We start from the raw sequence: 55,176 nt of genomic DNA, 5'->3' as shown, positions 1-55,176 counted from the left end.
CCTGCCTTTCGGGCGGGCGCAACGGGCATTCTGCCCGCGCCTTGTGAAGAGTAAGTGGCATAAGCCATCTGCTCGCTCGAACCCTCTCCTTCTGAGTGGTCTGCTTGTATTAGCAGGCCTTGGTGAAGGTCAGGTCACGCCAGACGGTGGGATTTCGATGAAATTCGATCTATCTGGTACGGGCGTAATTGGAGAATCGATATGGCACGCACGGCATTTCTTGGCCTCGGAGTGATGGGGTTTCACATGGCGGGCCATCTCGCCGCGAAGGGGCACGAGGTCGTGGTGTGGAACCGGACCCATACCAAGGCCGAGAACTGGGCGACCCAGCACAAGGGCGAAGTGGCCAAGGACCCGGCCTCTGCGGCCTTCGGCGCTGAATGCGTCCTGCTGTGCCTGGGCGACGATCCGGACGTGGCCGAAGTCTTTGCCGCGCTGGAGCCGAGCGTGGCGGCCGGCATGGTGATCGTCGATCACACGACCGCCTCGGCAGACCTTGCGCGCGATCTCTATGCCCGCTGCAAGGCGAAGGGCGCGCATTTCCTGGATGCCCCGATCTCCGGCGGGGAAGCCGGCGCGCGCAACGGCGCCCTGACCATCATGTGCGGCGGCGACGACCCGACCTTCGAACAGGCCCAGCCCATCATGGCGGCCTATGGCAAGCGGATGACCCATATCGGCTGCGCCGGGTCCGGCCAGCTGGCCAAGTCCGTCAACCAGATCTGCATCGCCGGCATCGTGCAGGGCCTCGCCGAAGGCCTGCACTTCGCGGAGAAAGCCGGGCTGGATGTCGCGGCCGTGATCGAGGCGATCAGCGGCGGCGCGGCGCAGAGCTGGCAGATGGAGAACCGCTGGAAGACGATGGTAGATGATCATTACACGCACGGGTTTGCCGTCGACTGGATGCGCAAGGATTTGCGCATCACGCTGGAAGCGGCCCGCGACAATGGTGCGACGCTGCCGGTGACCGCACTGGTCGACCAGTATTATGCCGACGTGCAGGCCATGGGCGGCAATCGCTGGGATACGTCCAGCCTGCTGGCCCGGCTGAAGCGATGAGACGGCTCGGGTGAGGCGGCTTGATATTCATCTGAGGGCGGATGAACGCCTTGATGTGGTGCTCCGGGCGGTGAAAGCGTCCGAGCCTGTTGACTATTATGTGCTCGAAACGGAGCAGAAGGATCGCAGGCTGGTTTCCGTCTTCGTCCGGGAAGGCGTGGAACAAACGCTGATGGACAATGTCCAGTCCGCCCTGGAAGGGGCGAATGGCTGGCGTATCTCCATCCTTCCCATCGAGGCGACGGCCCCGAAGCTGGAAGAGCCGAAACCCGGCAAGGAGGCGAAATCAACACAGGCGACGCGCGAGGAAATCTATTCCGACGTGGCAAGCGGTGCGCGCTTTGACCGGAATTTCTTCATCATGGTGGTGCTCTCCACCATCGTGGCGGCAATCGGCCTGAACTCCGATGGGGTGGCAGCCGTGATCGGCGCAATGGTGATTGCGCCGCTGCTTGGACCTGTGCTCGGTTTTTCAATGGGCGCGGCGCTTGGCGACTTTGCGATGCTGAAGCGGGCGACGGTGACGCTTGCAGCCGGCATAGGCACGGCGCTTGCCTGTTCGCTGCTCCTGTCGTTCCTGCTGCCGATTGACCTGCAGAGCCATGAGCTGATGTCGCGCGCGGAGGTCCGTCTCGACGGACTGGCGCTTGCCATGGCGGCGGGCGGAGCGGCGGCGCTTTCGCTGACGCGTAGCCAGTCTGCTGCGCTGGTGGGTGTCATGGTCGCAGCAGCCTTGCTGCCGCCGGGCGCAGCCGTTGGCCTGTTCATGGGGGCAGGCGAGTGGGCGCTGGCCCTGCGTGCCTGCCTGCTGTTGGCACTGAACGTGGCGGCGCTGATCCTTTCGGCGCTGATCGTTTTCCGGTTGCGCCGCATCCGGCCGCGCTCGTGGATCGAACAGAAGAATGCCAACCGGGCTGTCCTGCTGAATGCCCTTTTGTCGGGCTTTGTGCTGATCGTCTCCGTCGCGCTGATACTTTATCTTGATCTCGGGAACAAAGTATCGATCGGGTAGTGCGAAACAGACAGGCGCAGAGACTCAGATGAATGATCCAGCCCGATTCCGCTCGCGGATTGCGACGGAATACGATATTCCCGCGATCACTGAGCTGATGCGCGCCTCCATCGCAGTCAACATGCGGGCGTTCCTGTCCGAACCGGAAATCAAGGCCGCGCAGGAGACAATGGGTGTCGACCGCAGCCTGATTTCAGACGGGACCTATTTCGTCATTGAAACCGATGTGGACGGCGAAACGGTCATGGTCGCCTGCGGCGGCTGGGGCAAGCGGCGGACGCTGTATGGCGGCGACCACTCACCTGGGCGGGACGACAGGCTCTCCAATCCGGCAACCGATGCAGCGCGAATCCGCGCCATGTACACCCATCCGGACTGGATCCGTCAGGGCCTTGGAACATTGCTGCTGGAACGGGGAGAGGGCGCGGCCCGGAATGCAGGTTTTAAGACAATCGAGCTGGGTTCCACTGTCCCTGGCCGCCCGCTCTATGAGGCCCGCGGCTACGAGGCTTACCATATCGAACACCACACCGGTGCAAACGGAGAGCGGAATACCGTGATCCACATGCGCAAGCTGCTGTAAGCAGGCGGGGCGGGCGGGTTTACATCCGGGCCTGAACTTCTAGGTTGGGGGGTGAGACCCCCAAAGCACCCGCGAGAGCGACGCGGCCTTTGATGACCCACACACCCGAAAAGATTGGAATTATCATGACGCAAGTCAAAAACGGCGACACCGTGAGCATCCACTATACCGGGACGCTGAACGACGGCACGACCTTCGACAGCTCCGAAGGACGCGATCCGCTGGCCTTCCAGGTCGGTTCCGGACAGATCATCCCCGGTCTCGACACGGCCCTTCCGGGCATGGCTGTCGGCGACAAGAAAACCGTCAACGTTCCGTGCGATCAGGCTTACGGCCCGGTCAATCCAGACATGCGCCAGCAAGTGCAGCGCACCGAAATCCCGGCGGAGATCCCGACCGAAGTCGGCACACGTCTCCAGATGCAGGCGCAGAACGGCCAGGTCATCCCGGTTGTTGTCGTGGACGCCAACGAAGCCACGGTGACCCTGGATGCCAACCACCCGCTGGCCGGTCAGGACCTGACCTTTGCCATCGAACTGGTCGACATCAAACCGGCCGCCTGAGGCTCTACAGGCCGTCCTTTTTCGCCTTCCACAGGAAGAGGACGGCCAGGACCACGCTGACGATGGGCAGCAGGATGCCAAATTCGTCGATATAAAAAAGCGTCTTCTCGCCATGCGCCGTCAGCGGGGTGTAGATCCGCTGCAGGAACAGATTGTGGCTCGCGTGCAGGATCGCCGCGGGCCACAGGCTTTTTGAGCGGAAGGTGATCCAGGCATAGACGATGCCCATCGGCATCACCGAAAGGGTGAACAGGATCGTCTGCAGCACCTGGTTTCCCTCGCCGGCATTGTAATCCGTAAACAGAATGCCTGGCCAGTGCCACAGCGACCAGATCAGGCCTGACAGCAGGCCGACCGCCCAGAAGGGCATGATCTTGCGTATCTCCCAGATCATGAAGCCGCGCCAGCCGATCTCTTCACCGAGCGCCCGTGACATGGAGGCCGCCATGCCGAGTGTGCCGGTCATCAGGATGCCGCCGGCCGCGGCAAGGGCGCCCGGGGGTTCGCTGGCGCTGACGAAGCTGGCAAAACTGGCCAGTGCCTCAGGATCGCCAAAGCCGCTGCCGCCGAGACCGAGCAGCCAGACGGGCAGGTACATGGCGAGGCCGTAACCAATCGGCAGGACGTAAGCCAGCCAGTTCCATTTCCATTCCCCCCAGCCCCAGGGCAGGCTCGCCACCGGACGTCTCAGGATCAGGCAGGTGAGCGCGGCCGCAATTCCGGGAGACCACATGATGCCCGTGACGCTGAGCAGGTTCATGGCCCCCTGCGTGATCATGATGGCGTAGAAGACGCAGCTGATTGCCAGCATCAGCAGGAGGAACAGCCCGAAAGCCTTCCACGCTGCGGACTTCTCATCCGATGTTGTCGCCGCTGCAGAATTCATCACTCGCCCCCTCTGGCCTTAAAGCGTGAGGGCTAGCATGACGCCTCAGCGCATGGGAAGGTCCATGAATTCCAGGGAGCGCTCCATAACAACCGTGCCGAGATGCTCGCCGTACATGCGTACGGCGTATTCGAACATCGGGGTGCCGATTTCGTTATAGCCCACGCCGCAATTGCCCGTGGCGGACAGGCCTGCCTTCAGCATCAGGCTGGCCATTACGGTGGTGGCTTCGTTTTTCTTCTCCTGCAAGGCCAGCAGCATCAGCTGCTTCATCTGGTCGACATCGTTCTCCGTCGAGTGCCGGATCATGCAGCTGCCGATCTGTTCGGCACGCGATTCGGCAAGCGCCGGGGTGGCGGTGAAGGAAATGGCGGCGGCAAGACAAAGACTACGGATCATCCGGGGCTCCTGAGCTGATCTACGCATATGCCGGGGCGTACGCGCAGATCGTGTCAGGATTTGGATGCGGCAGGCCACATGAACAGTATCTGAAGCAGCGGAGCTGATCAGGTTACGGATTGTTCATCCCCGGGCGGCGGATTACTCCGCCGGAACGGCCGTGAACTCTTCTTTCCAGGCCGTCATTTCTTCGCGGTTGTCATGGTCCCATGGGTGGAAGCCCGGCTTGAACCAAGACAGCCAGATTTTCCAACCCTTGCCGAACAGGGACGGCTTCTTCCACAGGAAGGCCTTTATGGCGCGGTCGGCCTCTTCCTGCGAATAGCCATCGGCTTTCAACAGGTCAGCGGCATAGCCGGCAATATTGTTCGTGAAATTGCTGGTGATGATCAGCATGGACATACAGCGGCGGTAATAGCGCTTCAGCGGCGACCAGTCTTTCGTCGCTTCAAGGAAGACGTCATAGGCGACGGCCTTGTGCTCTGTCTCTTCCATGGCGTGCCAACGCCACAGCTGTTCCAGCGCCGGGTCGGTCTTGCTGAACAGCTGGCCGTAATCGGTTTCCAGGTCCATCATCAGGTCCGCCATCATGGCGGTGAAGTGTTCGAGGCAGATCGTTGCCATCAGCATACGGAACCGACCACCATCATAGGCGAACTTCACTTTCTCGCGGATCTTCGCCTCGATGGCGTCCACTGGATATTTCGTCCGGTCGATCTTGTTGTTCAGCAGGTGGTGCTCGCGCGAGTGGATGGCTTCCTGGCGGATGAAGTCTTTCACATCCTGTTCCAGCTTGCCGGAGACTTCGTTCTTGTAGGCCTTCACCGCGTCAATGAACATGCGCTCGCCATCCGGAAAGGTCAGCGACATGGCATTGAAGACCGCCGTGGCGACCGGATCACCATCCAGCCAGGGGCCATTGTCGGCGGCGGCCATGTCAAAATGCAGGTCGCGGGGCAGAATCGTTACATCTTCAGGCGTGCGCTTGGTCGTCATGGTGCTAGGAACCTTGAGGAAATATCTGGACAACAGTCTTATGCTGACAAATAACACTACTGACAAAAATGTCAATAAAGAGTAACGACACCCCGAGAATCCGGCGCAGTCCGGAAGAGTCCCGCGCCAATATTCTGGCAGCAGCGGAGCAGCTGTTGGTGGAGCAGGGGCCGCAATTGCTGCGCCTGGCAGATGTGGCCAAGGCGGCCGGCGTCGCCAATGCGACCGTGCTGCACCATTTCGGCTCCATCAGCGCCGTTCACACTGCCCTGATGGAGCGGATGATCGGCGACCTCGTCGACAGCATCATGGCGATCGAGATCCCGGCCGACGCGCCGGTGGAGGCCCGCGCCGTCGGCCTGAAAACGCTGTTCGATGCGCTGGAGACGCCGGGCGCTGCACGCCTAGCGGCCTGGCTGGAACTGACGGATGAGACGAGCCGCCTCACCGTCGTGCGCGAAGCCGTTCAGGAAGTGGCGCAGAAGAAGATCTCGCAGGCCGGCGTGCCGGAGGACGTCGCCGAAGACATGATCCTGCTCAGCGTGACGCTGGCGCTCGGCGTCGGCCTGTTCGGCCCGTCATTGGGAAAGCTGATCGGCAAACCGGAGGGACGGGCACGAGAGCTGACGCTTCAGATGCTGCTCGCGAACTTCCAGCGGCTGGCGGGGTGATGGCTACGCCGGTCAGGAACTGGCCGGGTTGTTACAGGATGCCGGCTGGTCCAGCAGGTCGTCGATGAACACGGAGACCAGCATCGCCTGGCTGCTCACACCCGCTTTTGCGTAAATCTGGCTCAGTTGTGACCGTATCGTCCCCGCGGCCGCGCCGCGAAGCCGTGCGATTTCAGCCACGTCGCATCCCTTGAGGGCGAAGAGCGCAACCTCTTCTTCACCCCGTGTGAGACCCCATTCCCTAAAGCGCAGATCGACATGCTCGGCGAAAGCGCCACGGGCCCGCGATAGTGCTTGCTCCTTCCGGCGCAGATCGCGGGTCAGCTGAACGATATTTCGGGAACTGAGGATCACGCCCGTCAGCAATCCCACGGCGATCACGAACTCCATCGCCAGTTCGAGCCTCAGTCCATTCGTGCCGGCCACGAACCAGTCCTCAAACCCATCGGCGACGAAAAAGGCTGCGGCCACGATCTGCAGTGCCATGAGCGCCACCGGAAGTACAAGCGACCATTCCGGAAGCCGCGACGTGCGGCGGGCATCGCTCTGGGGAGCATTTTTCATAGGACATCCGCTTAATAAGACCGCTTTGAGCGCCTGCTTATGGGCTTCCCGGGGCGACGAATCTAGCAGCGAAGGCGGATGACGATCAACCGAGGAGCCGACGCGTGACCCAAACTGAAAGAGCCGCATTGACCAAAGTGCCCGCAATTACCCTCGGGTTCTGGATCATCAAGATCCTCGCGACGACGTTCGGCGAGACGGCAGGCGACAGCGTCTCGATGTCATGGTTGGGCGAAACCACGGCCAATGCGTCGACGTCATTCTGGCAAAGCGGCTATCTTATCGGAACGGGGATATTCGGCCTCGTCCTGGCGGTTCTGGTGTTGGCACAGATTCGCGTCAGCCGGTTCAACGCATGGCTATACTGGGCGACCATCATCGCCTCGACCACCGCCGGCACAACCATGGCCGATTTTGCCACGCGGTCGATGGGCATCGGTTATCCGGGAGGAGCGATGGTCTTGCTGGCGGCCGTACTGGCCTCGCTGCTGGTCTGGCGCCTGGTGCTGGGCACGGTGTCGGTCAGCTCTGTGCACGAGCCGAGGGCGGAGGTCTTCTACTGGCTGACGATCACCTTTTCACAGACACTCGGCACGGCGCTGGGAGACTGGATTGCGGATGGACCGCTCGGCTATTTGGGCTCTTCGGTCATATTTGGTTCTCTGCTCGTACTGATCGCGCTGGCCTGGTTCCGCACGTCGATCGACCGGGTCGCGCTGTTCTGGGCGGCCTTCATCCTGACGCGTCCCCTCGGGGCGGTCGTGGGCGATTTCCTCGACAAGCCCTACGCGCAGGGCGGGCTTGAGTTGAGCCGCGTGGGGGCGACGCTGGTGCTGGGCGGCGCGATCATCATGCTGATCCTGCTGTTCCGGCAACGCGCGGCACCTGCAGAGGTGCACCAGGTGTAAAACGAGGGCCTGAGGCGGGCGCGCTTATCCCAGCGCTTCCGCCGCCTTTTCTGCGAAGTAGGTGATGATCCCGCTCGCGCCGGCGCGTTTGAAGCACATCAGGGATTCCATGATTACGCGGTCGCCGTCGATCCAGCCGTTCTGTGCGGCGGCCATGATCTGGGCGTATTCGCCAGAGACCTGGTAGGCGAGTGTCGGGACGCCGAAGGTCGAGGAGACGCGGTGCACAATGTCCAGATACGGAAGACCCGGCTTCACCATTACCATGTCGGCGCCTTCGGCGAGGTCGAGCGCGACTTCGCGCAGGGCTTCGTCTGAATTGGCCGGGTCCTGCTGGTAGGTCTTCTTGTCGCCCTGAAGGGACTTCGCCGAGCCAATGGCGTCGCGGTACGGGCCGTAGAAGCCGGAGGCGTATTTCGCAGCGTAGGAGAGGATCATCATATTGGTGAAGCCTTCCTCGTCGAAGGCTTCGCGGATGGCGCCGATACGGCCGTCCATCATGTCCGAAGGGGCGACGACGTCTGCGCCGGCCTTGGCGTGGGCGAGGGCCTGTTTCACGAGGCGCTCCACCGTCGCATCGTTCGGGATGGTGCCGTCCGGGTCCAGCAGGCCGTCATGGCCGTGACTGGTATAGGCGTCCAGCGCGACATCGGTGATCAGGCCGACGCCGGGGGCGGCATCCTTCATCGCACGCAGGGCGCGAGGCACGAGGCCGTCCGGGTCGAGCGCGCCGGTGCCTTCCTCGTCTTTGCCTTCCGGCCCGATATAGGGGAACAGCGCGATCGCCGGGATGCCGAGACGTTCGGCCCGTTTGGCCGTCTTGGCCGCTTCATCGATGCTCAGCCGGTCAATGCCCGGCAGGCTGCCGACGGGCGTGCGGCCTTCGCCATCATGGATGAAGACGGCCCAGACAAGGTCTGCCGGGGTGAGCGTGTTCTCGGCGACAAGGCTGCGGACCCAGGACGACTGGCGCAGGCGCCGCATACGGGTGTTCGGGAAGGATTGAGGAAATTTGGTCATGGCTCAGTGAGTGCGCCAAAATCCGGCGGCTTACAACCAGCCAATCTTACGCACCATGAAACAGCGCTGCGAGACGTCAAGGCTCTCGGCCTGGATCTTCTCGAGCTCCAGCATCCAGTCAGCCATGTCTTTCCGCGGAATCTCGCGGAAGCCCAGCTTGCCATAGAACGGCGCATTCCATGGCACATCCCGAAAAGTAGAAAGTGTGACCTGTTTCAGGCGGCGCTGTTTGGCGATCTGGAACACATGCCGCACCAGGTCTCCGCCCAGCCCCCGGCGACCATGATCGGGGTGCACGCTGATCTGGTCCAGATAGAGCGTTCCGCCGCGCTGGGAGATCAGGGCGAAGCCGGCGGGCGCGCCACCCTGCGTGCTGATTTTCAGCAGGTCGCCTGCCTCGATGGCCTGCAGCATCACGGCTTCCGGCACATGATCCTGCAGCGCATCATTGGTGAGCAGCCCCGTCGGCGCGAACAGTTGTCCAGCCGCAAGGTCCACCTCGATGAGGCGGCCGATATCCTCCCGCAACGCCGGGGCGATATCATAATCGAAGCGGGTCTGTTGCATTGACAATACCGGTGACACGGGGAATTCCCGACTCATTACTTGAGATAGTCAAAAGGTGGAACCCATGAGCGCGTTGTTTTCCGACGAACAATTGATGATTCGCGATATGGCGCGAAAGTTCGCGGAAGAGGAGCTGCTGCCGAATTCCGAGGAATGGGACCAGAACAGCCACTTTCCGGTCGATGTGATCCGCAAGGCGGCGGAACTCGGCTTCGCCAGCATCTATGTAAAGGAAGATGTCGGCGGCGCAGGCCTGACGCGCACCGATGCGGCGCTGATCTTCGAACAGCTGGCCTATGGCGATGTTTCCACGGCGGCCTTCATCTCCATCCACAACATGGCAAGCTGGATGATCGACACGTTCGGCTCCGACGCGCAGCGCCAGGAATGGCTGCCGCGCCTGACCAGCATGGAGCTGATCGCCTCCTACTGCCTGACCGAGCCGGGCGCCGGATCTGACGCCGCCAGCCTCAAGACAAAAGCCGTCCGCGAGAGCGATGAATATGTCATTTCAGGTGCAAAACAATTCATCTCTGGCGCGGGAACCTCGGATATATACGTCCTGATGGCGCGGACGTCCGACGATGGGGCAAAGGGCGTTTCCACCTTCATCATCCCAAAGGATGCGCCGGGCCTCAGCTTCGGCGCCAATGAGCGCAAGATGGGCTGGAAGAGCCAACCGACCCGACAGGTGATCCTCGATGGCGTGCGCGTGCCGGCGGCGAACCGCGTAGGCGAAGAAGGCCACGGCTTCAAATTTGCCATGGCGGGTCTCGACGGCGGGCGCCTGAACATTGCGGCGTCCGCGCTCGGCGGAGCACAGCTCGCGCTCGACAAGGCGCTCGCCTATGCCAAGGAGCGCGAACAGTTCGGCAAGGCGATTGCGGACTTCCAGGCCACCCAGTTCAAGCTGGCCGACATGGAGACCGAACTGCAGGCCGCGCGCGTGATGCTGTACGAAGCCGCCGGACGGCTCGACCGGAAAGACCCGGCTGCCACCCGCTGGTGCGCCATGGCGAAGCGGTTCGTCACCGACACGGCCTTCAACGTCGCGAACAATGCGCTGCAGATCCATGGCGGCTATGGCTATCTCGCCGACTATGGCGTGGAGCGTATCGTCCGTGACCTGAGAGTGCACCAGATCCTCGAAGGTACGAATGAGATCATGCGCGTCATCATCAGCCGGGATATGCTGAAGGACTAGGGCGCGGTGCCAGAAGGTGCGGCAATGATTTTTTCTTATGTACGGCACTTTTTCACGCGAGTAAAAAATAGGCACAGCTCACAAATTGTATCCGCGCCGCATGAAGGCAGAACACCTAACCCGGAATACGAGACCTATAGCGCTTCATGCCTGCGGCAAGCGGCTGAAGCGATTGGCAAAGGCTATAAGAATCCAGAAGCCCTCCGAGAGCTTCTGATATGGACGACCCACAAAGACACTTACCCGGTTGTCATGAAATATTTCCGCCAGCATCTTCACGACCCTAACTTGCTGAGCGCCCTTATAAATATTGCATCGGAAGGTGAGGACGCTGGTGATGCGCCCTGGACCGCCGCTAATATTATCGAAGAGTTTCCTTCCGAGCTTTTAGCGCCGCATGAATCTTCATTGCAGCAACTGAGCGAAGAGGGCTGGACTTACCTCAGTGATCCAGCCAAGCGCGCATTGGCAAAACTCACGCGTTCCAATTAGTCCAGACCTTCTTCCAATACTGCCTCGAACTCGCCGGCCTACACGAATTCCAGGAGTGAAGCCTGACGCGCCGAACCCCAACTGAACATTACAAAAAATTGTGGCCCGCCTGAGTGGCGCAGGCCACGATTTATGCCGTAGTTTCCACCCTGTGGCTGGGGAAGCGCTGATCTGACCGTCAGTGCAGTGTCCACGCTAGCCATGAGGGATCCGTCATGACGGTTGTCCGCGCAACTCTCGCAACCCTGTCCATCCTCGCTTTCGGCGCCTGCGCCAGTCCGCCGCCCAATCTCAACGATGACATGATCATTCCCGGCGAGCGCGTCGGCAATGTCGAGCTCGGCATGTCGCTGGCGGAACTCTTCGCCGTGAAGGGCACGCCGCACAAGACGATCCCCATCGCGGGCACGGGCGCGACAAGCTACAACTATCCCGGCCTGACGGTTGGCGCCGATGACAAGGTCTACTGGATCATCGCGCGAGATGCCCGCTTCCGCACACCAGCCGGCGTCGCCAAAGGCAGTGAGCAGATCTTCGCACGCGGCGTTTACGGCACCCCGAGATGCGTCGTCACGCGCGGCGATGTCACCGTCTATGATTACAACGACGTATATTTCGAAGTCGACAACGACACCGGCAAGGTCAGCCAGATCGGCATTCAGAAAAACACGCAGACCTGCAATGGAAACTAGCGTTCTGTCTGGCAGGTAAGGCTATTGCCCAACCACGTCATTCTTCATGCTGAAGAATGTGAACAGGACTTCCTCTTTTTCCCGTTGCCCGATCAGGTTCTTGTCGAGCGCGACTAGGACATCGTCGAGTACGGCCATGAACTCGTCATTGGAAATGTTCATCCCGCGATGCGTGCCGACCATGTCCTTGCCCTTGTAGACGCTCGGACCGCCGGTGCCAGTGATGAAAAACTCCGCCGCACCTTTGGTCGCCGCGGGAATGTCCGTATTCACATATCGTCTGGATATGACCGGGTTGTTCAGATGGGCATCCATCAAGTCCCTGGCGATCTGGTTGATGCCCTTTTCACCACCCAGCCGTTCAAACAGATTTGCAGACATGATCATTCTCCTCTTCCGGCCGTTGGTATTTTTGTTGGATCGTTTGTTTTGGCCGAATAACCGGACCTTCCTTTGAATACACTCGTGCGTCCAGTACAGTTATTGAATCTGCGCAGAACCTTCCCGCAGATTCAGGAGGTTGGGGTATGACGGCAAGTTACAAACAATTCTGCCCGGTTGCGATGGCATCCGAGATTCTTTGCACGCGTTGGACGATAGTGCTTTTGCGAGAGTTGCTCGCCGGGTCGACCCGTTTCAACGAACTCCGCAAAGGTGTCCCTCGCATGTCACCTTCGCTACTGTCACGACGCCTGACCGAACTGGAAGCGGCTGGTATTGTCCGGCAGGTAGTAGAAGATGAGCGTGGAACCCCTGAATATCAGCTTACAGAACCTGGTAGGGACCTTCGCCCTGTGATCGAGTCAATCGGCATCTGGGGGCAACGTTGGGTCGATGCGGACTTGTCACTCGATAATCTGGATCCATCGCTTCTCATGTGGGATATGCGCCGCAATCTTGACGCTTCGCCGCTACCAGATGAGCGAAGCGTCATCCAGTTCATCTATTCTGACTTGCCTCTTTCCCAGAAGAACTGGTGGTTGATTGTGGAGCCGGATGGGATGGTCGATTTGTGTTCGGTCGATCCCGGTTTTGAGATCGATCTTTACGTGACCACTGATTTAAGGCCGATGACGGCAATCTGGATGGGACTGTCTACGGTAAAGGCGGAAAGAAAAAATGGTGCTCTGGATCTGATTGGGGATCAGGAATTGTCCCGGCATATGCAAACGTGGCTCGGATTGAGCCCATTCGCGGTCGAGCCGAAGAGGGTGTGATTAACAAATGGTCGCAACGCCAAGATGAAAGATTGAACCCATTCCCCTTATGCGGCACCGTGCGGCCAGTTTCGGGCGAATGGAGTTTCGGTATGCGCGGGTTGGCGGCTTTCCTGTTTTCGGTTCTGGCACTGGTCTGGGCGGGGGCCGCAGCGGCAGACGATCCGAAAAGTTGGGGCGAGGCGACGAGCGGCCTGATGCGGGCCGATGGTTTCCTGCCTTACTATGCTGACGCCAAAGGCGGGCGCATCCTTGCTGCCTTTCCGAAGCCGGATGAAGACGGCATCTCGCTACGCGCCATCCAGGCGACCGGGCTGACGGCTGGGCTTGGCTCCAATCCGATCGGGCTGGACCGGGGCCTGTTCGATGGCGGGTCGCTGATCGCCTTCCGCCGGGTGGGCAAGAAGCTGATCGCCGAGCAGGAGAACTGGAGCTATGTCGCCAGCGCCGACAATCCACTGGAACAGAAAGCCGTCCGCCAGTCCTTCGCCAGCTCTTTCCTCTGGTCCGGCGACGTAATCGCGGAAAGCCCCCGCGGTGAATTGCTGGTCGACATTTCCGGCTACCTCACGCGCGATGCGCTGGATGTGAAAGCGGCGCTGAAGAACAATCCGAAGGGTGGCAGCTTCTCACTGGCGGCTGACCGCTCCATGCCGGACGCCACCGCCGCGCTCGCCTTCCCCGACAATGTCGAATTCGACGCCTACCTGACGCTGACCAGCGATGAGCCAAAAGCTGAAGTGCTGGCGACCGCCGCCGATGGCCGGGCGATCACGCTGGTTCAGCATGTCTCGCTCGTGCGCCTGCCGGACGATGGCTACACGCCGCGCGCCTTTGATGTGCGCAGCGGGACGATCGACGTGCCTTATTATGACTTCTCCGCGCCGCTGGAGGGCCAGGTGCGCAAATCCTACGCCCGCCGGTTCCGGCTGGAAAAGCAGGAGCCGACCGCCGCGTCCAGCCCGGCAAAGGAACCGATTGTCTTCTACGTCGACTCCGGTGCGCCGCCAGAGATCCGCGATGCGCTGATCGAAGGCGCGTCCTGGTGGTCCGATGCGTTTGCGGCAGCAGGCTTCCCGGATTCCTATCGCGTGGAGGTCCTGCCGGAAGCCGCCCATCCGCTCGATATCCGTTACAATGTGATCCAGTGGGTACACCGCCAGACGCGCGGTTGGTCCTATGGCGGCGGCGTCTATGATCCGCGCACCGGGGAGATGCTGAAGGCGAACGTCATCCTCGGCAGCCAGCGCGTGCGCCAGGACCGGATGATCTTCGAGGGGCTTGCCGGCGCGTCCAGGACAGGCACGGGTGAGGCGGACGACCCTGTACAGGTGGCACTGGCCCGTATCCGCCAGCTCTCGGCGCATGAAGTCGGCCACACGCTCGGCTTTGCGCACAATTTCGCCGCGTCCACGAATGACCGCGCCTCGGTGATGGATTATCCGGCGCCGTGGGTGAGGGTCAGCGAGAACGGCCAGCTCGATTTCTCTGAGGCCTATGATGTCGGCATCGGGGAGTGGGACAAGGTCTCGGCCACCTGGCTCTATGCGCAATATCCGGAAGGCACCGATGCGGATGCCGAGGGCGACAAGCTGCTCCGCGCCGCCTATGGCGAGGGCCTCCGTTTTGTCGACGACCCCGAGGCACGCGGTACCGGCACGGCCCATCCCTATGGCAGTGTCTGGGACAATGGCGAAGATGCCATTGCTGAGCTTTACAACACGCTGCGTGTACGGAAGATTGCGCTGGATCGCTTCGGCCTCGACGTCATCGAGCCGGGGGCCGACACGTCCCGCCTGCGCCAGACACTGGTGCCGGTCTATCTCTACCACCGCTATCAGGTGGCGGCGGCGGCAAAGTCTGTCGGCGGGTTTGAATTCTACTATTCCCGCCGGGGCGATGGCGGCGGCATGGCGCATGCCGTGGCACCGCAGCGCCAGCGGGCGGCGCTTGCCGCGCTGCTCGTCACGCTGGAGCCGACCTCGCTGGATCTGCCGGACGGTGTGCTGAACCAGCTGACACCGCCGCTTGCGGCCTTCTCCTACAATACAGGTGGGGCGGAATATTTCCCCGGTGACACCGGCCCGATGTTTGACCTGCTGACGGCCGCTGATACGGCGACCCAGACGACCATTGATGCGTTGCTGCACCCGGCCCGCGCGGCACGCCTGGTTGAGACCAGTCGGCGCGATCCGGTGGCATTGTCCTTCGAGGAAGTGCTGGCCGAACTGGAACGGGAAGTCTTCACGCCTGCGCCGACATTGCGTCAGGCCGAGATCCGCCGCCGCCAGCAAGCGCGGTTTGTCTCTTCCCTGATCGCGCTCGCGAGCAACCCGGCCACGTCACCGGGCGTCACGATGCGGGCCGATGCCTTCCTGAAAGGGATGAGCCAGCGCCTGAAGCCTGCACGCCGGACGGACCCGGTCGACGCCGCTGCACGCGAAGACCTGCAGCGCCGCATCGCCGCGCATCTGGAGCGTCCGGCGCCGGCGCTTGCGCCGGGGGTCACGGAAGTCGACGTCCCGCCCGGCAGCCCCATCGGCGCCGGCGCAGGCGAGGAAGGCTGGTTCGACGACCTGGTGTTAGCGCAATGATGATGTGACGCCCCGCCCCCTTCCGGGGGTGAGGGCAGCGACTTATTGTGAGGCCCGAACCACAGGCGGAGGGCCTCGCCATGCCACACCATGCACCCCAGTCGGAACTTGAGACGCACACTGTCTCCAACCAGCCGAAAGCCTTCGGCGATGTGGACCTGTTCGCTTCCGACAAGGCGCTGAAGGGCGCGGTAGAGAAGGCGGGCGGCGGTGCGCACGCGGCAAAGCTGTCGGAATTCGGCAAGCGCTGCGGCGCTTTCGAGACGCAGGACTGGTCCCGGCAGGCACAGGAGAATTTGCCGAAGCTGAAAAGTTTCGATCGGTTCGGTCATCGGTTGGACGAGGTGGAGTTCCACCCGGCCTACCATAACCTCATGTCGCTTGGTCTCGACAGCGGCCTGTCGGCGTCTGCGTGGAATACGGGCGAGGCAGGCCATGTGCTGCACGGCGCGATGATGATCCTGATGAACCAGGCAGATGCAGGCGTAACGTGTCCGATGTCGATGACTTATGCCTGCGTGCCCGCGCTCCAGTCGACGCCGGAGATTGCGGAGAAATGGGTGCCGCGGGTTCAGGCGTCTTCTTACGATTCGAACTTCCTTCCGGCAGACCGGAAAACCGGCGTCACCATCGGCATGGCGATGACGGAAAAACAGGGCGGCAGCGATGTGCGCGCCAACACGACCCGCGCAGTGCCGGACGGGCAGGGCGCTTATATCCTGACCGGGCATAAATGGTTCTGCTCCGCCCCGATGTCGGATGCGTTCCTCACCCTTGCGTATACGGAGGAAGGGCTCACCTGTTTCCTCGTGCCGCGCTGGAAGCCGGACGGCACGCGCAACGGCATCCATGTCATGCGCCTGAAAGACAAGATGGGCGACAAATCCAACGCGTCGTCTGAAATCGAGTATCATGGCGCCTGGGCCGAACGGCTCGGCGAGGAGGGCCGGGGCGTGCGCACCATCATCGATATGGTCCAGCACACGCGTTACGACTGCATCCTTGGCTCCACCGGAGGTATACGCGCGGCGCTGGTGCAGGCGCTGTGGCACACCTCCCAGCGCCGGGCTTTCCAGAAGACGCTGATCGACCAGCCCGCCATGCGCGCGGTGCTGGCGGACCTTGTGATCGAGAGTGAAGCGGCCACCGCCATCGCCATGCGCCTCGGCGCGAGCCTCGACCGGATGGCGGCAGATGAGCAAGAGGCGGCCTTCATGAGGCTCGCCACGCCGCTTGCAAAATATTGGGTGTGCAAACGCCAGCCGGGTTTTGTCTATGAGGCGCTCGAATGCCATGGCGGGGCAGGTTATGTGGAGGAAGGCCCGATGCCGCGTCTCTATCGCCAGTCGCCGCTTAACGCGATCTGGGAAGGCAGCGGCAATGTCATCGCACTGGACGTGCTGCGCGCACTCTCGCGGGAGCCGGACAGTTTGAAGGCGGTGCAGGCGGAGCTGAAAAAGCCACTCGGCCGCCATCATGCCTATGATGCGCATGTTAGCCGCCTCGCCGAGTATCTCACTCCGGGAAACCTGCATGAAAGCACCGCGCGTGGCTTTGCCCGCGATGCCGCGCTGGCCCTGCAGGGGGCGGCGCTGCATGAAATGGCGCCGGACTTCGTGTTCGAAGCCTTCTGCGCCCAGCGCCTCGCCAGCGACCGCAATGGCCTTCTCTATGGTGACGTCTCACCGGATGTGGACCAGGCCCGCTTGATCGAACGGGCCATACCGGCGGTATGATTCCATTCAGCCAAGGAAAACGTTTTCCGGAGCGGATGCAGGCAGTATAGTGGCACCCAAGATGCCTAAAGGTGGCACATTGGGAGGAAGTCATGCAGATCGAGACCTTGCCCGGCGTGGGCGCGGAAATCACCGGAATTGACCTCAAGAACCTGACGGATGCGGAGTTCGATGCGATCCGGCAGGCCTATGCCGTTCATGGTGTGATCTTCTTCCGCGACCAGGATCTGACCGAAGACGACCATATCGCCTTCGCCGAACGCTGGGCGCCGATCAATGTGAACCGCTTCTTCGCAGCGCATCCGGACTATCCGCAGATTGCCATGGTCGCGAAGGAAAAGGAGCAGAAGGACAATATCGGCGGCGGTTGGCACACGGACCATTCCTACGATCAGGAACCGGCCATGGGCTCCATCCTGGTCGCGCGGGAACTGCCGGAGCGGGGTGGCGACACGATGTTCGCCTCCATGTATCGCGCCTATGAGACGCTGGATGACGCCACGAAGCAGGAAATCGACGGTTTGCAGGCTGTCCACTCCGCTAAGCATATCTTCGGCTCAAGCGGAGAGACCTATTACAATACGACCGATGCCGGCGGGAACCGGATCGGCAATGCAGCGGCGGCCGACGTTCTGGCCGACGTGACCCATCCGGTCGTGATCACCCATCCGCTGAGCGGCAAGAAGGCGCTTTATGTGAACCCGGCCTTCACGGTGAAGATCGTCGGCAAGACGGACGAGCAGTCTCAGGTCTTGCTCTCGCGCCTTTACGCGCACGCCATGGACAAGGCGCATGCCTATCGCTTCCAGTGGCAGCCGGGCTCGATTGCTTTCTGGGACAATCGTTCCACCTGGCACTGGGCGCTGAACGACTATCATGGCCACCGGCGCATCATGCACCGCATCACGCTGGATGGCTGCGCGCTTCACTGATGGCGCCTGAAAGGATGGGGCATGGCAGGACCGGTCAGATGAACTCGACGCCGGTCTCGCTGCCGAACTCCCAGCGACGCAGGCAAACACGTTCGCCCTCGAACAGGCAGGAGGTCAGCACGAACTGCTCCGGAAGGTCTATACCTTCGGCCACAGCGATGCGCGCACCGCCGCACGAGATATCGCGGATCTCGCAAGTCACCCATTTACGCCACCCGATGCGGAGACGCCCGACTGCCTCTACCTGGCAACGGACCTCCCTGCGATCGAGGGCTTCCACCTCAAACGCATACATTCGCCAGACTCCCCCTCTGAGCGAAACCCCGCTTAGATGCCAGAATCGGGTTAACAGCGCGCGCGTTTTATTTGTAAAATTTCAGGGTTGAGTGAGGGGTTTTGATGACTGAAGACGTTTCCATCCGGGTCGAAGGCGGCGTTGGCCGCATCACGCTGACCCGGCCATCTGCGCTGCATGCGCTGAACACGCCGATGTGCGCGGCGATTCTGAAAGCGCTGACGGAGTGGGCAGACGATGACGCCGTAAACCTCGTCCTGATCGACCATCAGGAAGGCACGCGCGGTTTCTGCGCCGGCGGCGACATCCGCATGCTGGCCGAAAGCGGGGCAGGTGATGCGAGCGAGGCGCGGGAATTCTTCGCCACCGAATACCGGATGAATGTCGCGCTGGATGAGTTCCCGAAACCCGTGCTGGCCATCATGGATGGCGTGACCATGGGTGGCGGCGTCGGCCTGTCGGTGCATGGCTCTCACCGGGTCGCGACCGAGCGGACGCTGTTCGCCATGCCGGAAACGGGCATTGGCCTGTTCCCGGATGTCGGCGGCGGCTGGTTCCTGCCGCGCCTTGCCGGTGAACTTGGCACCTGGCTGGCCCTGACGGGTGACCGTCTGAAAGGCGTGGACGTTGCGGCCGCGCGCGTGGCGACGCACTTCCTGCCGTCGGAACTGGTGCCGAACCTGATGAAGCAGATCGCCTCGGCGGACTTCTCCGTCGGCGCGGCGGAAATGCTGAACGAGATCCTGCGCACGCTGACCCATTCCATCCCGGTAGGCGGGTTCGAGGAACACCGTGCCGTCATCGACAAGTGCTTCGCCTTCGACACGGCGGAGGAGATCGTTGAGGCGCTGGAAGCCGATGGCAGCGACTGGGCGCTGGCCCAGGTGAAGACGCTCCGGTCGAAATCGCCGGAAACGATCAAGGTCGCCCTGCGCCAGCTGCGCGAAGGAAGGCGGTGCAAGACCTTCCGCGAGAACATGCAGATGGAATATCGTATCGGCTGGCGGAAAGTGCAGAGCCACGACTTCCAGGAAGGCGTTCGCGCGGTGATCGTCGACAAGGACAATGCGCCCGCATGGTCTCCGGCGACGATCGAAGACGTGCCAGCCGAGATGGTCGACAAGTATTTCGCGCCGCTGGGTGAAGACGAACTTACCTTCTGAGTCTTCGCCAAAGCACTGGACAAGCCGTCCAAGTATTCCCGATAGTCTTCAGGGAACAATATTTGAGGCTGGGTAAATGCGTGGGCAGGTTCTGAAAGCAGATGGCGCAGACGGGCCGGGGCTTATCCTCGGTGACGATGGCGTTCGCTACAATTATGAACAAGCGCAGGTGCGGGGCGGCGGTTCGCTGGCCCCCGGCCAGAAGGTGGACTTTATCGGCCTTGGCGACGAAGCGCGGGACATCTACGCGCTTGGCCCGGCGCCGCAGGCTGCGCCGCCAGAGCCTGCTCCCGCGATGGCAGCGGCTCCAGCTGCTGCAGTTCGGCCATCTTATCCCCAGCCCCACGCTCAGCCTCAGGCGCGGACCGCCTCGCAGGCTTATGGCACTAAGCCGCCAGCGGTGCAGGGCGACGGCGTCTGGACCTATTTCATCCGCAGCCTCACGAAGAACTATTTCAAGTTCACGGGCCGGGCGCGGCGGCAGGAATACTGGGGTTACACGCTTTTCAACGTGCTGGCCTATGTCGTGGTCTTCTTCCTGGATATTGTCCTGAGTGCCATTGTCTTTGGCGGTGATGAATTCGTGCCGCTGCTGACGCTGCTCTGGTTTCTCTACCAGATCATCCCGTCCATCGCGGTGACGGTCCGGCGGCTGCACGATCAAGATCTGTCCGGCTGGCTCTATCTGATCACCTGGGTGCCCTATATTGGCTGGCTGGTGATCTTCGTCTTTATGCTGATCGACTCCCGTCCGGAGTCGAATGTCCACGGGCCGAGCCCCAAATACGACCCGGCCACTTCAGCGTTCAACTGATCCCGACAGAACAGGTAATCGCACGCGCGCATCGCAGGTGCAGGCGGATTTCGTGAATCAGAAGTAAAATTGTTTCGCAAAAGTAACGGTTAATGAAAGCGGACGAATATTAACTAACGACTTGCCCAAACCCAACATGCTTATCAGTTTATTAGGATAGCTCGTGTAGTTCTGTTCAAACTACAACAAAAGTTGAGTGGTGGTTGAAATGATGATTGCTGAAATGCAGGAAACTGCAGAACTGAGCCTGGGCGAGTCTTTCCTGAAGTCTCTCTCTCTTCTTGAACAAGCGCACCGTCGTCTTCACGATGTTGTCAAAGACGATCTGGAACGCGGCGGCGAGCGTTCGCTGACGGGTGTCCAGGCACTTCTGATCTACGAAATTGGCGAAGGTGAAGCTCCGGCTTCAGTCCTGCGTGCCCGCGGCGCTTTTGCCGGCACCAGCCTCTCCTACAACGTCAAGAAGCTGCAGGAAGGTGGTTATCTGATCCAGACGCGTTCGGAAGACGACAAGCGCACCGTGACGCTGCGCCTGACCGAGCGTGGCCTGAAGGTCCGCGCGCGTGTTGCGAAGCTCTTCGAAAAGCAGGCCAATGCGCTTGAGCCCACCGCCAGCGTGCGTCCGGACGACCTCTCGCAGCTGAACAAGACCATCACGCGCCTTGAGCGCTTCTGGTCCGACCAGATCCGTTTCCGCCTCTAAGAAGCGGTCCGGTAAATACCCTGGGAGAAAGCCCCCGCCTCGTGCGGGGGTTTTTGTTTGGGCGTTTGCACATTCCCGCTTGACCTCAACCTTGGTTGAGGTCCGACAAGGCCGCCCTGAGATCAACAGGGAGTCGCCTTCATGACACTCGAACAAGCAATAATCCGGATTGCGCGGCCCACGGACGACCTGGCTGCCCTCTTGCCATTCTATCGTGATGGCCTGGGGTTCAGCGTGCTCTATGAATTCAAGGGGCATGACAGTTTCGACGGCGTCATGCTCGGCCATCCCGGGGCGCCGTATCATCTGGAGTTCACCGTCGCGCATGGGCACGTCGCGGGCCGGGCGCCGACCGAAGACAATCTGCTCGTTTTTTACCTGCCGGAGCGCAACCGCTTCGACGCGGTCTACCGCCGCCTGCGGGCCACCGGGTTTCATCCCGTGCCTGCTTTCAATGCCTATTGGGACGACAAGGGCGTGACCTTTGAAGATCCGGACGGATATCGCATCGTCCTGCAGAACGCTTCCTGGGATCTGTAGCGCGTCAACCCTCAGGAGATTCTGCTGGGCGCGCCCCTCAATCCCAGCGAGTTCTGTCTCATGCGGGGATTGAGGGGAATATGTCTGAGCGCGCTCGCCATTGCCGGTTCGGCGGAAGCCGGCCCTTGGACGCAGTTGCAGGGCGATATCTATGCGCGCGCCAACGTCTCGGCCGAACGGCTGGACGGCGAGGATGGCTGGCGCGGCGATCTCTATGGCGAATATGGCCTCGGCGGCGGCTGGATGGTCAACGGCAAGGCGGAAAGCGTGCGCTATGACGGCGGGACGCAGGACAGCGATGCCTATCGTATCTCTGCGCGGCGCCAGCTCTGGTCGAACGACAAGGGCTGGGCGATCGGCGCGGAAGGCGCGGTGCTGCACGGCACGACGCTGGTGGGCGTGTTCGGTTGTGAAAGGCTGGGCGGCGAGGCGCGCATCTCGGCCGGACGCAGCGGCGTCTACAAGGATCGCAATTACTATGTCTTCGCCGATGCCGTCTGAATCCATCAGGAAGGCGGTTGCGACCGTCAGCGCTTTGAATTCGGCTACGGCACCGACCTGGGCGGAAACGTCTTCACAACGGAGCAGCTCTGGCTGGAGTATGGCAGCCAGTCAGCGGACTCGATCAAGACCGAGACCCAGATCGGCTACCACTTCCCTGCTGCGGATGTGTCGATAGGGTACAGGGAAGAGTTCGGCGGCGAGTTCGACGAGCAGGCGGTCCTGCTCGCCGTAACCGTGCGCCGTTGAACACTTGAAGGCTTACTCGCCCGTGTAGCCTGTTTCGGTCATCAGGTAGGCGATAACGGCTGTGCGGTCTTCCGGCTTGCGGACACCGGCGAAGGTCATCCGGTTGCCTTTCAGGAAGGTCTGCGGATTTTCCAGCCAGTGATCGACCTTGTCAGGCGTCCAGATGAAGTCTGCATCCTGCAGGGCCTGCGAGTACGCAAAGCCTTCGGATGTGCCGGCTTCGCGGCCGAACAGGCCGTAAAGGTTCGGACCAACCAGCGCACCAGCGCCCTCGGCGGTCGTGTGGCAGGACTGGCAGAGTTTGAACGTGCGGCGGCCGCGCGCATAATCGGCCGTGTTGTACGGCGCAGGCAGGCTTGCGAATTCCGGCGAGCCTTCGCTGGCGGCGGCTTCCTCTGCCGGAGCAGCGGTCGGTTCAGCCGTAGCTTCAGGTGCCGGGAGGTCCGCTTCCGGAGCGGCCTCAGGGGCGGCTTCCGGTGCAGGCGTGGCGGCCGGTGTTTCGGCAGCTGGCGCGGCAGGCGTGGAACTTTCGCCGGAGCCTCCACAGGCAGCGGTCATGCCGGCAAGAACAATAAGTGAAGCGGAAACGAGAGAAAGTCGCATAGAATCAAGGCCCCGGACTGAGTTTTCGTATGCATACTGGTCTTTCTCGCCGGACAATGCAAACACGCACAACAGGGGGGTGAATTGAGTGAAAAAGCTTTGGAAAACAGTGTGTAACAACAGTTGAGAGGTATGCTGGAAGGTGGGTTTCCGGCCGAAAAACCTGCAACATCGCACTGATTTCATACAGTTTTTGGCTTATTGCCGCAGGTCTGGGCAGGGCGTTGGGCCTGCCGCGGGCCGGGGGACAAAACTGGCCCGGCGCGATAAGCTGAACACATGGCTGATTCCGTTCGTCCCCGTCCCCAGATCCGCAAATTGCCGCCCGATGTCGTGAACCGGATCGCGGCCGGCGAGGTCGTCGAACGCCCGGCCGCGGCGGTGAAGGAGCTTGCCGAGAATGCGCTCGACGCGGGCGCCACACGGATCGCCATCGCCATCGAGGCGGGCGGCCTGAAGCGGATCACGATCGAGGATGACGGTTGCGGCATGAGCGCGGATGATCTCCTGCTCGCGCTCGACCGGCACGCCACGTCGAAACTGACGCCCGGCAATGATGGCCGGGTGGACCTGCTCAACATCCACACGATGGGCTTCCGCGGTGAGGCGCTGCCGTCCATTGCCTCGGTCAGCCGCACGACGATCACGTCGCGCGCGGCAGGCGAAGAGGCCGCCGAAGTCTTCATCGAGGCGGGCCGTATCGAAGGCCCCCGGCCCGCCGCGTTTACCGGGCGCGGCGAGACCGGCACGCGGATCGAAGTGCGGGACCTGTTCCACGCCACGCCTGCGCGCCTGAAATTCATGAAGGGTGAACGGTCTGAAAGCATGGCGGTGACCGATGTCGTCAAACGCCTAGCCATGGCCAATCCGCATGTCTCTTTCAGCCTGGAGAACAATGGCCGCAACGTTCTGCGCTATGCGGCGGAGGCCGAGGGCGAAGCCGGACGCCTTGCCCGTCTCGGTGCCATCATGGGGCGGGATTTCCGCGACAACGCCGTGCCGATCGAAGCAGAGCGCGAAGGCGTGACGCTGAAGGGATTTGCCGGCCTGCCGACGCTGAACCGCGGCAATGCGCAGATGCAGTTCCTGTTCGTCAACGGACGCCCCGTGAAGGACCGGATGCTGAACGGCGTGATCCGCGCGGCCTATCAGGATTTCCTGGCGCGCGACCGGCATCCGCTGGCGGCGCTGTTCGTGGAGCTGGACCCCGAATATGTCGACGTCAACGTGCATCCGGCGAAGACGGAAGTCCGCTTCCGCGATGCCGGGAATGTGCGTGGCCTGATGATCGGCGCGCTGCGGCACTCGCTGGCCGACGCCGGGCACAGGGCGTCGACCACGGTGGCAGGCTTTGCGCTGGGCAAGGTGCGTCCGGAAGGAGCGCCGACCGGGGCGCTGTTTGCCTCGCGCCCGGCGTATAATCCCGCCAGCATTTCACCTGTCCGGCCACCCGCGGCCTATGAGCCCGCGCCGCCACCTGGAGGATGGGCCGAGTCCGCCGAGTCTTACGCGCCAGAGGCCTATAAGCGCGACGTGGCACCAAGCGCCCGTGTGGAACCGGAAGCGCCGGTTACGGATGACTTCCCGCTCGGCGTTGCCCGCGCGCAGTTGCATGAAACCTATGTCATCGCCCAGACACGTGACGGCATCGTCATCGTCGACCAGCACGCCGCGCATGAGCGCCTCGTCTATGAGGACATGAAGCGCCAGATGGCGGCAGGCGGCGTGAAGCGCCAGGCGCTGCTGATCCCGGATATCGTCGAGCTGACGGAAGACGAAGCGGCCCGCGTGGTGGAGCGCGCCGATGAACTGGCAGAGCTGGGCCTCGAGATCGAACCCTTCGGATCCGGCGCGGTCTGCGTGCGCGCCACCCCCGCCTTGTTCGGGGAGATGGATGCCGCGGGCCTCATCCGCGACCTTGCCGACGACTTCGCCGAATATGATGCAGGTCTCGCCCTGAAGGAACGGTTCGAGGAAGTCATGGGCAATATGGCTTGCCGCGGCTCCGTCCGCTCCGGCCGCCGTCTCAATGGCGAGGAAATGAACGCATTGCTGCGCCAGATGGAGGCGACGCCCCATTCCGGCCAGTGCAATCATGGCCGGCCGACCTATGTGGAACTGAAACTCGCCGACATCGAAAAACTGTTCGGACGCCGCTGACCAATGGCAGAGTTCGACGCGCTGATTTTCGACTGCGACGGCGTGCTGGTCGATTCCGAAGTTATTGCGATAGCCTGCGAACGCGAGACCCTCGCTGGCTGGGGCCTGCACTATGGGTTCGAGGAATTCGTCCATCGCTTCGTCGGTCTGCATAACCGGGATTTCCACATCGCGCTGAGCGCGGATGCAAACGCGGCGGGTGTCACCCTGCCGGAAGGTTTCGGCACCCAGCTGCACGCCAATAACTGGAAGAGATACGAGACGGATCTGAAGGCCATTTCCGGCGTGCTGGATGTGGTCGCCGCCTTTCCGGGCCTGCGGGCAGTGGCGTCTTCCTCGGAAGCGGACAAGCTGGTGCGCAAGCTGGAACTGACCGGCCTGCACGAGACGTTCGCCCCGCACGTTTATTCGTCAGATCTCGTTGCAAACGGGAAGCCTGCGCCGGATCTGTTCCTGCTTGCCGCCGAGAAGATCGGCGCCCGGCCGGAAACCTGCCTCGTTATCGAAGACAGCGTTAACGGTGTGACGGCCGCGCGGGCGGCGGGCATGACGGCCTGGGGCTTCACCGGCGGCGGCCATGCTGATGCAGGGCTTGCCGGACGGCTGACCGACGCCGGGGCGCACGGCGTGTTCGCCTCTCACCTTGAGATCGCCAGTCGGCTGACGCGCGCCTAATTCCCGGTTTCCACCACGGAATAGATTTCCGGCGTGCAGGTGCCTTCAGTGATGCGTTCGCGCTGCAGGGTCAGCGTATCGCCGACTTCGGGCAGCGTGCCCAGATACTCGGCTGTCACCCAGAACTCCCCCTCTTCGCCCATCAATAGGGCGCCGTCCTCGTCGACTTCCGTGACGGTGCCTTCGACGATGGAGGTTTCATAACTGCACGGGCCGCCTGCGATCGGGCCGGGGCCGACCAGGTCGCAGGCGGCGAGGCCGGGCAGGATGGCGATGAGGGCGAGGCCGGTGATGAGTCGCATGGAACTGTCTCCTTCCATTTCACGGTAGCCATTGCGGGCAGGCTGGCAAGGCATGGCTTTGGAATTGCCGGTGCCCGCAAAGAGGATTACAGTTCCCGGCATGAGCAGGGCATCCAGGGCAATCAATATCGACGATCTGCGCACGCTGGCGAAGAAGCGCCTGCCGCGCATGGTGTTTGACTATATCGACGGCGGCGCGGAAGACGAGATCACGCTGCGCCGGTCGGTTGATCGGTATGCCGATTATGAATGGCAGTGGAATTCGCTGGTCGATGTCACAAAGCTCGACCTGTCCACGACGCTGTTCGGCCAGAAGAATCCGATGCCGTTCTTCATTTCGCCGACGGCAGCGTCCCGTCTGTTCTATCCGAAGGAAGGTGAACTGGCCGTCGCCCGCGCGGCGCAGAAGGCAGGCATCGCCTATTCCGCCTCCACGCTCGCCAGCCAGACGCTGGAAGATATTGCCGCTGCCGCGCCGGACGTGCCGAAGATCATCCAGATCTATGTCTGGAAAGACCGGGGCGTGGTGAAGGAGTTCCTGGCCCGGGCAAAAGCGGCCGGCTTTGTCGGCTGTGTGCTGACGGTGGATGCGGCTGTGGCCGGTTACCGTGAACGTGACCCGCGCAACGGCTTTTCAATTCCGCCGAAGGTCAATTCCAAGACCGCGACACAGGCGCTGGCAAAGCCTGGCTATCTCTGGGATATCGTGACCGGATCGAAGATCGGTCCGGCAAACTTCGCGCAGCAGGCAGGCGGCGGCGATGTGATGGGAACGATCAACAATCTGTTCGACCGCAGCATGGCCTGGAAGGACGCCGAATGGATGGCCAATGAATGGGGCGGCCCGTTCGCGGTGAAAGGCATCGCTACCGCGGAAGATGCCGTGCGCGCAGTGGAACATGGCGCGAGCGCCGTCTGGCTGTCCAATCATGGCGGGCGCCAGATCGACACGTCCGTGCCGGTGATCGACCTTATCCCAGAGGTTCGCGAGGCGATTGATCCGAAGATTGAACTGATCGCCGATGGCGGCGTGCGCCGGGGCAGTCATGCGCTCAAGCTGATCGCGCGCGGCGCCACCAGCGTGGCCATCGGACGGGCCTATCTGTACGGGCTGGCGGCCGGCGGCGAAGCGGGCGTTGCCCGGGCGATCCAGATTCTGAAGGACGATGTGGAGCGCGGCCTCGGCCTGCTGGGCGTGCCGCGCCTCGCCGATCTTGACGAAACACTTTTGAGATTGCGCCGCTGATGGATCGCCGGAATTTTATCGCCCTCAGCCTGTCCATGCTGGGCGCTTGCGGACGCGCGTCCGGAACAGGCATCGAGGAAGGCATTCCACCCGAAGAAGCCATCGACAGCATCGTCGCGAACGGCATCGCGCCAGCGGCGGGACTCGTCGTTCGCAAGGGAGGCAAGACTGTGTTCGCCTATGGGGCGGGCATTGCGAACGGCCGCCACCCCTTCCGGTCGGATACGAAGATGCGGGTGGCTTCCGTCTCCAAACTGGCAGTCGCGCTGACGGCGCACCGCCTTGCAGAGCGTGGCGAGATCGACCTCGACGCGCCGCTGTCAGACTGGTTTGGCGATGCGATGCGCCATCCGGGCTTTCCGGATGTGGAGATCCCGCTTCGGCACCTGATGAGCCATACGTCCGGCCTGCAGGATCCGGAGGTCTATTGGTATACAGAGACCGGACGAATCGAGGACCTGTTTACGCCGGACATCTGGTTGCCTGGTCCGCCCGGCGGATATTTCACCTATTGCAATTTCGGTTGGAGTATTCTCGCGACAGTGTTGGAGCGGGAGGTTGGCGAACGGTTCGACCTGCTGGCCGACCGTATCACGCTGGGCCCGCTGGGCATCACGGCTGGTTTCAACTGGTCCGGCGTGCCGGAGGAAGAGCGCCGCGCCGGTGCAACGCTCAGCCGAAAGATCGATGACAAATGGACGGTCCAGACGGATGGGCCGGACATGCTGAATGGGATGGGGCCGGCGGTGACGATGCCGCAGGGTCTGGTACTTGAGGACTATGAAGTCGGTACGAACGGAACACTGTTCAGCCCGCAAGGTGGCCTGCGCGCGAGCCTTGAGGAACTCTGCCCGCTTGTCCGCACCATCGCCGTGGATGAGGTCGCCACGCGTCCAGCCTGGGTATTCGATCCGGCTGTGCAGAACGGCGATACTGACGATGGTTATTTCACCGTCTATGGCGAGGGGCCGCAGATTCATCCGGCTTCGGATTCTCCGGTACCCGGCGTGAAGCTGATCGGGCATCACGGCGAGGCCTACGGGCTCTATTCAGGGGCCTGGCATGCACCGGAACTGGACGCCGAGATTGCCTATGCCATCACCGGCATGCCCGCGCCGGAAGACACGGAGGTACCAATTTCGTCAATTCACCGCACCATCAATGCGTGGGACGCACCAGCCGTAAAGGCCGCCGGGGACCTGCTCAGACGCTGACGACGCGATTGGGGTTCATGATGCCCTTCGGGTCCAGCGCCTTCTTGATGGCGCGCATCGTGTCGGTGGCGGCCTGTGGGCGCAGCTTTGCCAGTTCGTCCCGCTTCAGGCGGCCAACGCCATGTTCGGCAGAGATCGACCCGTCGAACTCCATCACCGTATCATAGATAATGCGGGTCAGCGCGTTGAAATTTTCCTTCAGGCCGGTTTTCCCCGGCGCTTCGATCACGGAGTAATGCAGGTTCCCGTCGCCGACATGGCCGAAGATGACGAAGTCCGCTGTCGGCAGCTTGTCGACGATGCGGGCATTGCAGGTTTCCATGAAGGCCGGGATCTTGCTGACCGGCACGGAAATGTCCTGGTTCAGCGAATTGCCATAGGCGCGTTTGGACAGCGGGATTGTCTCACGCACCATCCACATGGCCTTTGCCTGCGCGAGGCTTTCGGCCATGGCGGCGTCCTGGATCAGACCTTTCTCGAAGGCGGTTTCCAGCGCCGTCTCCAGCGTCTTGCGGGCCATGGCTTCATCCGAGAAGGACACTTCCATCAGCACCCGCCAGGCGAGGTTCGAAGGCAGTGGATCGCGCGTGCCTTCGATATCGGCCAGCACCATCTCGACCGCATTGGCCGGGATCATCTCGAAACTGGTGACCGTGTCGCCCGCCATTTCGCGCACATGGGCGAGCAGCGCGATCACGTCCTGCGTGGAGTCGACGGTGACCCATGCGGTGGCGCGCTGCACCTTCGGGAACATTTTCAGCGTCGCTGCGGTGACGAGGCCCAGCGTGCCTTCAGCTCCGGCGAACAAATGTTTCAGGTCGTAGCCCGTATTGTTCTTGCGCAAGCCCGAAAGCCCGTCCCAGATCTCGCCGGACGGCAGCACGACTTCCATGCCCAGCAAGAGATCGCGCATCATGCCGTAGCGCAGCACGGCGACGCCGCCCGCATTTGTGGAGATCAGGCCGCCAATCGTGGCGGTGCCTTCGGAACCGAGCGACAGCGGAAACAGCCGGTTCACCTCTTCGGCTGCCTGCTGCGCCGTGACCAGCGGGGCGCCGGCTTCGACCACCATCGAATTGTTGAACACGTCCACGCTGCGCACCTTGTTCATGCGGCGCATGGAGACGCAGATCTCGCCATGCGGCACGCCCGCATCGACAAGGCCCGTATTGCCGCCCTGCGGACAGATCGCGACGCCATGCTGGCTGCACAGTTTCACCAGCGCAGCGGCTTCTTCCGTACTGGAGGGCTTGGCGACGATGGGCGTTTCGCCCTGCAGCACGCCGCGCCAGGCCTGCGCGTGTTCGGAGAGGACATCCGGATCTTCGCTCCAGCCTTGCGGTCCGAGCATGTCCTTGAGGGCGGCGAGGAAGTCTGGGGAGAGCGTCTGGGTCATGACTCCAGTTTACGCATTTCCGCGGCGAGCGCGAAGCCGCTTTCTGTCGCGTCCAGCGCCTCGATCACGCCGGCGCGGGCGCTGGCCGGTTTGTCCTGGTTCAGCTTGGCAATGCCTTCGAAGCGTTCCAGGCGGATTTCGAACGCCACCAGGCCGCGATACAGCGCCTCCAGCCGGGCGGGCTTCATCTTGGCCGTCTTCCAGATTGGTTTCGGTGCGAGGCCTGCTTCGAAATGGTCGGAGAGGTCGTCGATCAGCTGGCGCATCGCGTCATCGTCCAGCCGGGTGACCGGGCCAGCAGCTTCTACAGAGATATAGTTCCAAGTCGGCACCTGGTCGTCGATGCCGTACCAGTCCGGGGAGACATAGGCGTGTGCGCCGGTGAAGACGGCCAGAACCGGGCTACCCGCAAGCAGGGCCTTGGTGACCGGATTGGCGACGGACAGGTGAAAGCGCAGTTTAAGGGACTCCCCTTCCCCGGAGGGGAGGCCCTCTGAATAGGGAAGAATGGGGGCGTGCGCCACAATGGGCTGGCCATCGCTCACCGCACTGATCACCGCGAACGGATGCTCGAGAATGCGCTGGCGCAGGATGGCAGGGTCTGTGACATGGAAACGGCGGGCAGGGTGCATGGCCTGATCCTAATCCCGGTGGGCCGCGCGGGCGAGGCGGTCATTGATCGCTTCGCCGAGGCTTTCGTCCGGGATGCGGGCGACGGCGATCCGGTCATACTGTGTGTCAAGCGTGCGCAGGGCCGCGAAGAGGTTCTTCGCGGCTTCGCGCAGGTCTCCGGCTTCTGACAGATTGAGACCCGGGTAGGGCGTCTTACCAAAGGCGAGCCATCCCTCGCCCGGCTCCGGTGCGTCGGCATTGAGGCGCACGCGGGCGTTCGGGGCGTAGTGGCTTTTCAGCTGTCCGGGGGCAGAGATTCCGTCGGCTTCCTCCCGGGCCACCAGAGACTGGCCAAGCGCAGCCTCCAGCGCGGAGGTTTCCAGCGCACCAGCGCGGAGCAGGACAGGGCGCTCGCCAACGAAAGACACGATGGTCGACTCGATGCCGCGCTCACACGGACCGCCGTCGAGGATCAGGTCGACCTTCCCGTCCAGGTCTTCCTTCACATGCTGCGCCGTTGTCGGGCTGACATGGCCTGACCGGTTGGCCGAGGGCGCGACCAGCGGCTTGCCGAAGGTTTCGATCAGCGCGCGCGCGCCAGGATGGGCCGGCATACGCAGCGCGATCGTGTCGAGGCCCGCGCGGGCGATGTCGCTGACGGTGCCGGTCGGCGCGACGGGCAGGACCATGGTCAGTGGCCCCGGCCAGAACTTCGCGGCGATCTCGCGGGCGGACTCGGAGAAGACAGCCTCCTGCTCCGCCATCTCCATATTGGCGACATGGGCGATCAGCGGATTGAATCGCGGGCGGCCCTTGGCCTCATAGAGGCGCACCACGGCATCCGGGTTCGCGGCATTGCAGGCGAGGCCGTAGACGGTTTCGGTGGGCATGGCGACAAGGCCGCCGCCGCGCAGATGCATGGCGGCGAGGCTGAGCGTTCCCGGCTGGATGGGCACGATGGCGGTCATAGTGCGCGCCTTATCACCCGTCCCGCCTGGCCGGAAGCCGCAGGCGCATTATTCCTTGCGGGTAGCGGTGCCTTTGACGGTAACGGTGACCTTGTCTGCGACCCAGTCACCGCCGGGGTCAGACTGCTGGCCGAGGTTCAGGCCCGCGCGGGAGAGCGTGGTCGTGCCTTCAAAGGTCGCGGTGTCACCTTCGATGATCAGGCTGAAGTCGAACGGTACATTGACGGCCTTCTCCTTCACCAGCAGCGAGGCTTCTGCTCTGTAGCCGCCCTCGGCTGAGGCCGCGAAATTGATCAGGCTGACTTTCACGACCGGGAACGTGTTCGTATCGAACCATTCGCCGCCTTGCAGCGTGTCGTCATATAGCATGGTGCCCGTGCTGGCCGTGCCAGGATAAACCTCGACCTCGACGGCGGAGCTTTCCAAATTGTCCGGGTCGAACAGGACATTCGCATCCCAGCGGGAGAATGTGCCGGAGAAAGGCTTGCCCTGATACATGCCGGAAAAGGCGATTTCGGAGGTCGCAGGATCGATCTCCCAATTGCCGGCTTCTGCCGGGACGGCGCCGGTCGTGCCGGGGCCTGCCGGCGATGACGGCGAAGATTTCATCAGCGGGACCGCCGCGATGACCGCGAACAGGAGCACAGCGGCGCCGAAGGCAGTTACGTAGCCCCTCGCCGGAGCCGGTGAATGTGCCCGGCCGAACAGGCCCGGGATCATACGCTTGAATACGCCTTGTTCCGCGGCAATTTCATGCTTGATGGCGCCAGCAACGTGCAGGCCTAGCAGCACGATCAGAACCCAGGCGCCCTTGGAATGCAGGAACTCGGTCACCTCGTGCACCACCCCGCCCCGCAGGCCTTCTGTAAACGGAAGGTGAGGCCAACTGACGGTGCCGAAAAGGACAGTCGAAACCTGGAATTTCGAGGTGGACACCAGCAACCAGCCAAGCAGCGGCAGGGCGATCATCAGGGCGTAAAAGCCGACATGTACCCCATGGGAGAGTCGTTTCTCCCACGGGGTCATATCGTCCGGCAATGGCGGCGGCGGGTTCAGCCACCGCCACGTCACCCGCGCCACACTGAGGAACAGGATCGCAATCCCGATTGATTTGTGCAGCTGGAAGCGGGCTTCATTGTCTTCCATGTTCCATCCCAGCCAGATCATGAACAGGATCAAGCCCGCGATCGCCCAGTGCAGGAGAATCGCGACGGCGGTGTACCGGTTGGAGGATGGAGCATGCATGGAAGTAGGCCTTATTCAGATTCGCTGGCTTCCGCTGCCTTGGCGAATTCGACTTCGATCAGCAAGTCTACCTCGTCACTGACGCTTGGCACCAGTATGTCCATGCCGAAGTCGGACCGCTTCAGCGAGCCGGTGGCCGAAAAACCGATCTTCGGCTGATCCGGGGCCCATGGGAAGCTTGCGGTGCCATTATACAACACGTCGAGGGTGACCGGCTTGGTCACGCCGCGGAACGTCAGGTCGCCGGTCACGGTTCCGGTGTTGTGGCCGGTCGTGGTGACTTCGGTGGACTTGAACGTGATGGCCGGGAAAGCCGCGGAGTTGAAGTAGGCGTCGCTCTCGGAGATTTCCTGATCGAACGTGTCGAACGGGCTGTCCGGGTGGCTGGCCTTGAAGTCGCCCGGGAAGTCGGTCTCGACCGAGGCCGGATCGACGGTGATATCCAGCACGCTGGCGGACAGGTCTTCCGGGTCGAACTCCAGCGTGCCGGAAATACCGGTGAAGCGGGCGGTGTAGTTCGACAGGCCGAAATGGTTGACCTGCCAGGTCAGCGAGGCGTGGGTCGGGTCGAGGTTATAGGTGCCTGCTGGGCCGAGTTCCGGGGCCGGGGCTTCGGCCGGGCCGGCGGTGGTCTCAGCGGCGCTGGTTTCCGGGGTTGCCGGAGCAGCTTCACTGGCCGTGGGGGCGCCGCAGGCGACGAGAGCAATTGCAGAAACGGAAAGGAGGAATGTGCGCATGGGTGGTTGAGCCTTCTGTTGGTCAGGTTGACGCAGAGTATAGTGCTCCGCTGGACAGTCGCTACAGTCACGCTAAAGCCTGAGCCCAATATCACTTATGCGTAATCGGAGATAAATTGATGGCCTATGAAGCCCCTATCAACGACATGGCTTTCACGCTGCAGGCTGTCGCCGGCCTGCCGAAGCTGGAAGGCCTGCCGGGCTTCGAGGCTTACGATGCCGAGCTGATTGCACCGATTCTGGAAGAAGCCGGCAAGCTGGCCCGGGACGTGCTGGCGCCGCTGAACCAGTCCGGCGACGCAACCGGGGCCGTTCTGACCGATGAGGGCGTGAAGGCCGCGCCGGGCTTTGCCGAGGCCTATGCCCAGTTCCGTGATGGCGGCTGGATGGGGCTTTCCGCGCCGGAGGAATGGGGCGGACAGGGCCTGCCCAAGGCGGTCGCGCTGGCCGTAATGGAGATGATCCACTCGGCCAATATGGCCTTCGGTCTCTGCCCGTTGCTGAGCTTCGGCGCCATCGAGGCGCTGCTGCACCATGGCACCGACGCGCAGAAGCAGACCTACCTGCCCAATCTCATCGCCGGGAACTGGACCGGCACGATGAATCTGACCGAGCCGCAGGCGGGCTCCGATGTCGGCGCGCTGAAAACGAAAGCCGTGCCGCAGGAAGACGGCTCCTACGCGATCAGCGGCCAGAAGATCTTCATCACCTGGGGCGACCATGACATCGCCGAGAACATCATCCACCTCGTGCTCGCGCGCCTGCCGGATGCCCCGGCCGGGTCACGCGGCGTGTCGCTGTTCCTGGTGCCGAAATTCTTCGTCAATGAGGACGGCAGCCTGGGTGAACGCAACAGCCTGAAATGCATCGGTCTTGAAAAGAAGATCGGCATCCACGCCTCCCCCACCTGCGTGATGGAATATGACGGTGCAAAAGGCTGGTTGATCGGCGAGGCGAACAAGGGCCTTGCCTGCATGTTCACCATGATGAACTCGGCGCGGCTGAACGTGGGCCTAGAAGGCGTCGCCGTGGGCGAGGCGGCTTACCAGACCGCGTTCGAATACGCGCAGGAGCGCAAGCAGGGCAAGGCGCCGGGCGTCGACGGCCCCGCCCCGATCCTGCACCACGCCGATGTGCGCCGTACCCTGACGACCATGCGCGCCCGCGTCGCGGCGGCCCGCTCCATCTGTTATGCCTGCGGTGTGGCGGCAGACCTTGCCGAGGCTGCGACCGACGAGCAGGCGCGCCATGCCGCGAAGCTACGCGAAGACCTGCTTACGCCAATTGCCAAGGCCTGGTCGACCGACATGGGCGTCGAGGTCGCAAGCCTCGGCCTGCAAATTCATGGCGGCATGGGTTTCATGAACGAGACGCTGGCCGCGCAGCTTTACCGCGACGCCCGTATCGCGCCGATCTATGAAGGCACCAATGGCATTCAGGCGATCGACCTTGTTGGCCGCAAGCTCTCCGGCACGAACGGTGAGTCCATGCGGCTGATCCTCGGCGATATCGACGCCACCATCCGCGAAGCCCGCGCCACGAACGAGCCGCAGCTCGTCCAGATCGCAGACCGCCTGCGTGCCGGCGCCGATGCGCTGCGCGAAGCGACGGATTGGATGCTGGCCGCCATGAAAGACCGGGATCAGGACAAGGCACTCGCCGGGGCGACGGCCTATCTGGCGCTGGCAGGCGACGTGATTGGCGGCCACTTCCTGACGAAAGCGGCCGTCGCCGCGCGCTCCAGCGATACGGGCACCCGCGCCCGTAACCTCGCGCTCGCAGGCTTCTTTGCGGAGACCGCGCTGGCCGAAGCCCCCGGCCGCGTGCCCGGCATCACCGAAGGCGGCCAGACCTTCCTGGAAGGTAGCGAGGCGCTGTTCGGGATCTGACCGGATAAGGCGCACCTGACCTCATTCGACGTCGAGCGAGGTTAGGAATTTCGCCGCCGTTTCCAGATATTCGGCCTGCCGGTCGTCCTTCATCCGGTCCCAGGTGGAGTAGACGCGCGCCATGCGGGGATTGGTGCGCAGCTTGTCTGCGTTGCGGCTGACGAAATCCCAATAGAGCGAATTGAACGGGCAAGCGTCCGGCCCGGTTTTCTGCTTCACGTCATACCGGCAGCCATCGCAATAATCAGACATCTTGTTGATATAATTGCCCCCGGCCGCATAGGGTTTCGTGCCCAACAGGCCACCGTCCGCATACTGACTCATGCCCAGCGTGTTTGGAAGCTCCACCCATTCATAGGCGTCGGCATAGACGGCGAGGTACCATTCATGCACAGCCTTCGGGTCGATGCCTGCCAGCAGGGCGAAATTCCCGGTCAGCATGAGGCGCTGGATGTGATGGGCGTAGGCCTCTTCCTTTGTCTGTGTGATCGCGTCTCGCAGACAGGCCATCTCCGTTTCACCGGTCCAGTAGAATTCCGGCAAGGGCCGGTCGGCGTCGAAGAAATTGAGGTCCAGATAGTCCGGCATCTTCCGCCAGTAGATGCCGCGCACATATTCCCGCCAGCCGATGATCTGTCGGATGAAACCTTCCACCGCATTCAGAGGCGCATCGCCTGCTTTCCAGGCCGTTTCCGCCATCCGGCAGGTCTCCAGCGGGTCCAGCAGGCCGGCATTGATGTAGAAGGAGAGGAGCGAGTGGTAGAGGAATTTCTCCCCGGCCAGCATGGCGTCCTGATAGTCCCCGAAATCGGGCAGCGCCTCTGAGATGAAGTGTGCCCGCGCAGCCTCAGCCTGCTCGCGTGTGACGGCGAACCAGAAGGGCTCAAGGTCTCCGAAACTATCGGCGAAACGTTCTGCGACGAGGGCGAGCACCTCTTCCGTAATCGGATCAGTTTGCACCCGGTGCGGCTGCGGCATGAAGAGGCTCGCCTTGGCGGGTTTGCGGTTTTCCGCGTCATAGTTCCACTTTCCGCCTGCCGGTTCGCCGTCTTCCATCAACAGGCCCGTCTTGCGGCGCATTTCGCGATAGAAATACTCCATCCGCAATGCCTTGCGCCCCTCGGCCCAGTCGCGGAATTCCTCGTGCGGGCAGAGAAAGCGGTCGTCCTCAAGAATATCGACGGGCAGGCCGGTCTCGTCTGCCCAGGTTTCCATGTCCTGCCGCACACGCCATTCGCCGGGCTCGGTGACGAGGATGCGGTCCGGGCCGTGGCGGTTGATGGCGCGCTTCAGTTCGCCGGTAAAGCTGCCGGAATTGCCGTCATCGTCCAGCCGCACATGATCGACCGTCCAGCCGTCTTCCCGAAGGTTTTCGGCGAAGTGGCGCATGGCGGAAAACAGGAAGGCGATCTTCTTCTTGTGATGCGGCACATAGGACGCCTCTTCCATCACTTCCGCCATCAGGATGCGGGCCGAGTCCCGGCTCGCGGCCTTCAGGGAAGAGATGGATGGCGAAAGCTGGTCGCCCAGGATGAAAACAAGATCGGTAATCGGCTTGGCCTTTCGGCGGTATGCGCAGTGGGTCTGCGCTCTTTACGAAACAGGGCGCACATCGGTTTCCTTAGACGCGGTCATCCGAATGTGGGCGAGGCGCGTACCAAGGGCCATGAAGAAGCAACTCCCAGCCCTCGCCGCCTTCGCCCTCGTCGCTGCTTGTGCCAGCCGGCCGCCCGTGCCGGACGATGCCGCAGGTGATGCCTTTGTGATCGAGCGCGATCTTGCCGGTGCCCATGTGGCGCGCGGCGAGTTCAAGTCCATCACCGGCGTGCACCGGACATTCACTGCAAAACTGACCGGCACGTGGGACGGTGAGACATTTACTCTGGTCGAGGACTTCGTCTATGACGACGGCGAAAAAGACCAGAAAACCTGGAAACTCGAACGCATCGCGCCGGGTGAATACGCCGGGACCCGCGAAGACGTGGTCGGCACCGCGCGGGGCTATCAGGACGGACGCGCCTTCCGTCTGGAATATGACGTCGTTCTACCGTCGGAAAACGGTAATGGCCGCAAAGTCCGGTTCCGGGATGTGCTGGTCAAGGACCGCGGCGGGCGAGTGCTGAACACTGCGACGGTTGGCTGGTTCGGCCTACGCGTGGGATCGGTATCTTTGGTGATGGAACCGGCGCAGGAGGATGCGGAATAGGCTGCCGGCAAGAAAAAAGGCCGCCTCCCGAGGGAAGCGGCCTTTCTTAACCTGATAGTCCTGAAGGACTATTCGGCTTCGATCGAGTCGACGGCAGTCTTGCCGTTGCGCTTGTCGACGGCCGTGGTGAAGGAAACCTTCTGGCCTTCGGTCAGGATGCGCATTCCGGCGCGCTCAAGCGCGGTTGCGTGGACGAACACATCGGTGCTGCCATCGTCCGGAGCGATAAAGCCGAAGCCTTTTTGATCGTTATAGAATTTTACGGTGCCACTGGTCATGGGACACTCCTGTATAAATGCGTGCCTGCAACATGCGGGCTCGCGGAAGTTCGAGTTTTGTTTGGGAGGTCTCTGATAAAGTGGCAGGGCAGGCCCTGACATTCGATGCCTGATTGTCCGGCGAAAAGTCGAAACACTCATCTAAGGGGTTTCGGCAGCATTGCAAGGCAAAGCCTGCTTTTATCTGCAACTAAATATTCAGAATGCTGAAAATTCATGGAACTACCGGGGCTGCAGTCTTGGTAAAGCCAGCAATAACAGGACCGAAAGGCAGGATCCGCTCGCTGCCACGGCCGCCAGCGGGGCGAGACCTGCCGTCACGAACGGGGCGGCAATCGCCGTGCCAGTCGCGGTGGTCGACAGGATGAACAGGATCACCAGCGCGGCGCCGCGGGCGTCATCTCCGTCAGATGCGAGAATGGCCCGGAAGAAGCCCGGCGGGCCGCGCAGGCCGAGGCCGAGGTTCACGGGCACGAAGAGGGCGGTGATGACCCATGCATCCGTTCCGCCGCGCAGGCCATAGAGGACCAGCCCGATCAGCCCGAGGGCCGAGACAGCGGAGCCGGTAAGGATCATCCGCTCCGGCCCGAACATGTCGGCCAGCCGCCCGGCGATGTTGGACGCCAGGATGAAGAAAGCGATGCCGGTCACCTGCATGATGATGAACGCATTGAGGGTAAGGCCCAGCGCCTTGGTCATCATGGCGGGGGCGCCGAACACGAAGATCAGCAGGCCGCCCAGCGTGCAGGCCTGGCTGAGGGCATAGCGCAGATAGGTTCCATTGCTCAGCAGGCGGATATAGCTGCCCTGGCCGCGTGTCGGCGGCGGCACTGGCATGCTGGAACCAAGGGCGCGGACGAGCGCCGCGACGATCAGGCTGAGGCCGGCGATCATGTAGAAGGAACTCGTCCAGCCGAACGCGGCCAGCAGCCAGACTCCGGCGACCGGGGCGAGGGCGGGCACGAGGGACTCGACGCTGCCCATCACCCCCAGCGCACGAACGGCGCCTGCCTCGCTGAACATGGCGCGGATCATGCCCGGCGCGAACACGGCCGCCGCCGCGCCCGACAGTCCGTGCAGAAAGCGCAGGCCGACAAGTGCGGGCAGGGACGGCGCCAGCGCGCAGGCGAGCGAAACGAGGGCATAGGCAATCAGGCTGCCGACCAGAAGGCTGCGCTGGTCCGCTCGCGCGCCGAGTTCGCCGAACAGGATCAGGCCCACGCAGCCGCCCGCGACGAAGGCAGCGAGCACCAGCTGCGCCATGGCCGCACTCCCGCCCAGTACCTCCGGCAGGCCCGGCACGGCAGGCAGCACAAGGTCTGTCCCGGCAAGACCGAGGGTCGTGCCGAGCAGCAGCAACGCAAAGGCGAGCGAGGGGGAGGCGGTGGTTTTCATGGAGGCGGGCTTATCCGCGAAACCGCCTGGCCTGTCGACCGTATCTTTGTGACAAAGGCGGCTTCCGGGCCGTGCGGGGGCGTTTATTCATGTCCATACACGGTGTATTCATGGTGTTCTTCATTGCCTGAGAGGCGCCTTATCCAACAGTGAGCGCGCTGGTTGCGGGCCTGCGGCGGGACCGATATGACGGGCACCGGAAGCGGCAGGAAACCGACACATCATGGCCTGGACCAAGACATATGAAGGCGCCGAGCCGCTGCGCATCAACAAATGGCTGGCCCAGGAAGGCGTCTGCTCGCGCCGCGAGGCCGACGCGCTGATCCTGAAAGGCCTGATCAAGGTCGATGGCGAAGCTGCTGTCGCCGGCCAGAAGATCGAAGCCGGCCAGACGCTGACCCTGCTGCAGAAGGCGACCCGACAGCTGGACAACAAGCTGTCGCTGATCTTCCACAAGCCCGAAGGCATCGTCTCCGGCACGCCCGAACCGGGCGAGATCCCTGCTGTGCGCTTGATTACGGAGAAGACGCTGTCCGGAAAAGCACACGCGATTCCCGGCCGCTACAACAAGCTCGCCCCGCTCGGCCGGCTCGACAAGGACAGCCGAGGCCTGCTGGTCCTGTCGGAGGACGGCGTGCTGGCAAAGGCGCTGATCGGGCCGGAAAGCCAGGTCGACAAGGAATATGTGGTCAAGGTGAAGGGGGATGTGACGCCTGAGAAGCTCGCCCTGCTGCGCCACGGCCTGGAGCTGGACGGACGCAAGCTGAAACCGGCGGAAGTGGAGCAGGTGAAGGCGCACGAGCTGCGCTTCATCCTGCACGAGGGCCGCAACCGCCAGATCCGTCGCATGTGCCAGCTGGTGGACCTGCGCGTCGTGGACCTGATGCGCGTGCGTATCGGATCGCTGGAACTTGCAGGCCTGCCGGAAGGCAAGTGGCGCCCGATCAGTGCGCGTGAGCGCGAAGCGCTGCTCAGTGGTGCGGCACCCCGGCCCCGCAAGCCGCGGGAAGAAAGGGACCGCCCGCCGCGCGAAGCGCAGGACAGGCCCCAGCAGGAGAGGCCCCAGCGTGGCGAACGGCCCGACCGTCCGCCGCGTTCGGGAAAGCCTTCCGGAAGACCTGGCGGGAAGCCAGCCGGAAAAGGCGGCCCGGCGCGCGGGGACCGCAAGCCGGACAGCCGGGAAGAAAAGCCGGTCAATCCGATGCGCGGCGCCAAGTTCAAGCGTACCAAACTTGGCCCCCGCAAGCGGACGCCGATCAAATAGCTGACCCTGCGTGACGGCTCGACGCGTTGCACGCCCGGCCTATTCTGGCGGCATGGACGGTTTCACGACAAAGACACCCAAGCGCCCCGGGCTGAACTACCTGCACGGTGATGCTGCACCCGATCACGGGCAGATGATGGAGATCACGCCGCGCATCCAGTGGATCCGCATGTCGCTGCCTTTCTCCCTGAAATTCATCAATGTCTGGCTGATCGATGACGGCGACGGGTGGACGATCGTCGACACCGGCATGCCGCTGAAAGAGACGCGGGACGCCTGGAAGGCAATTCTCGAACCGCGGGTAACGGCAGACAAGCCGCTGAAGCGCGTGATCGTCACACACATGCATCCGGATCATGTCGGCTGTGCGGGCTGGCTCTGCTACAAGTACGGGGCGGAGCTGTGGATGAGCCGGCTGGAATACACGACCTGCCGCATGCTCATCTCGGACACGGGCCGCGAAGCGCCGGAGGCGGGGATCAGCTTCTACCGCAAGGCCGGCTGGGACGAGGCGGCGCTCCAAAACTACCGCGACCGCTTTGGCGGTTTCGGGCGCGGCGTTTCGAAGATGCCGGACAGTTTCTTCCGCCTCAGCGACGGCGACACGTTCGAAATGGGCGGCGAGACCTGGGAAGTGATCACGGGCAACGGCCACTCGCCGGAACATGTCTGCCTGTTCTGCCCATCGGAAAACATCGTGATTTCAGGCGACCAGCTGTTGCCGCGCATCTCTTCCAACGTGTCAGTGCACCCGACCGAACCGGCGGCCAATCCGCTGCTGGACTGGATGTCGAGCTGCGAGAAACTGCTGGAGCGTCTGCCGGAAGACGTGCTGGCGCTGCCGGCCCACAATGAGCCGTTCCGGGGCGCCCACAAACGGTTGCGCCACCTGATCGACGGGCATGAGATTGCCCTGACGCGCCTGAAGCAGCGCCTGGCAGAGCGGCCACGTAATGTGCTGGACACGTTCGCCGCCATCTTCGGACGGAAAATTGCGCTGGACGAACAAGGCATGGCGACCGGCGAAGCACTGGCGCACCTGAACTGCCTGATCTATCGCGGCGAGGTGAAGGCCGAACCTGGCCCGGACGGCGTGACGCTCTACAGTTTGGCCAGCTGACCCGTTTTACAGCCCATTGGCAGTTTTCGGCTTCGCAATCAGCCGGGCTTTCGTCTAAGAAAGGCCCCTGTTGAAAGACGATAGCGAGGCCTTGATGGCACGAGATGGCGAAAAGGCCGCGCAGGGCAGTGACAATGCGCCCACCACTCTCGCCGATAAGGTGAAGCAGGAACTGAAGGAATGGGGCGCCACGCTTGCGGTTTTCGTTCCGCTGTTCATGCTGTTCTCAGGCCTTGTCTACGAGCAGCGCGTTATCCCGTCCGAAAGCATGGTGCCGACGCTGCAGGTGTCTGACCGCGTTGCCGTGGCCAAGTTCGCCTATGGCTATGACCGTTACTCCCTGCCGTTCAGCATGGGCCGCTACCTGCCGCTGCCGAAAGGCCGCATCTTTGCGCGCGATCCGAAGCGCGGCGATGTCGTTGTTTTCGAGCATCCGCATGCCGGCAAGGTGATGATCAAGCGCGTGATTGGCCTCCCGGGCGATCAGGTACAGATGATCGATGAGCAGGTCTACATCAATGGCGAGCCGCTCCCGAGTGAGTATGTCCGCTCCGTCCGCTATGTCCCGCACGGCACCAACTGGGTGGCGACCGCCTATGAGTGGCGTGAGACGGCCGAGGACGGCAAAAGCTGGATCACCGACCGCCAGGAAGCGGGAGACAGAGGCGACAACACGGTGCTCTTCATTGTGCCCAAGGGCCATGTCTTCATGATGGGCGACAATCGTGACAACTCCCTCGATAGCCGTTTCCTATCCGGCCACTGCCCGCCGGTTGGCAATGTTGTGGATCGCGTCGGCTGCCCGCTGGCCGTGGATCCGAAGGAAGCCTCGGTTGGCTTCGTTCCCATGGATCACCTGATGGGACGGGCCGATACGGTGTTGATGAGCTTCTATCGCTGCAAGCTGCTGGACGGCGAGAAGTGCCCGAAACGCGTGTGGAAGGGCCTGTAGGGATCCAAAAGCCGGGATTCCTGCCTTGTCGCTTCCGGCCAACCTCGCTAGTGGCTGGAAGTTCGCGGGGCATCTGACCCTATCGGACTAGAATGAACGGACCGGATGGCGATGCCAGAAACGACATCGACAGCAAACCGGCGCGGACCCATCGTGGTGTCGCGTCATGGCAAGCCGGCGCTGGACCGTACGGCCGGGCCGCGGCTCGACTGGCGCCAGTACAAGGACTGGTGGGCCCGGTACGAAGAAAGCCCGCTGGCCGAAGGCCAGGTCGCGCCGCCGGACCTGATGGAAGCGGTGAAGGATGCTGACCTCGTCTTCGCGTCCGGCCGCATCCGCGCGCAGGAAACCGCTGCCCGCGCCGCGCCGCACATGGCAGCGGAACACGACCCGGTCTTCAACGAAGCGCCGCTGCCACCGCCGATGTTGCCGCGGGTGCGCTACCTGCCGAAGACATGGAACATCCTCGCCCGCGCCGCCTGGCTGAATGGCCATGCGCTGGATGGGGAAAGCGTCGTTCAGGCCCGCCTGCGGGCGATGGACGCTGCGCAGAAGCTGCACGAGGCATCTGAGGATGCGAAGGTCTACCTGGCCGCGCATGGATGGTTCAATCGCATGCTGCGGCCGGAGCTCAAGAAGCTCGGCTGGAGATGCGTGCGCGACGGCGGAGATTCCTATTGGAGTTTCCGCGTCTACGAATACCGGTGATTCCGGGTTCAAAATCGAATTGGAAAAGGTTGTGATGGGTCGGGCACCGCTCTAGTGTTCGGTCGATCCGAAACGTGAGGCGACATGGCAGACCCGAAGGAAAAACCCGTCGACAAGATGAGCTTCGAAGAAGCGCTTGCCGAACTGGAAGGCATCGTGCGCCAGCTGGAAGCCGGTGAGGTCGAGCTGGAAAAGTCGATCGCCATCTACGAACGCGGCGCAGCGCTGAAAGCGCATTGCGAAGCGCGCCTCAAGGCGGCGGAACTGAAGGTCGAGCAGATCGTACAAGGCGCCGGAGGCCCGTCCACCGAACCCGCAAGCTTCGACTAGGACTGCCATGGGGGAGGTGATCGACTTCGACCTGCGCCTGAAGGAAGTTGCCGACAAGGTGACCGTGGCGCTGGACCAGCTGATCCCGCCGGCGTCCGGGCCGGAGGCGGACCTGATGCGCGCGATGCGCCATGCCGCCCTCGCCAATGGAAAACGCATGCGGCCCTTCTTCCTGCTGGAAGCGGGTGCCATGTTCGACGCGCCGGAGAAATCGCTCCTGCGAGCCGCTGCCGCGCTGGAATGCGTGCACTGCTACTCACTGGTGCACGACGACCTGCCATGCATGGACGACGATGACTTTCGCCGCGGCCAGCCGACGGTTCACAAGGCTTTTGATGAGGCAACGGCTGTGCTGGCGGGCGATGCGCTACTGACGCTGGCCTTCAAGATTCTCGCCTCACGGGAGACCCACCCGGATGCCGAAGTGCGGGCCATGCTGATCGAGCGGCTGGCGGATTCTTCCGGCGCGCGCGGCATGGTGGGCGGCCAGATGATCGACATGCTGGAGAGCGACAGCCCCCGCGACCTGAACACGATCACCCGTATGCAGCGCCTGAAAACCGGGGCGCTGATCTCCTACGCCACGGAGGCGGCGGGAATCATCGGCCACGCGCGCGAGCATGAACGCAGCGCCCTTGCAGGCTTTTCGAACGATCTCGGACTTGCCTACCAGATCGCCGATGACCTGCTGGATGCAACCGGTGATGAAGAAACGGTCGGCAAGGCCCTGGCCAAGGATGAAGACGCCGGAAAGGCTAATTTCGTTACGATTCTGGGCATAGATGGGGCACGTCAGCGGGTGCAACTATTGGCGGAGCAGGCGAAGGAACACCTCGCTATTTTCCGCGAAAAGGCCAATATACTGCTGCAATCAGTCGATTTTGTTCTTGATAGAACACACTAGACAGACAGAAAGCCGTCACCCAGAAGGTCCGATAGAACGATGACCGACACCCGACCCAACCGCCTGCTCGACGCGATCAACTCGCCCGAGGACCTCAAAGGTCGCTCGCGTACCGAGTTGAAACAGATCGCCAATGAGGTGCGCGAAGAGGTCATCGATGTGGTGTCGGTGACCGGCGGGCACCTTGGTTCCGGTCTCGGTGTGGTTGAGCTGACCGTGGCGATCCATTCGATCTTCGATACGCCGAAGGACAAGCTGATCTGGGATGTCGGCCACCAGTGTTATCCCCACAAGATCCTGACCGGCCGCCGCGACCGCATGCGCACGCTGCGCCAGGGCGGCGGTCTCTCCGGTTTCACCAAGCGGTCCGAGAGCGAATACGACCCGTTCGGCGCCGCCCACGCCTCGACCTCGATCTCCGCCGGGCTCGGCTTTGCCAAGGCGCGAGACATCCAGGGTGAGAACTCGAATGTCATCGCAGTGATCGGTGACGGCTCCATGTCTGCCGGCATGGCCTATGAGGCAATGAATAATGCCGGCGCCGACAAGTCGCGCCTGATCGTCATCCTCAACGACAACGACATGTCCATCGCGCCGCCGGTCGGTGCAATGAGCAACCATCTCTCGCAGCTTGTCTCCTCGCGGCCTTATCGCGGCCTGCGCCGGATCGCGAAGAAAGTCGTTGCGCCGATGGGCCTCGAAAGCCCGGCCCGGCGTGCCGAGGAGTTCCTGCGCGGCTTCGCCATGGGCGGCACGCTGTTCGAGGAGCTGGGCTTTTATTATGTTGGCCCGATCGATGGGCATGACCTCGACGTGCTGATCCCGATCCTCGAGAATGTGAAGGCGATGCGCGACGGGCCGATCCTGATCCATGTCGTCACGCAGAAGGGCAAGGGCTACGCTCCGGCCGAAAACTCCGCCGACAAGTATCACGGCGTCTCGAAATTCTCCGTCATAACGGGCGAGCAGGCCAAGCCGAAACCGAAGGCGCCAGCCTATCAGAAGGTCTTCGGCCAGACGCTGACGCAGCTGGCAGAGAAAGACGACAAGATCTGCGCGATCACGGCAGCCATGCCGTCCGGCACCTCAACCGATATTTTCGCCGCAAAGTTCCCGGACCGTCACTTCGATGTCGGCATCGCGGAGCAGCATGGCGTAACTTTCGCCGCGGGCCTCGCAGCAGATGGCATGAAGCCATTCTGTGCGATCTACTCGACCTTCCTGCAGCGCGGCTATGATCAGGTTGTCCACGATGTGGCCATCCAGAAACTGCCCGTGCGTTTCGCCATCGACCGGGCTGGCCTCGTCGGGGCCGATGGGGCGACCCATGCCGGCAGTTTCGACATCGGCTATCTCGGCGCGTTGCCGGGCATGATCTGCATGGCCGCAGGCGATGAGGCAGAGCTCGCCCGCATGGTGCTGACTTCGCTGGAAATCGACGACCGGCCGAGCGCATTCCGCTATCCGCGCGGCGAAGGCGTTGGCGTCGATATGCCGGAAGTCCTGACGCCGCTGGAAATCGGCAAGGGCCGGGTGATCCGTGAGGGCACAGCCGTCGCGATCCTCTCCTATGGCACACGCCTTGGCGAAGCGATGAAGGCGGCTGACATGCTGGCCGCACAGGGCCTGTCGGCCACGGTCGCCGATGCCCGGTTCGCCAAGCCGCTGGATACAGACCTGGTCGACCGCCTTGCGAAAGAGCACGAAGTCCTGATCACGATCGAGGAGGGCGCCATGGGCGGCTTCGGCAGTTTCGTGCTGGAGTACCTCGCGCGCAGCGGCGGGCTCGACAGTGGACTGAAGATTCGGCCGATGGCCCTGCCGGACGAGTTCCAGGACCAGGACACGCCCTACAACATGTATGAGGCTGCCGGCCTCAATGCCCGGCACATCGCGGCCCGTGCAATCGAAGCACTCGGCCGGGGTGATATCGCAGAGATCGAGCGCCTCGCCAGAGCCTAGCGAAGGCCTGAAATTCGCCAGAGTCATTGCCTAACTGAAATGCAATTTGCGAGGCCGGGCGAAGCCCGGTTAGGTGCTCTCATGCGTTCTTACCGTTCCTGTCTGGCGGCCCTGATGCTGGCCGCCGCTGCCGCCTGCGCCACGGCGCCACAGCCGGCCCTGCCTTTTGCAGACCGCCTCGCCGCCGCTGAAGCGGCAGGCAATCCCTATGAAGTGGATGCGGCCCTGACAGCGCTGCTCGCCGATCCGAAGCTGAAGACTGAGGAGCGGGCCGAGGCGCTCTACCAGCGAGGCAGTTTGCGGCGCCTTGCCGGGGATGACCGGCGCGGAGCGGTTGCGGACCTCGAGGCGATATTGGCGCTCGCGCCGGAGCATCAGCGCGCCGGGCAGGCAGAAATCGAATTGGACCTTGCGCGCTCAGACCTGGAAGCGCTGGAGCCGCGCCTCAGCTACATGCTGACCCTGCCGCAATGGTTCGATGTCTCATGGACGCTCGGCGAGCGTGATACGCCGGCGCGCCGATACCAGAAAGCCGGAATCAGTCCCGATGAAACGCAAACCCAAAAGCTGAAGGATGCGGGCTTCGTCTGTGGACCGGACGGGGCAGGTGGACCGGTACAGGGCGCTGGCGACGCGCGCGACTGGCTGGACGGCCTCACCTGGTGCAATCCGCTCCCTGAAACGGTCGAAGCGGAGGCAGGGCCGCAAGACACCGGGACGTAAAGACCACACAAAATTCACAATCCGGCCCTGCCGCCGTACGTGTTGCACGTCTAACAACAGGGTCATTGCCTCAATCTGCCTGTACGGAGCTTCCGATCATGATTCGCCTCAGCCTTGCCGCCGCCGCATCCGCCCTTGTCCTGGCCGCCTGTAGTTCGACACCTGTACCGGAAGCCGAAACGGCTGCCGCGGTGTCCACGACGACGGTCATGTCGCCTTACGAACTGGCGATGCAGACTGTCGAAGAACTGGTGACGGCAGGCAACACGCAGGCGGCGATTGACCGGCTGACCCAGCTGACCGGCGACCCGTCACTGGACCGCGACCAGCTGGCAGAGGTGCTTTATCGCCGGGGTGAGCTGCGCCTTGGTGAGCATGGCTATGACACGATGGGCGCAATCGAGGACTTCGAGGAGATCCTGGCGGACTACAGCGATACCGAGTGGAGTACCGCGGCCGCTTCCATGCTGGACAGCGCACGCGGCAAGGCGACGTCTCTGAACGCTCTCCTCGCCCAGCCGGAAACGACCCGGATGCAGAAGTACAATATCCTCATGGAACTCGGCCGCCATGATGACGCAATCGACCTGATGCTGGCGAACGACCTGACCCCGGACAATGAAGCCCTGCTGGCCATGTATCAGATCGGCTACCTCTGCGAAGGCGACTCCCTGACCGGCCGGGCTTATGACGTCACCGAGCCGGACGGCACCTATCACGAACTCCGTTTCTGCGATTTCGGGAAGTAAAGCCTTTCAGGCTGTAACATTTATTGCAGCGCGCGAGCGCGGTTCAGGAAGATTTCTGCAGTTCTTTCCGCTAGGTAAAGTGCCGGAATCCCTGATCCGCGGCCTCGCGGCCTCTTCAAACCTGGGCTTCGGCGTGGTTGTGTGGCGCGAACCATATAACCTTCCCGAGGAAACCCATGTCATCAGAGCTGCTTCCCCCAAATTGGCCCGCCATGTCCATCGCCGAGGCCAACGCCGCATTGGCCGCTGCCGGGTCTCCGGTTGAGGTGGAAGATACGGTCATCGATGGCATTCCGTCGAAGGGCTACACGAACGCGCCGCCGAACATCCACTCGATCCTTTTCCTGGCCGCGATGACCCACCCGGACCGGGACTACATCGTCTATCAGGATGAGCGGGTGACCTATAAGGCGATGCTGCGGGCGGTGGAGAACTTCGCTGCCACGCTGCGCGACAAGTACGGCATCGCCAAGGGCGACCGCGTCGCCGTGATCATGCGCAACTATCCGCAATGGCCGGTGGCCTTCTATGCGGCCCTCAGCCTCGGCGCGATCGCCACGCCCATGAACTCCTGGTGGACCGGCGAGGAACTGGAATACGGCCTGTCCTTCGCGGGCGTGAAGGCTGCCGTCGTCGATCCGCAGATCTACGAGCGCATCCATGAGCATATGGAAGACCTGCCGGACCTGAAACACGTCATCATCGCGCGCGAGCCCGGCGACGAACATAACCATCCGTGCGTCTCTTCCATGGAAGATGCCATCGGCCCGGCGAATTCCTGGGCTGACCTCCCGGAACTCGGCATGCCGGCGGTGGATGTCGGCCCGGATGACGACGCAACGATCATGTATACGTCCGGTACGACGGGAAAGCCGAAAGGCGCGCTGGCGACCCACCGCGCCGTGATCGCGAACATGTTCAATTCGCTGACCTGCACGGCCCGGATGTATCTGCGGAAGGGCGAGGCGGTACCGGAACCCGATCCGAACGTGTCGCGGGCGACACTGATGTCGATCCCGTTCTTCCATGCGACCGGTTCCTTCGCGATCTTGATCCCGACCGCCCTGCGCGGCGACAAGATCGTCACCATGTACAAATGGGACGCAGGCCAGGCCCTGCCGATCATCGAGCGTGAACGGATTACCAGTGTCGGCGGTGTGCCGGCGATTGCCTGGCAGGTGCTGGAACATCCGGACCGCGAAAAGTACGATCTCTCCTCGATCGAAGTGGTTTCCTATGGCGGTGCGCCGTCTGCGCCCGAACTCGTATCCACCATCAAGCGCCGCCTGCCCAACGCCGCCCCTGGTAATGGCTGGGGCATGACGGAAACCTGCGCGACCGTCACGCTGAACATTGGCGAAGACTATGTGAACCGGCCGACCAGCGCCGGAGCGCCGCCGGCAGCCGTGGAGCTGAAGATCTGCGATCCGGACGGGAACGAGATGCCCGCTGGTGAAGTCGGCGAGCTGTGGTGCAAGAGCCCGTCGAACTGCAAGCTCTACTGGAACCGCCCGGATGCCACGGCTGAGACGTTCCGCAATGGCTGGGTCGTTACGGGCGACCTTGCGCGCCTCGACGAGGAAGGTTTCCTCTACCTGGTTGATCGGGCCAAGGACATGCTGATCCGCGGCGGCGAGAACATCTACAGCATCGAAGTGGAAAGCGCGCTGTACGACCACCCGGCCGTCATGGACGCCGCTGTTGTCGGCATCCCGCACAAGGTGCTGGGTGAGGAAGTCGGCGCTGTCGTGCAGCTGAAGCCCGGCATGAGTGTGACGGAGGATGAGCTGCGTGCCCACGTCGCCAACCAGCTGGCCGCGTTCAAGGTGCCGGTCGAGATCCAGTTCCTGGACGAGCCCCTGCCGCGCAACGCCAACGGCAAGATCCTGAAAAACGAGCTGCGGGAGCGGTTCACACCACGGGGATAATCGAATGAGCGTACAACGTCGCAAGATCGGAGACCGGGAAGTTTACCCAGTCGGCCTTGGCTGCATGAACATCTGCCATGCCTATGGCCCGCCGCTGCCGGAGGACGAAGCCAAAGCGCTGCTGGTGAAGGCTTTCGATCTCGGGTGCGATTTCTTCGACACGGCGACGCTGTACGGCTTCGGCCGGAGCGAGGAACTGATCGGTGAGGCCCTTGGGTCTCACCGGCAGGATTTCTTCCTCGCCAGCAAGTGCGTGCTGGGCTTCCGGGATGGCAAGCGCATCCTGGATGGCCGGCCGGAGGTGATCAAGGCGGCCTGTGAGGCGAGCCTGAAACGTCTGAAGACGGACGTTATCGACCTCTACTACTTGCACCGGCCTGACCCGAAGGTACCGATCGAGGATTCCGTCGGTGCGTTGGCGGACCTTGTCTCCGAAGGCAAGATCCGGTTCGCGGGCCTCTCGGAAATGGGCGCTGAGCAGTTGCGGCGAGGGGCAGCAGTGCATCCCATCGCGGCGATGCAGTCGGAATATTCCCTCTGGGTGCGCAATCCGGAAATCGCGGTGATGCAGGCCTGTGAGGAGTTGGGCACGGCGCTCGTGGCGTTCTCGCCGGTTGGCCGTGGCTTCCTTGCCGATCCGCCGGCAGACCCGGCCAAGTTCCATGAATCGGACATGCGCCTCAGCATCTTCCCGCGCTTCAACGCTGAGAATTATGCCGGCAACCTGCCTCTGCTCGAGGAAGCAAAGGCGGTAGCGAAGGAGGCGGATTGTTCCGTCGCCCAACTCGCCATCGCCTGGACGCTGGCCAAGGGTCCGAATGTGCTGCCTATTCCTGGTACGACGAACCTGAAGCATCTGGAAGAAAACCACCGCGCCGCGGAGGTGACCCTGACGCTAGAACAGGTCGCGCGTCTCGATGCGCACTTCGCACCGGAGCGGGCCGTGGGACCGCGCTATAATGCGATGGGCCAGGCATCGGTCACAACCGAGATGTACGATTTCGAGCAGGCGAATGGCTGAGAAGCCGGTCGCGCTCGAAGACCGGTCGGACGGCGGCGACGGGCGCCGCTACGCGCCCTCAACCGCGCGCAACCGTGAACCCATCCGCGATGTTTTCACAGTGCATGGCCTGACCGCTGGGGATGTGCTGGAAATTGCGTCCGGTACGGGGGAGCACGGCGCGTTCCTGACGGATGCATTCCCTGGCCTGCGCTGGACCTATTCCGACATCGATGCCGCCGGCCGTGCCAGCCAGCAGGCCTGGCGACAAGCAGCCGAGCATGAGCGGCTGTCAGGTCCGTTGGTCATCGACGCCTCGTCCGATGACTGGGGCGAAGTGGAAGGCAGGGCGTGGGACCTGATCGTATCCGTCAACATGGTCCACATCTCGCCCTTCGCGGCGACGGAAGGCCTGTTGCGAGGCGCCGGGCGACTGTTGAAGCCGGGCGGGCATCTGTTCCTCTACGGGCCCTATGCCCGCAATGGCGAGATCGCCCCGTCAAATGCTGCGTTCGGCGAAAACCTTCAGTCGCGTGACCCGGCCTGGGGCGTGCGTGATCTCGACATGCAGATCATGCCTTTGGCAAAAGCGTCAGGGCTGAGGCTTGAGTCGGTTGTCGAGATGCCGGCAAATAATCTGTCGGTCCTGTTCAGGCGGTCGTGACCGGTCCGGTCCCGATCCAACACCAGCAACTGGGAGCATCGGGAAAACATGTCTGATTACACAGACCGCATACTTGGCAAGATTCATGAGCTTGAGCTGGAACTAGAAGCGGAATTTGCCAAGAAGCGGGCGGGCTTCCGTTATGGGTTGGAACGCGGCCGTGTCCTGTTCGATCAGGAAGTGATCCGCAGGCACCATGAGCTGCGCAAGGCCCTGATACCCTACCTGTTGAGCGCACGGTTCTGGGTCGTGGTGACGGCGCCGGTGATCTATTCCCTGATCGTGGCCTTTGTGGTCCTGGACCTATGGGTGTCGCTTTACCAAGCCATTTGTTTCCGGGTGTACGGCATCCCGCAGGTCAGGCGCCGGGACTATCTGGTGTTCGATCGCAAGAGCCTCGCTTACCTGAATGCGATGGAGAAGCTGAACTGCGCCTATTGTTCCTATGCGAACGGTGTCATCGCTTATGTGCGGGAAGTGGCCGCGCGTACCGAACAATATTGGTGTCCGATCAAGCAGGCACGCCGCGTGATCGGAACGCATGCGCGCTATGCCGGGTTCTCGGAATATGGCGATGCCGAACACTACCGGGAACGGCTGCGCGCCCTGAGGGAAGACTTAAAGGATGAGGCCGGACCGGAAGAAGCGTCCGGCGGCCAGGCCGAAGACGTTTCCTCTGGGGAGTCCTAGCCAGCGTTCCCGCCGCCGAAGCGTTCGGTCCATTCGGCGACCTGGGTATCCTCGATCTTCTGGAACAGGACCTCCGGCGGAGAGATCGCCATGCCGTGCGGCAGGGCGTCCAGCAGGCCGGCAAAGTCAGCATCCGCTGCCGGGAAGTTCCGGCGCTCTTCCGGGATGTTTAGCGCATCGAGGATCTTCTTCGCGGCGCCCGGAATGATCGGCTGGGCGATGATGCCGAACAGGGCGGCAAGGTTCAGGCCCGCGCGCACGCCGACGGCGGCTGCATCCACATCCGTCTTGTACTTCACCCAAGGCTCGGCCTTGGTGAGATACTCGTTCCCGGCAGCCCAGATCGCGCGGGTTTCGGCAGCTGCCTTGCGGAACTCCATTGCCTCATAATGCTCGATCAGGCGGGGCAGGCGTTCTTTCAGCTCCGCCACCATCCATGCCTCGGCTTCGCCCGGTGTGCCGGCATCCGGCACCTGTCCGTCAAATTTGGACGCGGTGTACTTGGTGATGCGGTTCACGAAATTGCCAAGCACGTTCGCAAGGTCGGAATTCACCGCTGCCTGGAAACCTTCCCACGTGAAAGCGGCGTCGGAGCCCTCAGGCGCGTTGGAGATCAGGTACCAGCGCCAGTAGTCTGCTGGCAGCAGTTCCAGCGCCTGATCCATGAACACGCCGCGCTTCATGGAGGTGGAGAACTTGCCGCCATACCAGGTGACCCAGTTGAAGGCTTTCAGCTTGTCGACCGTCTTCCACGGCTCGCCGCAGCCGAGCAGCGTGACCGGGAAGGACACGGTGTGGAAGGCGACATTGTCCTTGCCCATGAACTGGACGTATTCGACCTCATCGGCGCCTTTGTCGGTCTTCCAGAGGCGCTCCCAGTCATTGCCCGTGGCTTCGGCCCATTCCTGCGTGGCGGAGATGTAGCCGATCGGCGCATCGAACCAGACATAGAAGACCTTGTTCTCATAGCCCGGGCGCGGGTTCCCGTCCTTATCCGTCACTTTGACGCCCCAGCTGAGGTCGCGCGTAATGGAGCGGGCAATCAGGCCCTCATCCAGCCATTTGTTGGCAATGGAGACAGCGAGGCTCGGCCACTGGGCGCCCTTGCTCTTCACCCATTCGCGGATGCGGTCCTGCATCTGGCCTTGCAGCAGGTAGAGATGGTTCGTATCGCGGATCTCGATGTTCCGGCTGCCGGAAACCGCCGAATACGGATCGATCAGGTCTACCGGGTCGAGCAGGCGCCCGCAATTGTCGCACTGGTCGCCGCGCGCCTTTTCAAAGCCGCAGGTCGGGCAGGTGCCCTCGACATAACGGTCCGGCAGGAAACGGCCATCATCGACGGAATAGACCTGTTTGGACGTCCGCTCCTCGATCAGGCCCTGCTTTTCCAGTGCCTGGGCAAGATGCTGGGTCACGGCGTGGTTCGCCGGACGCGAGGTGCGGCCGAACCAGTCGAACGCCAGGCTGAAGCCTTCGCCGGCCTTGCGCTGGATCTCATACTGCTCGTCGCAATATTCCTGAACGCTGACGCCTGCGGCCTGCGCGGCGAGCTCCGCGGGCGTGCCGTGCTCGTCCGTGGCGCAGATATAGGTTACGTCATGGCCCAGCAGGCGCATCACGCGGGAATACACGTCAGCCGGGAGCATCGAGCCGGCCAGGTTGCCGAGATGCTTGACGCCGTTGATGTACGGCAGGGCAGAGGTGACGAGGATGCGCCGGGATTGCGTCATTGGGTGTCAGTCTTTTCCGTTTTGAGCCTTCAGGGCCGCGATTCAGGCCTTCCAGCCCTGCGGAGCCTGTCTTTTAACGCGGACTGCTGGAAATGAAAGAAATGGAGCAGACAAAAACCTGCGTCAGGACAGTGGCTTGGCGTCCTGGAACATAAGAAAAGCCCCGGAACGGCAGGGCCGGTCCGGGGCAGTCAACGGTGCAGGCGCGGTGATCTGACCTGCACCGGTCTGGAGGTAGGAAGGAAATGGGTCTCAGAGGCCGTAAACCGGCTTTACGTCAAGGCTGACATCGACACGGCGGGCCATTGGTTCCACCGGAACTTCTGCCGAGGCTGCGTTGGCGTTGACTTCGTGAAAGCTCGTCTCGATGCGCGGGGCGAAGACGCCGCGGTCCGACAAGGCCTGCAGGACGGCGGCAGCGCGCGCTTCAGACAGCTGCGCCAGTTCCGCATCGGTGTGGGCTTCTTCGGACACGACGGCCACGTCGATATCGGTGACGGCACAGCCTTCGAGGCTGTTCGTCGCCGCGTTCAGTGCGCGGACGGAATAGGACGACAGCATCGTCTCGTAGGCGGGGAAATAAATGGACAGTTTCATGTCCTCGCAAACTGGCTTGCGCGCGACATAGACAGGCTCTGCCGGTGGCGGTTTGGGGGCATCGGAAACAGCCGGCAGCGCAGCGAGGGCGCCTATCAGGCCGAGGCCTGCGGCAGCGAACAGCGTGCGTTTCATAATGGTCTCCTTCATGCTCATCTCTTGCTCCATCAATCCCTGGGAACTCTTCCGGTTCCTGTGCCCTTGCATGAACAAAGGGATAGGCCTGGTTTGCGGCTGAAATGTGCGCCCACCGGGGCGAATGAGGCGGAGCCAAGGAATTTGAAAGGAATCCACGAATAGCGCGTAAATTCCTTTGAAATCATCGGTGTGAGTCTCTTGGGTCTGCTATGATCTCGCGCCTCAGGTGAATTCTGGCGGCAAATAAGGCAGGTCCGGGGCGGAGGACGGCCATCGCCTCTCGGGAATCACAGCCTTCGATGATTGGGTGTGGAGCACTTGCTTGCATCCGGCCGCACTTCCCATTAGTGACGGGTTTCCTCATGGGCCGGCTTAGCTCAGCTGGTAGAGCATCTGATTTGTAATCAGAGGGTCGCGGGTTCGAGTCC

At 62.5% G+C, this 55,176-nt stretch carries 57 protein-coding genes and 1 pseudogene (1 of these 58 only partly in view); 37 read left to right on the top strand and 21 right to left on the bottom strand.

The annotated features are described in order from the left end of the window. Positions 1-29 carry the 5' portion of a flagellar motor protein MotB gene (locus HY26_RS03855; RefSeq protein ID WP_034766263.1) on the bottom strand. Its footprint begins 619 nt before the window's first position, so only the first 29 of its 648 coding nucleotides appear in the window; it begins with the start codon at positions 27-29; the stop codon falls past the left edge of the window. A 172-nt stretch (positions 30-201) separates the two neighbouring features. On the opposite strand from HY26_RS03855, the gene HY26_RS03850 reads away from it, so the two are divergent. The 4 genes from HY26_RS03850 to HY26_RS03835 all read left to right on the top strand — a co-directional run bounded on the left by HY26_RS03850 (position 202) and on the right by HY26_RS03835 (position 3,217). After that, the gene (locus HY26_RS03850; protein ID WP_034766264.1) at positions 202-1,059 is read left to right on the top strand and encodes an NAD(P)-dependent oxidoreductase; all 858 of its coding nucleotides are present in this window, start codon (positions 202-204) and stop codon (positions 1,057-1,059) included. Positions 1,060-1,114: 55 nt separating this feature from the next. Next, positions 1,115-2,071, top strand: a complete 957-nt coding sequence (locus tag HY26_RS03845) for a TIGR00341 family protein (RefSeq protein WP_233351525.1) — start codon at positions 1,115-1,117, stop codon at positions 2,069-2,071. A 28-nt stretch (positions 2,072-2,099) separates the two neighbouring features. Next, positions 2,100-2,654 carry a GNAT family N-acetyltransferase gene (locus HY26_RS03840; RefSeq protein ID WP_112072956.1) on the top strand — a complete coding sequence of 185 codons (555 nt, stop codon included), beginning with the start codon at positions 2,100-2,102 and terminating at the stop codon, positions 2,652-2,654. A gap of 125 nt (positions 2,655-2,779) precedes the next feature. Beyond that, complete coding sequence (locus tag HY26_RS03835) at positions 2,780-3,217, top strand: peptidylprolyl isomerase (RefSeq protein WP_034766405.1); 438 nt, start codon at positions 2,780-2,782, stop codon at positions 3,215-3,217. Positions 3,218-3,221: 4 nt separating this feature from the next. Here HY26_RS03835 and HY26_RS03830 read toward each other — a convergent pair whose 3' ends face one another. The 3 genes from HY26_RS03830 to HY26_RS03820 all read right to left on the bottom strand — a co-directional run bounded on the left by HY26_RS03830 (position 3,222) and on the right by HY26_RS03820 (position 5,498). Next, the gene (locus HY26_RS03830) at positions 3,222-4,103 is read right to left on the bottom strand and encodes a CPBP family intramembrane glutamic endopeptidase (protein ID WP_112072955.1); all 882 of its coding nucleotides are present in this window, start codon (positions 4,101-4,103) and stop codon (positions 3,222-3,224) included. Between the two features lie 45 nt (positions 4,104-4,148). After that, a complete protein-coding gene (locus HY26_RS03825) occupies positions 4,149-4,502 on the bottom strand; it encodes a hypothetical protein (RefSeq protein ID WP_034766267.1) in 354 nt (117 codons plus the stop codon). Between the two features lie 141 nt (positions 4,503-4,643). Next, the gene (locus HY26_RS03820; RefSeq protein WP_112072954.1) at positions 4,644-5,498 is read right to left on the bottom strand and encodes a metal-dependent hydrolase; all 855 of its coding nucleotides are present in this window, start codon (positions 5,496-5,498) and stop codon (positions 4,644-4,646) included. Positions 5,499-5,566: 68 nt separating this feature from the next. Between HY26_RS03820 and HY26_RS03815 the strand changes: the two genes are divergently transcribed. Beyond that, the gene (locus tag HY26_RS03815) at positions 5,567-6,169 is read left to right on the top strand and encodes a TetR/AcrR family transcriptional regulator (RefSeq protein ID WP_034766269.1); all 603 of its coding nucleotides are present in this window, start codon (positions 5,567-5,569) and stop codon (positions 6,167-6,169) included. A gap of 12 nt (positions 6,170-6,181) precedes the next feature. Here HY26_RS03815 and HY26_RS03810 read toward each other — a convergent pair whose 3' ends face one another. Continuing rightward, positions 6,182-6,655, bottom strand: a complete 474-nt coding sequence (locus HY26_RS03810; RefSeq protein ID WP_065383246.1) for a hypothetical protein — start codon at positions 6,653-6,655, stop codon at positions 6,182-6,184. A gap of 182 nt (positions 6,656-6,837) precedes the next feature. On the opposite strand from HY26_RS03810, the gene HY26_RS03805 reads away from it, so the two are divergent. Further along, positions 6,838-7,641, top strand: coding sequence for a hypothetical protein (locus tag HY26_RS03805; protein ID WP_112072953.1), 804 nt, complete (start codon positions 6,838-6,840; stop codon positions 7,639-7,641). Positions 7,642-7,665: 24 nt separating this feature from the next. Here the strand turns inward: HY26_RS03805 and hemB are convergent, their stop codons facing one another. Then, positions 7,666-8,661 carry a porphobilinogen synthase gene (gene hemB, locus HY26_RS03800; protein WP_112072952.1) on the bottom strand — a complete coding sequence of 332 codons (996 nt, stop codon included), beginning with the start codon at positions 8,659-8,661 and terminating at the stop codon, positions 7,666-7,668. Between the two features lie 30 nt (positions 8,662-8,691). Next, positions 8,692-9,228, bottom strand: a complete 537-nt coding sequence (locus tag HY26_RS03795; protein WP_158531410.1) for a GNAT family N-acetyltransferase — start codon at positions 9,226-9,228, stop codon at positions 8,692-8,694. Positions 9,229-9,292: 64 nt separating this feature from the next. Between HY26_RS03795 and HY26_RS03790 the strand changes: the two genes are divergently transcribed. The 3 genes from HY26_RS03790 to HY26_RS03785 all read left to right on the top strand — a co-directional run bounded on the left by HY26_RS03790 (position 9,293) and on the right by HY26_RS03785 (position 11,616). Further along, positions 9,293-10,432, top strand: a complete 1,140-nt coding sequence (locus tag HY26_RS03790; protein WP_034766274.1) for an acyl-CoA dehydrogenase family protein — start codon at positions 9,293-9,295, stop codon at positions 10,430-10,432. Positions 10,433-10,456: 24 nt separating this feature from the next. Further along, entirely contained in the window at positions 10,457-10,924 is a 468-nt protein-coding gene (locus HY26_RS18820) for a hypothetical protein (protein ID WP_146740171.1), read from the top strand. Between the two features lie 215 nt (positions 10,925-11,139). Further along, the gene (locus tag HY26_RS03785) at positions 11,140-11,616 is read left to right on the top strand and encodes a hypothetical protein (protein ID WP_034766277.1); all 477 of its coding nucleotides are present in this window, start codon (positions 11,140-11,142) and stop codon (positions 11,614-11,616) included. Positions 11,617-11,637: 21 nt separating this feature from the next. On the opposite strand, the gene HY26_RS03780 is transcribed toward HY26_RS03785, so the two are convergent. Next, positions 11,638-11,997, bottom strand: a complete 360-nt coding sequence (locus HY26_RS03780) for a group 1 truncated hemoglobin (protein WP_112072979.1) — start codon at positions 11,995-11,997, stop codon at positions 11,638-11,640. Positions 11,998-12,143: 146 nt separating this feature from the next. On the opposite strand from HY26_RS03780, the gene HY26_RS03775 reads away from it, so the two are divergent. The 4 genes from HY26_RS03775 to HY26_RS03760 all read left to right on the top strand — a co-directional run bounded on the left by HY26_RS03775 (position 12,144) and on the right by HY26_RS03760 (position 18,095). After that, complete coding sequence (locus HY26_RS03775; protein ID WP_034766278.1) at positions 12,144-12,833, top strand: helix-turn-helix domain-containing protein; 690 nt, start codon at positions 12,144-12,146, stop codon at positions 12,831-12,833. Positions 12,834-12,925: 92 nt separating this feature from the next. Further along, positions 12,926-15,427, top strand: a complete 2,502-nt coding sequence (locus HY26_RS03770; RefSeq protein ID WP_112072950.1) for a zinc-dependent metalloprotease — start codon at positions 12,926-12,928, stop codon at positions 15,425-15,427. An 80-nt stretch (positions 15,428-15,507) separates the two neighbouring features. Next, on the top strand, positions 15,508-17,163 hold the full coding sequence (locus tag HY26_RS03765) for an acyl-CoA dehydrogenase family protein (RefSeq protein WP_112072949.1): 1,656 nt from the start codon (positions 15,508-15,510) through the stop codon (positions 17,161-17,163). Between the two features lie 92 nt (positions 17,164-17,255). After that, positions 17,256-18,095: a TauD/TfdA family dioxygenase gene (locus HY26_RS03760; RefSeq protein ID WP_034766282.1), complete on the top strand. Its 840-nt coding sequence runs from the start codon at positions 17,256-17,258 to the stop codon at positions 18,093-18,095. 34 nt (positions 18,096-18,129) lie between these two features. Here HY26_RS03760 and HY26_RS03755 read toward each other — a convergent pair whose 3' ends face one another. Further along, positions 18,130-18,390 carry a PilZ domain-containing protein gene (locus HY26_RS03755; protein WP_112072948.1) on the bottom strand — a complete coding sequence of 87 codons (261 nt, stop codon included), beginning with the start codon at positions 18,388-18,390 and terminating at the stop codon, positions 18,130-18,132. Positions 18,391-18,494: 104 nt separating this feature from the next. On the opposite strand from HY26_RS03755, the gene HY26_RS03750 reads away from it, so the two are divergent. The 5 genes from HY26_RS03750 to HY26_RS03730 all read left to right on the top strand — a co-directional run bounded on the left by HY26_RS03750 (position 18,495) and on the right by HY26_RS03730 (position 22,111). Next, positions 18,495-19,553 carry an enoyl-CoA hydratase/isomerase family protein gene (locus HY26_RS03750; RefSeq protein WP_034766284.1) on the top strand — a complete coding sequence of 353 codons (1,059 nt, stop codon included), beginning with the start codon at positions 18,495-18,497 and terminating at the stop codon, positions 19,551-19,553. Between the two features lie 76 nt (positions 19,554-19,629). Then, on the top strand, positions 19,630-20,367 hold the full coding sequence (locus HY26_RS03745) for a DUF805 domain-containing protein (RefSeq protein WP_051599909.1): 738 nt from the start codon (positions 19,630-19,632) through the stop codon (positions 20,365-20,367). Positions 20,368-20,575: 208 nt separating this feature from the next. Next, positions 20,576-21,070 (top strand): MarR family winged helix-turn-helix transcriptional regulator, encoded by a 495-nt coding sequence (locus tag HY26_RS03740; protein WP_034766285.1) that lies wholly within the window; start codon positions 20,576-20,578, stop codon positions 21,068-21,070. Between the two features lie 141 nt (positions 21,071-21,211). Continuing rightward, positions 21,212-21,610 (top strand): VOC family protein, encoded by a 399-nt coding sequence (locus tag HY26_RS03735; protein ID WP_034766286.1) that lies wholly within the window; start codon positions 21,212-21,214, stop codon positions 21,608-21,610. Positions 21,611-21,670: 60 nt separating this feature from the next. Next, positions 21,671-22,111, top strand: coding sequence for a hypothetical protein (locus HY26_RS03730; RefSeq protein WP_146740170.1), 441 nt, complete (start codon positions 21,671-21,673; stop codon positions 22,109-22,111). Between the two features lie 261 nt (positions 22,112-22,372). On the opposite strand, the gene HY26_RS03725 is transcribed toward HY26_RS03730, so the two are convergent. Then, the gene (locus tag HY26_RS03725) at positions 22,373-22,963 is read right to left on the bottom strand and encodes a cytochrome c family protein (RefSeq protein WP_112072977.1); all 591 of its coding nucleotides are present in this window, start codon (positions 22,961-22,963) and stop codon (positions 22,373-22,375) included. A 279-nt stretch (positions 22,964-23,242) separates the two neighbouring features. Here HY26_RS03725 and mutL point away from each other — a divergent pair, with 279 nt between their 5' ends. Further along, positions 23,243-25,123, top strand: a complete 1,881-nt coding sequence (gene mutL, locus HY26_RS03720) for a DNA mismatch repair endonuclease MutL (protein ID WP_034766288.1) — start codon at positions 23,243-23,245, stop codon at positions 25,121-25,123. A 3-nt stretch (positions 25,124-25,126) separates the two neighbouring features. Then, positions 25,127-25,798: an HAD family phosphatase gene (locus HY26_RS03715; RefSeq protein WP_034766289.1), complete on the top strand. Its 672-nt coding sequence runs from the start codon at positions 25,127-25,129 to the stop codon at positions 25,796-25,798. Here the strand turns inward: HY26_RS03715 and HY26_RS03710 are convergent. Continuing rightward, on the bottom strand, positions 25,795-26,202 hold the full coding sequence (locus HY26_RS03710; protein WP_139068910.1) for a hypothetical protein: 408 nt from the start codon (positions 26,200-26,202) through the stop codon (positions 25,795-25,797). The genes HY26_RS03715 and HY26_RS03710 overlap by 4 nt on opposite strands. Between HY26_RS03710 and HY26_RS03705 the strand changes: the two genes are divergently transcribed. Then, positions 26,201-27,346 (top strand): alpha-hydroxy acid oxidase, encoded by a 1,146-nt coding sequence (locus tag HY26_RS03705; RefSeq protein WP_034766292.1) that lies wholly within the window; start codon positions 26,201-26,203, stop codon positions 27,344-27,346. The two genes, HY26_RS03710 and HY26_RS03705, sit on opposite strands and share 2 nt — an antisense overlap. Further along, the gene (locus HY26_RS03700; protein WP_112072946.1) at positions 27,346-28,560 is read left to right on the top strand and encodes a serine hydrolase; all 1,215 of its coding nucleotides are present in this window, start codon (positions 27,346-27,348) and stop codon (positions 28,558-28,560) included. The genes HY26_RS03705 and HY26_RS03700 overlap by 1 nt, the downstream gene beginning before the upstream one ends. Here HY26_RS03700 and HY26_RS03695 read toward each other — a convergent pair. From HY26_RS03695 to HY26_RS03675, 5 genes are read right to left on the bottom strand one after another with little or no spacing between them, the layout of a single operon-like run. Beyond that, positions 28,550-29,956 carry an FAD-binding oxidoreductase gene (locus HY26_RS03695; RefSeq protein ID WP_112072945.1) on the bottom strand — a complete coding sequence of 469 codons (1,407 nt, stop codon included), beginning with the start codon at positions 29,954-29,956 and terminating at the stop codon, positions 28,550-28,552. The genes HY26_RS03700 and HY26_RS03695 overlap by 11 nt on opposite strands. Next, positions 29,953-30,588: an FMN-binding negative transcriptional regulator gene (locus HY26_RS03690; RefSeq protein ID WP_112072944.1), complete on the bottom strand. Its 636-nt coding sequence runs from the start codon at positions 30,586-30,588 to the stop codon at positions 29,953-29,955. The genes HY26_RS03695 and HY26_RS03690 overlap by 4 nt, the downstream gene beginning before the upstream one ends. A gap of 9 nt (positions 30,589-30,597) precedes the next feature. Next, the gene (locus HY26_RS03685; RefSeq protein ID WP_112072943.1) at positions 30,598-31,536 is read right to left on the bottom strand and encodes an L-threonylcarbamoyladenylate synthase; all 939 of its coding nucleotides are present in this window, start codon (positions 31,534-31,536) and stop codon (positions 30,598-30,600) included. 48 nt (positions 31,537-31,584) lie between these two features. After that, positions 31,585-32,781 (bottom strand): cytochrome b/b6 domain-containing protein, encoded by a 1,197-nt coding sequence (locus HY26_RS03680; RefSeq protein WP_112072942.1) that lies wholly within the window; start codon positions 32,779-32,781, stop codon positions 31,585-31,587. Positions 32,782-32,792: 11 nt separating this feature from the next. Then, positions 32,793-33,518, bottom strand: coding sequence for a YceI family protein (locus HY26_RS03675; protein ID WP_112072941.1), 726 nt, complete (start codon positions 33,516-33,518; stop codon positions 32,793-32,795). 119 nt (positions 33,519-33,637) lie between these two features. On the opposite strand from HY26_RS03675, the gene HY26_RS03670 reads away from it, so the two are divergent. Then, entirely contained in the window at positions 33,638-35,407 is a 1,770-nt protein-coding gene (locus HY26_RS03670; RefSeq protein ID WP_034766299.1) for an acyl-CoA dehydrogenase, read from the top strand. 21 nt (positions 35,408-35,428) lie between these two features. Here HY26_RS03670 and HY26_RS03665 read toward each other — a convergent pair whose 3' ends face one another. Next, a complete protein-coding gene (locus HY26_RS03665) occupies positions 35,429-36,958 on the bottom strand; it encodes a cryptochrome/photolyase family protein (protein ID WP_112072940.1) in 1,530 nt (509 codons plus the stop codon). A 115-nt stretch (positions 36,959-37,073) separates the two neighbouring features. On the opposite strand from HY26_RS03665, the gene HY26_RS03660 reads away from it, so the two are divergent. After that, positions 37,074-37,613 (top strand): DUF3833 family protein, encoded by a 540-nt coding sequence (locus HY26_RS03660; protein WP_034766301.1) that lies wholly within the window; start codon positions 37,074-37,076, stop codon positions 37,611-37,613. Between the two features lie 68 nt (positions 37,614-37,681). Here the strand turns inward: HY26_RS03660 and HY26_RS03655 are convergent, their stop codons facing one another. Together HY26_RS03655 and HY26_RS03650 are read right to left on the bottom strand one after the other, a co-directional pair. Beyond that, positions 37,682-37,891, bottom strand: a complete 210-nt coding sequence (locus tag HY26_RS03655) for a cold-shock protein (RefSeq protein WP_034766302.1) — start codon at positions 37,889-37,891, stop codon at positions 37,682-37,684. Between the two features lie 222 nt (positions 37,892-38,113). After that, positions 38,114-39,286 (bottom strand): MFS transporter, encoded by a 1,173-nt coding sequence (locus tag HY26_RS03650; protein ID WP_034766303.1) that lies wholly within the window; start codon positions 39,284-39,286, stop codon positions 38,114-38,116. 223 nt (positions 39,287-39,509) lie between these two features. Here HY26_RS03650 and HY26_RS03645 point away from each other — a divergent pair. From HY26_RS03645 to HY26_RS03585, 13 genes and pseudogenes are all read left to right on the top strand, one after another. Beyond that, positions 39,510-40,265: pseudogene (locus HY26_RS03645) on the top strand (pseudouridine synthase); the annotation flags it as partial. Positions 40,266-40,560: 295 nt separating this feature from the next. Continuing rightward, the gene (locus tag HY26_RS03640) at positions 40,561-41,670 is read left to right on the top strand and encodes an MBL fold metallo-hydrolase (protein WP_233351524.1); all 1,110 of its coding nucleotides are present in this window, start codon (positions 40,561-40,563) and stop codon (positions 41,668-41,670) included. A 70-nt stretch (positions 41,671-41,740) separates the two neighbouring features. Continuing rightward, on the top strand, positions 41,741-42,622 hold the full coding sequence (gene lepB / locus HY26_RS03635) for a signal peptidase I (RefSeq protein WP_233348743.1): 882 nt from the start codon (positions 41,741-41,743) through the stop codon (positions 42,620-42,622). A gap of 105 nt (positions 42,623-42,727) precedes the next feature. Further along, positions 42,728-43,330: a histidine phosphatase family protein gene (locus HY26_RS03630; protein ID WP_233351523.1), complete on the top strand. Its 603-nt coding sequence runs from the start codon at positions 42,728-42,730 to the stop codon at positions 43,328-43,330. 84 nt (positions 43,331-43,414) lie between these two features. Then, positions 43,415-43,660 (top strand): exodeoxyribonuclease VII small subunit, encoded by a 246-nt coding sequence (locus HY26_RS03625; protein ID WP_034766306.1) that lies wholly within the window; start codon positions 43,415-43,417, stop codon positions 43,658-43,660. 7 nt (positions 43,661-43,667) lie between these two features. Continuing rightward, entirely contained in the window at positions 43,668-44,564 is an 897-nt protein-coding gene (locus tag HY26_RS03620; RefSeq protein WP_034766307.1) for a polyprenyl synthetase family protein, read from the top strand. Between the two features lie 39 nt (positions 44,565-44,603). Next, on the top strand, positions 44,604-46,526 hold the full coding sequence (gene dxs, locus HY26_RS03615; RefSeq protein WP_112072937.1) for a 1-deoxy-D-xylulose-5-phosphate synthase: 1,923 nt from the start codon (positions 44,604-44,606) through the stop codon (positions 46,524-46,526). Between the two features lie 81 nt (positions 46,527-46,607). Further along, the gene (locus tag HY26_RS03610; RefSeq protein ID WP_112072936.1) at positions 46,608-47,249 is read left to right on the top strand and encodes a hypothetical protein; all 642 of its coding nucleotides are present in this window, start codon (positions 46,608-46,610) and stop codon (positions 47,247-47,249) included. A 98-nt stretch (positions 47,250-47,347) separates the two neighbouring features. Then, positions 47,348-47,998 carry a hypothetical protein gene (locus HY26_RS03605; protein WP_034766310.1) on the top strand — a complete coding sequence of 217 codons (651 nt, stop codon included), beginning with the start codon at positions 47,348-47,350 and terminating at the stop codon, positions 47,996-47,998. Positions 47,999-48,210: 212 nt separating this feature from the next. Next, positions 48,211-49,926, top strand: a complete 1,716-nt coding sequence (locus HY26_RS03600) for a class I adenylate-forming enzyme family protein (protein WP_233351522.1) — start codon at positions 48,211-48,213, stop codon at positions 49,924-49,926. Between the two features lie 4 nt (positions 49,927-49,930). Further along, a complete protein-coding gene (locus HY26_RS03595) occupies positions 49,931-50,947 on the top strand; it encodes an aldo/keto reductase (protein WP_112072935.1) in 1,017 nt (338 codons plus the stop codon). Next, positions 50,940-51,590: a DUF938 domain-containing protein gene (locus tag HY26_RS03590; protein WP_112072934.1), complete on the top strand. Its 651-nt coding sequence runs from the start codon at positions 50,940-50,942 to the stop codon at positions 51,588-51,590. The genes HY26_RS03595 and HY26_RS03590 overlap by 8 nt, the downstream gene beginning before the upstream one ends. A 48-nt stretch (positions 51,591-51,638) precedes the next feature. Next, the gene (locus HY26_RS03585) at positions 51,639-52,280 is read left to right on the top strand and encodes a hypothetical protein (protein ID WP_051599916.1); all 642 of its coding nucleotides are present in this window, start codon (positions 51,639-51,641) and stop codon (positions 52,278-52,280) included. Here HY26_RS03585 and metG read toward each other — a convergent pair. Continuing rightward, on the bottom strand, positions 52,277-54,013 hold the full coding sequence (gene metG, locus HY26_RS03580) for a methionine--tRNA ligase (protein WP_112072933.1): 1,737 nt from the start codon (positions 54,011-54,013) through the stop codon (positions 52,277-52,279). The two genes, HY26_RS03585 and metG, sit on opposite strands and share 4 nt — an antisense overlap. Positions 54,014-54,265: 252 nt before the next feature. After that, positions 54,266-54,745, bottom strand: a complete 480-nt coding sequence (locus HY26_RS03575; protein WP_155843593.1) for a hypothetical protein — start codon at positions 54,743-54,745, stop codon at positions 54,266-54,268. Between the last annotated feature and the right edge of the window lie 431 nt (positions 54,746-55,176).

It is taken from the genome of Hyphomonas sp. GM-8P (genome assembly GCF_003263315.1).
In the GTDB taxonomy this organism is placed as follows: domain Bacteria; phylum Pseudomonadota; class Alphaproteobacteria; order Caulobacterales; family Hyphomonadaceae; genus Hyphomonas.
This window is presented reverse-complemented; position numbering and strand designations above follow the sequence as displayed.

What these genes read in the sequence shown, in the direction of transcription:
- HY26_RS03850 (WP_034766264.1), top strand. Translation starts at nt 202, where the DNA reads ATGGCACGCACGGCATTTCTTGGCCTCGGAGTGATGGGGTTTCACATG.
- HY26_RS03840 (WP_112072956.1), top strand. Translation starts at nt 2,100, where the DNA reads ATGAATGATCCAGCCCGATTCCGCTCGCGGATTGCGACGGAATACGAT.
- HY26_RS03835 (WP_034766405.1), top strand. Translation starts at nt 2,780, where the DNA reads ATGACGCAAGTCAAAAACGGCGACACCGTGAGCATCCACTATACCGGG.
- HY26_RS03830 (WP_112072955.1), bottom strand. Translation starts at nt 4,103, where the DNA reads ATGAATTCTGCAGCGGCGACAACATCGGATGAGAAGTCCGCAGCGTGG.
- HY26_RS03825 (WP_034766267.1), bottom strand. Translation starts at nt 4,502, where the DNA reads ATGATCCGTAGTCTTTGTCTTGCCGCCGCCATTTCCTTCACCGCCACC.
- HY26_RS03820 (WP_112072954.1), bottom strand. Translation starts at nt 5,498, where the DNA reads ATGACGACCAAGCGCACGCCTGAAGATGTAACGATTCTGCCCCGCGAC.
- HY26_RS03815 (WP_034766269.1), top strand. Translation starts at nt 5,567, where the DNA reads ATGTCAATAAAGAGTAACGACACCCCGAGAATCCGGCGCAGTCCGGAA.
- HY26_RS03810 (WP_065383246.1), bottom strand. Translation starts at nt 6,655, where the DNA reads ATGGCACTGCAGATCGTGGCCGCAGCCTTTTTCGTCGCCGATGGGTTT.
- hemB (WP_112072952.1), bottom strand. Translation starts at nt 8,661, where the DNA reads ATGACCAAATTTCCTCAATCCTTCCCGAACACCCGTATGCGGCGCCTG.
- HY26_RS03795 (WP_158531410.1), bottom strand. Translation starts at nt 9,228, where the DNA reads ATGCAACAGACCCGCTTCGATTATGATATCGCCCCGGCGTTGCGGGAG.
- HY26_RS03790 (WP_034766274.1), top strand. Translation starts at nt 9,293, where the DNA reads ATGAGCGCGTTGTTTTCCGACGAACAATTGATGATTCGCGATATGGCG.
- HY26_RS18820 (WP_146740171.1), top strand. Translation starts at nt 10,457, where the DNA reads ATGATTTTTTCTTATGTACGGCACTTTTTCACGCGAGTAAAAAATAGG.
- HY26_RS03785 (WP_034766277.1), top strand. Translation starts at nt 11,140, where the DNA reads ATGACGGTTGTCCGCGCAACTCTCGCAACCCTGTCCATCCTCGCTTTC.
- HY26_RS03780 (WP_112072979.1), bottom strand. Translation starts at nt 11,997, where the DNA reads ATGTCTGCAAATCTGTTTGAACGGCTGGGTGGTGAAAAGGGCATCAAC.
- HY26_RS03775 (WP_034766278.1), top strand. Translation starts at nt 12,144, where the DNA reads ATGACGGCAAGTTACAAACAATTCTGCCCGGTTGCGATGGCATCCGAG.
- HY26_RS03770 (WP_112072950.1), top strand. Translation starts at nt 12,926, where the DNA reads ATGCGCGGGTTGGCGGCTTTCCTGTTTTCGGTTCTGGCACTGGTCTGG.
- HY26_RS03765 (WP_112072949.1), top strand. Translation starts at nt 15,508, where the DNA reads ATGCCACACCATGCACCCCAGTCGGAACTTGAGACGCACACTGTCTCC.
- HY26_RS03760 (WP_034766282.1), top strand. Translation starts at nt 17,256, where the DNA reads ATGCAGATCGAGACCTTGCCCGGCGTGGGCGCGGAAATCACCGGAATT.
- HY26_RS03755 (WP_112072948.1), bottom strand. Translation starts at nt 18,390, where the DNA reads ATGTATGCGTTTGAGGTGGAAGCCCTCGATCGCAGGGAGGTCCGTTGC.
- HY26_RS03750 (WP_034766284.1), top strand. Translation starts at nt 18,495, where the DNA reads ATGACTGAAGACGTTTCCATCCGGGTCGAAGGCGGCGTTGGCCGCATC.
- HY26_RS03745 (WP_051599909.1), top strand. Translation starts at nt 19,630, where the DNA reads ATGCGTGGGCAGGTTCTGAAAGCAGATGGCGCAGACGGGCCGGGGCTT.
- HY26_RS03740 (WP_034766285.1), top strand. Translation starts at nt 20,576, where the DNA reads ATGATGATTGCTGAAATGCAGGAAACTGCAGAACTGAGCCTGGGCGAG.
- HY26_RS03735 (WP_034766286.1), top strand. Translation starts at nt 21,212, where the DNA reads ATGACACTCGAACAAGCAATAATCCGGATTGCGCGGCCCACGGACGAC.
- HY26_RS03730 (WP_146740170.1), top strand. Translation starts at nt 21,671, where the DNA reads ATGCGGGGATTGAGGGGAATATGTCTGAGCGCGCTCGCCATTGCCGGT.
- HY26_RS03725 (WP_112072977.1), bottom strand. Translation starts at nt 22,963, where the DNA reads ATGCGACTTTCTCTCGTTTCCGCTTCACTTATTGTTCTTGCCGGCATG.
- mutL (WP_034766288.1), top strand. Translation starts at nt 23,243, where the DNA reads ATGGCTGATTCCGTTCGTCCCCGTCCCCAGATCCGCAAATTGCCGCCC.
- HY26_RS03715 (WP_034766289.1), top strand. Translation starts at nt 25,127, where the DNA reads ATGGCAGAGTTCGACGCGCTGATTTTCGACTGCGACGGCGTGCTGGTC.
- HY26_RS03705 (WP_034766292.1), top strand. Translation starts at nt 26,201, where the DNA reads ATGAGCAGGGCATCCAGGGCAATCAATATCGACGATCTGCGCACGCTG.
- HY26_RS03710 (WP_139068910.1), bottom strand. Translation starts at nt 26,202, where the DNA reads ATGCCGGGAACTGTAATCCTCTTTGCGGGCACCGGCAATTCCAAAGCC.
- HY26_RS03700 (WP_112072946.1), top strand. Translation starts at nt 27,346, where the DNA reads ATGGATCGCCGGAATTTTATCGCCCTCAGCCTGTCCATGCTGGGCGCT.
- HY26_RS03695 (WP_112072945.1), bottom strand. Translation starts at nt 29,956, where the DNA reads ATGACCCAGACGCTCTCCCCAGACTTCCTCGCCGCCCTCAAGGACATG.
- HY26_RS03690 (WP_112072944.1), bottom strand. Translation starts at nt 30,588, where the DNA reads ATGCACCCTGCCCGCCGTTTCCATGTCACAGACCCTGCCATCCTGCGC.
- HY26_RS03685 (WP_112072943.1), bottom strand. Translation starts at nt 31,536, where the DNA reads ATGACCGCCATCGTGCCCATCCAGCCGGGAACGCTCAGCCTCGCCGCC.
- HY26_RS03680 (WP_112072942.1), bottom strand. Translation starts at nt 32,781, where the DNA reads ATGCATGCTCCATCCTCCAACCGGTACACCGCCGTCGCGATTCTCCTG.
- HY26_RS03675 (WP_112072941.1), bottom strand. Translation starts at nt 33,518, where the DNA reads ATGCGCACATTCCTCCTTTCCGTTTCTGCAATTGCTCTCGTCGCCTGC.
- HY26_RS03670 (WP_034766299.1), top strand. Translation starts at nt 33,638, where the DNA reads ATGGCCTATGAAGCCCCTATCAACGACATGGCTTTCACGCTGCAGGCT.
- HY26_RS03660 (WP_034766301.1), top strand. Translation starts at nt 37,074, where the DNA reads ATGAAGAAGCAACTCCCAGCCCTCGCCGCCTTCGCCCTCGTCGCTGCT.
- HY26_RS03655 (WP_034766302.1), bottom strand. Translation starts at nt 37,891, where the DNA reads ATGACCAGTGGCACCGTAAAATTCTATAACGATCAAAAAGGCTTCGGC.
- HY26_RS03650 (WP_034766303.1), bottom strand. Translation starts at nt 39,286, where the DNA reads ATGAAAACCACCGCCTCCCCCTCGCTCGCCTTTGCGTTGCTGCTGCTC.
- HY26_RS03630 (WP_233351523.1), top strand. Translation starts at nt 42,728, where the DNA reads ATGGCGATGCCAGAAACGACATCGACAGCAAACCGGCGCGGACCCATC.
- HY26_RS03625 (WP_034766306.1), top strand. Translation starts at nt 43,415, where the DNA reads ATGGCAGACCCGAAGGAAAAACCCGTCGACAAGATGAGCTTCGAAGAA.
- HY26_RS03620 (WP_034766307.1), top strand. Translation starts at nt 43,668, where the DNA reads ATGGGGGAGGTGATCGACTTCGACCTGCGCCTGAAGGAAGTTGCCGAC.
- dxs (WP_112072937.1), top strand. Translation starts at nt 44,604, where the DNA reads ATGACCGACACCCGACCCAACCGCCTGCTCGACGCGATCAACTCGCCC.
- HY26_RS03610 (WP_112072936.1), top strand. Translation starts at nt 46,608, where the DNA reads ATGCGTTCTTACCGTTCCTGTCTGGCGGCCCTGATGCTGGCCGCCGCT.
- HY26_RS03605 (WP_034766310.1), top strand. Translation starts at nt 47,348, where the DNA reads ATGATTCGCCTCAGCCTTGCCGCCGCCGCATCCGCCCTTGTCCTGGCC.
- HY26_RS03600 (WP_233351522.1), top strand. Translation starts at nt 48,211, where the DNA reads ATGTCCATCGCCGAGGCCAACGCCGCATTGGCCGCTGCCGGGTCTCCG.
- HY26_RS03595 (WP_112072935.1), top strand. Translation starts at nt 49,931, where the DNA reads ATGAGCGTACAACGTCGCAAGATCGGAGACCGGGAAGTTTACCCAGTC.
- HY26_RS03590 (WP_112072934.1), top strand. Translation starts at nt 50,940, where the DNA reads ATGGCTGAGAAGCCGGTCGCGCTCGAAGACCGGTCGGACGGCGGCGAC.
- HY26_RS03585 (WP_051599916.1), top strand. Translation starts at nt 51,639, where the DNA reads ATGTCTGATTACACAGACCGCATACTTGGCAAGATTCATGAGCTTGAG.
- metG (WP_112072933.1), bottom strand. Translation starts at nt 54,013, where the DNA reads ATGACGCAATCCCGGCGCATCCTCGTCACCTCTGCCCTGCCGTACATC.
- HY26_RS03575 (WP_155843593.1), bottom strand. Translation starts at nt 54,745, where the DNA reads ATGAAACGCACGCTGTTCGCTGCCGCAGGCCTCGGCCTGATAGGCGCC.